This is a genomic window from Enterobacter cloacae complex sp. 2021EL-01169 (assembly GCF_020733125.1).
Lineage (GTDB): Bacteria > Pseudomonadota > Gammaproteobacteria > Enterobacterales > Enterobacteriaceae > Enterobacter > Enterobacter roggenkampii.
Map to the genome: position 1 here is coordinate 115,343 of NZ_JAJFTC010000005.1, position 57,179 is coordinate 172,521.

Here is a 57,179-nt window from a genome sequence, read left to right on the forward strand (position 1 = left end):
CAGCCACAGCTTCGCGGCATTGCTGTTTTGCGATTGCTGGCTGATGAACGACACGCGCGACAGCACCAGGGTGTAATCCTTCGGATAGGAGATGCCGAGTGACGGATCGTTCTTCGCACGCGCTTCCGCGTAGGAACCGAGGATGTTGAAGCCAATCAGGTTTTCACCGGAGGAGACGCGCTCCATCATGGTGCCGGTAGACGACTGCACCGACAGGCCCCCTTTGGCGACGTCGGCCAGGGTCTTAAAGTAGTTCGGATCGGCGTTGTGATCCTGCACCGAGAGCATAAAGCCCAGCCCCGATTTTTCGATGTCGTAGGTGGTGACTTTGTTCTTGAATTTGTCCGTCTGGCTGGCAATCAGCTTCGCCAGCGCGGCGTGAGAATCCGGCACGTCACCGGTCGGGATCAGGCGCTTGTTGTAGATAAAGACCACCGGCTCATAGGTGGTGCCGTAGGCCTTATCTTTCCAGACCGCCCATTTCGGCAGCTGGCTTTGCTCCGGAGATTTGTACTCCATGGCGTAGTCGGTGGCGAGCTTCAGGCCCGTGTCCATTGAGGAGCTCCAGACCACGTCGCCGCTCACGCCGCCGGAAGCCTGTTCGCTGATGAAACGGTTGTACAGCTCGGTGCTGTTCATGTCGTTGTATTCGACTTTAATGCCCGGGTAGGTTTTTTCGAAGCCCTGGATCAGCGGCCCGGCAGCTTTGATGTCGGTAGTGGAATAGATGACAACCTTGCCCTCTTTCGTGGCGGCATCAACCACTTTTTGATACTCAGCAGGATAACCCTGCGGCAGGGCAGACAGTGCAGAAGCAGAGAACAGTACGGTAGCGGTAAGCAGAGAAATTCGGAACGTGTTCGACATTATAGTTAACCTTTTAGTTACATTTGAGGAACTAATTGTCAACATAGCGTAAAGCGCGCCTCCGACAATAGGGAGGCGAGGGCAATGATTCCGAAGTGTGATTGTCGCCGTCGTTTCAGCAATTAACACCATAAAATCCGCGAACGTTAGCCAACGAACGGTTGCGGATTACGGCTTATCGGGGGCTTTGCGGTATAACCGGCGAGGATGACCAATATTGCCGTACAGCATTTCAACGCTGATTAACCCGCTCTCCACGCAGTATTCAAGATAGCGACGCCCCGTGGTTTTGCTGATCCCCACGTTTTCTACCACCTCTTCAACCGACATCGCGCTGTCGGGATGCTCGGCGAACAGGCGTTTTATCCGCTCCAGCGTCTGGGGTTCAATGCCCTTTGTGGATGGCGTTACGGAGGCTTCCGCGGCAGGCAGATGAAACAGGCGATCCAGCGCATGCTGGTCGACCACCTTCACCTGCTGTACGGTGTGGATGAAGCGCATAAAACGCTCCAGCGAGGCGTGCAGGCGCTGGAAAAAGACGGGCTTGATGAGGTAGTCAAACGCGCCACTGCGCATGGCGTGGCTGCAGGTCTGCATATCGCTGGCGGCGGTGATGAAGATCACCGAACACTCATAGCTTTTCAGCAGCGGGTTATCGATGAGCTCCACGCCTTTCCCGTCCGGGAGATAGTTGTCCAGCAGGATAAGACGCGGCTGATGCTGACGAATCAGGCTGCATGCCTGCTCAATCGACGCGGCGATGCCCACCACGCGCAAATGAAAATTCTGCTCGATATACTCGCGATGCAGCTCCGCCAGGTGCGGCTCATCTTCAACGATCACAACATCAAGTGCTCGGGTCATGCTTTAGCCCATTCGGAATAAACACAGAAAAAATAGTCCCCTGAGGCGTATTGTCGGCAATCTCAATGCTGCCGCCAGCCTTGTCGATATATCCTGCCACCAGATACAGGCCAATACCGTGCTCGGTGCCCACAATGTCGTTTTCACGTTCCGGCTTGCTGCTGAATCCCTGGCGGAAAATATGCGGCTTCATCGCATCCTCCACCCCGCAGCCCCGGTCGGCCACCTCGATCAGCAGCTCCTGGTTTCGGTCAGAAATGTAGAGTTCCACCGGCGCGGGGACCGGAGCCTTAAGGGTCGCGTCTACCGCGTTATCCAGCAGGTTACCAATAATGGACATCAGCTCCGTTTCGTTGAGCGTGGCGGGCATGCGGGTGAGCTGGCAGGCGGGATCAAACAGCAGTTCGATCCCTTTTTCGCGGGCGCTGACGTATTTTCCGAGCAGCAGCCCGCACAGCGCGGGAGAAGAAAAACGGGCGGAGACAAAGTCCAGCACGCGCTGCGCGCCTTCGGACTGCACCTGAATGTAGCGAATCGCCTCGTCATAGTGTTTCATCTGCAGCAAGCCCACCAGCGTGGCGGTCCAGTTCAGCTGCTCGTGGCGCATAATGCGCAGGTTATCCGCATAGCGCTTGATCTGACTGAGCTGGCTGCTGAGCGTGTTAATGTCATTTTTGTCGCGAAAGCTGTACACCCAGCCGCTTTCAACGCCCGGTTCGACCTCAATCGCGACGCGGTTGACGATTACCTCCCGCTGGTTCAGCACGGCAATCTGGTCGTGGCTGCCACTGCTCACCGAGGCGTAGCGCTGGGATAAAAAGCCCGGCGACGTCTGCAGAACGTCTTCCAGCGGTTTACCGATAAGTTCTTTCTCACTTTGCCGGATATCCAGCATTTCTCGTGCGGCGCGGTTAATTAAAATCAGCTGCTTCTCATCATTGACGGCAAATACCCCTTCATACATCGCTTCTAATAGCGCGCGCTGCTGCAAAACCAGCTGAGCGATATCTTTCGGCTCCAGTCGGAACATCTGTTTTTTGATATTGCGGGTAAACAGCCAGGAGAACATAAACAGCAGCAGCAGAAGCCCCGCGCCGTACAGCCCGGACTGCCAGAGAATGCGGGCGTTAATATTGGCAATATAGGAGGTTAGATAGCCGACCGAGACAATACCAATCACCTGGTGCTGCGCGTTAAAGATCGGCGCTTTGCTGCGCAGTGAAACCCCAATCCCGCCCTGACGCACGGAAATAATGGTTTTGCCCTGTAATACCTCCGCATTATCCCCGCCGATCATCGGTAAATTTATGCGTTCCGGGGATTCCGAATGATAGAGGTGCTGTTCCTCGGTATCGCCAATCACAATGTAGCTGGCATCGCTTTGGGCGCGCAGCGGCTGAATTAACCGGGCGATGCCGGGGATATCTCTGGCCGCGACCATGGCCGCCAAACCCGGCATCAGCGCGATCTGGCTGGCCTGAACCCGGGCGCGCTGGCCGAGATCGTGATGGAGCTGTCGGTCAATAAAATGAAACAGGATCGTTCCCAGCAGAACTAACAGCAGGCAGGAAAAGCACACCAGCGCTAAAAATAGCTTTACCTGAAAAGAGAGTCTGCGTTTCATTCAACCTGCGGATGTTATGTAAAAGTGACATTTGCCGAGCCTGACATGGGCAAATAGCGGACGCAATCTGGCAAGAAAAGAGTTGTGACCTGGCTTTTCGTTTTCGGCGTTATAGCCATCAGGATCCCGTAAGGCTATGCTTCATTCAGCACGATAATAATTACAGAGGCAATGTCATGGATAAAGAGCTACTGGATGCGGGTTACCGGGCCTATACCGGCGAGAAAATTGACGTCTACTTCAACACCGGGATCTGCAAACACTCCGGTAACTGCGTGCGTGGGAGCGCAAAGCTGTTTAATCTGAAACGTAAACCGTGGATTATTCCCGATGAAGTGGACGTTGAAACGGTTGTCCGCGTGATTGATACCTGCCCGAGCGGTGCGCTGAAGTATCGCCAAAAATAAGCGAGGAACCATGGATATTCTGGAAGGCCATAACAAGTTTTACGTGAATGATGCGAACGGCAACCAGGTGGCGGAGATTGTCTTCGTGCCAACCGGCGAGCACCTGAGCATTATCGAGCACACCGATGTGGATGAGAGCCTGAAAGGGCAGGGCGTCGGTAAACAGCTGGTGGCGAAAGTGGTGGAGAAGATGCGCGGTGAGAATCGCAAAATTATCCCGCTGTGCCCGTTCGCGAAACATGAATTTGATAAAACGCGGGAATATGACGATATTCGGGCGTAAATAACACCGGCGATGGCCGGTGTTTTTTCAGACTGCTGACAACGTGCGATTTGTGAGTTTCGCCCGGCGGCGCTACGCTTGCACGGGTCTACAATGAATTGTCAATTAATTGATATCTTTGTGAAATGTAGGCCGGGTAAGCGCAGCGCCACCCGGCAAAAAAGACAGTTATCTCACCTGCTCAAACAGCAGTACCATCGCGATCAGCACCATCAACCCTCCCGATGCCCTGCTCACCAGACGGGCCGCCTGTGGCCGGGTCGCCAGCACCGCTTTCGAACCATACCCCACCAGCAGATAGACCAGGGTACAGGTAATAAGGTGCATCATCCCAAGCGCGGACATCTGCATCGCTATCGACCAGCTTCCGGTTGGGTCTGTGAATTGCGGAAGCAGGGCCAGGAACAGCAAAAAAACCTTCGGGTTAAGGCCGCTAATGCAGAGTCCTTTCACCGCCCACTGCGTCCAGTGACCCGCATGCTGGGTGGCCTTCTCCGGTGCGGCCGGGTGACGCAATAACGTTATGCCAAGCCACAGGAGATACAGGGCTCCCGCCACGGTCAGCCCGGCTAACGCCAGCGGATGTTGAGCAATCAATACCCCCACGCCTGCCACCACAATCAATGTGGCTAGCAGATGCCCGGACATCAGCCCCATCACCGCCGGGACCACGCGGCGGCCGTTGATTCCGGCGCTAATAGCGTAGGCCCAGTCGGCCCCCGGGGTCATGATGAGCAGAAACGAAACCACCCAAAAGCCGGCCACAATACTCATTTCCATCGTCCTGAAATACTCCCGCAGTGCGTTATACGTTGCGAAAAAGAATATCGCTAACACTGCGAAATAGGCTTTCAATGTTATGCTCATAACACGGTGAAAATGAGAAAATCTTCCACATGGATAGCATCGATAGAAAAATTCTTGCTGAGCTGCAGTCTGACGGCCGCCTGTCGCTTACCGAGCTGGCTGAGCGGGTGAATCTGAGCCTTTCGCCGTGCCATCGTCGCGTGCGGGCGCTGGAGCAAAGCGGGGCCATAACGGGATACCGTGCCAGCCTCGACCCCGCCAAAATGGGGTTTAACTTCCTGGCAATCGTCTTTGCGACGCTGAAAGAGGGGGACCGCAAGGCGGTCAGCGCGTTTGAAGAGGCGGTGGAGGAGATCCCGCAGATCGTGCTGGCGCAGCGTCTGTTTGGCGATCCTGATTATCTGATGCACGTCGTGACCCGCGACCTTTCCGCTTTCCAGAAGCTCTACGACGAGAAGCTCTCCGCTATGCCCGGCGTGCAGCATCTTCGCTCAACGCTTGTCATGAAAACGGTGGTGCAGGACAGGCCTTTTCCGCTGTAAGCAGGAGGCCGGGAGTTAATGGCCTGCCCGGCAGCGCGCCGGGCAGGAAAGGGAATTAGCCGACAAACATCACCGACACGCACAGCACCCCGACGATCAGCGTCAGCAGGTTGCCAATGGAACGGTACGGTTTCAGGGAGGGGATCAGATACGTCGACAGCGTCGGCATGATAAACAGGATCATGGCGATAAGCGGGCCGCTGATGGCGTAAATCATCGAAATGGCGTTCGGGTTAATGCAGCAGACGGCAAAGGTGATTAACGACACCCCCATGATGGATATCGCGCGGTTAAAGGCGCGGCTCTTTTTCACGCCCACCTGGTTCAGCGACGACTTCACGATCTCCGCCGCCCCTTCAATCACCCCAAAATAGGTGCCGAGAAACGATTTCGACATCGCAATAATCGCCACGACAATCCCGGAAATCCCCAGCCACGCCGGTGAGGAGGGCATCATCGACAGCGCAGACAGGATTGTCACCCCTTCCTCTTTGGCGGCCACAATATACGACGGCGGAATAGAGAGCAGGCAGCTGAAGACAAAGAACAGCACGCTCAGGCAGATAATCAGGTATGCCACCTTCATGATTTTCTTGCATTTAGCCATGGCCTCGTCCCCGAACTTCTCGCGGCGGTCAACGGCAAACGTCGAGATAATCGGCGTGTGGCTGAACGCAAACACCATCACCGGAATCGAAATCCAGACCTGGTGCAGCGTATGGCGATCGACGGCCATCTGGCTGGTCAGCAGCGAGGGTTGCCAGCTGCCGATCAGGTAGAGCGAGACAAACAGGAAATAGGCGATCAGCGGAAACACCAGGAAGCCCATCACTTTTATCGTGATATGCCGTCCCATCAGGAAGATCAGATTCAGGACCAGCACCACGCCCAGGCTAACCAGCACGCGAACGGTGGTGTCTACCGTCAGGTGTTTTGCCAGCTGCTCGGTTAACGAGTTGGTGATGGCCACCGCATAAATCTGCACCACCACAAAGAAGGCGATGAAATAGAGCGTGGTGATCAGGTTGCCGATCTTCCTGCCGTAATAGTGCGAAACGGCGCCGGTGATCCCTTCGTTGCCTTTCGTTTTCGACGAAAGGATAAATTGCGCCAGCGCTTTGTGCGGCCAGTAGGTTAAGGGGTAGGCCACGAGGGCGGTAATAAACAGGACGATTGCGCCTGCGGAGCCCAGCTGAATGGGCAAGAACAGCGTTCCTGCGCCCACGGCCGTGCCGTAGAGAGCGAAACTCCAGAGAGTCTCATCTTTTGACCAAATTTTCGACATTAGAGCAACGTATCAACTATCAAACCATCAGAATGGCGTGCAATTTACCATAGTTATGCCCTAAGAGCGCAGTTGCTTCGAAGACGTCGGGCCGGAACGGGCGTCCGGCCAGAGGCGGTTCAGCCTGCCAGGGCGCGTCGTTGCTGGCGGCGCTTAAGAAATTTCTCACGCAGATTATCGTACGCCCAGTTATAGAACATGGTGTACGGCAGGAAGAACAGGAAGAAACCTATTTCAAGTGTGAATGCCTGCAGCAGGGTGACGCCCAGCACGGCGGCGACAATCGACACGCCAATCACAATAAAGCCGCATTCGAACCCCAGCGCATGCAGCGCACGCACTTTTGCCGTACGTTTGACGCGCTGAACAGGCCAGAAACGGTCGAAGCCGACGTTATAAATAATGTTCCACAGCATGGCGGTGGTGGCCAAAATAATGGTCAACCCACCCATTTCCACCACGGAACGCTGCATAAGCCACGCCGCGGTAGGGGCGAGGATCGCCGTCGCAATCCCTTCAAAACAGACAGCATGAAAGATCCGCTCCGGCAGTTTACGTTGGAGTGCATCCTGATGTTGCATAGCGATAGACCTCGTTAATTCGCCAGTATGGGCGTTGATGTGGCCTATTTTTATCGCTAAAGCTGATATATTAAAGATAGTATCCATCGTAAAAGTAGATAGGTTATGCGCTATTCACCCGAAGCCCTGACCGCGTTTGTCGAGACCGTTGCAGCAGGTTCTTTCTCTGCGGCCGCACGCCGGCTGCGTAAAAGCCAGTCGACGGTCAGCACGTCCATTGCCAACCTTGAAGCCGATCTGGGATTTGAGCTGTTTGACCGCTCGGCGCGCCAGCCGGTGCTAACGGCCCAGGGGGAACAGGTGCTGGGCTACGTGCAGGCTATTCTCGCCGCCAGCACGCGGCTGGATGAGCTGGCGGTGTCGCTCACGGCGCGAACCGAGGCGCGTCTGACGTTTGTCCTTTCCGATACCCTTAACCCGGACGTGCTGGAAGAGATGATGAAGCAGTTTGACGCGCGCTTTCCCCATACGGAATTTGAATGTCTGATTGGCGAGGAGGAGGACGTGATCGATCTGCTGCAAAAGGAGCGCGCGCAGATTGGCCTCACCGAAGCGCGAGACGGTTATCCTACGGATATCGGCGCCATCCGGCTGCCGATGCAGACCCGCATGGCGATCTATGTCGCGACCACGCATCCGCTGGCCGGGCAGGATGACGTTCAGCGTGACGAGCTGCACGGCTGGCGAGAGCTGCGGCTGAGCACCTATCTTGAGCGTGAGGCGGAGATCGCGCGCGGGCCCGTCTGGTCAGCCCCGAATTACCTGTTACTCTTGAGTATGGCGGTACAGGGATTTGGCTGGTGCGTCTTGCCGTGCGCGCTGGTGGAGGAATTTGCCGCCGCGAAATCCCTGGTACAGCTCAATGTTCCCGGCTGGCCGCGGGCGATCGGCATCGATCTGCTGTGGAATAAACGATCCCCTCCCGGCGTTGCCGGAAGCTGGCTGCGGCAGTATCTGCAGGATGCACGCTGATCCTTGTGATTAAACTCACTATTTTTAAACAATTAAGATAATTGCCAGTAACAATCCTCTACTATCGTCATGTCATTTAACACAGAGGTCGTGATGAAAGATGTCGTAATAGTGGGTGCGTTGCGTACAGCTATCGGCTGTTTTCAGGGAGCGCTCGCGCGTCACTCGGCGGTTGACCTGGGCAGCGTGGTGGTGAAAGCGCTGGTAGAACGTAGCGGGATCGCAGCACATGAAGTTGATGAGGTGATTCTGGGACAGGTCCTCACGGCCGGTGCCGGGCAAAACCCTGCGCGACAGGCGGCGCTGAAGGGCGGACTGCCCAATACCGTCTCCGCTATCACTATCAACGACGTATGTGGTTCAGGATTAAAAGCGCTGCATCTCGCGACGCAGGCCATTCAGTGTGGTGAGGCGGACGTGATCATTGCGGGCGGGCAGGAGAATATGAGCCGCGCGCCGCACGTCCTGACCGACAGCCGTACCGGCGCGCAGCTGGGTAACAGTCAGCTGCTCGACAGCCTGGTGCATGACGGGCTGTGGGATGCCTTCAACGATTATCATATGGGCGTAACGGCGGAAAACCTGGCGCGCGAGTACGGCATCAGCCGTGAGGTCCAGGATGCCTATGCGTTAAGCTCGCAGCAAAAAGCGCGTGCGGCAATTGATTCCGGCCGTTTTCGCGACGAAATTGTCCCGGTCAGCACGCAGCGTCAGGGGGGCGAGGTTATCGTTGTGGATACCGATGAGCAGCCGCGCACCGACGCCAGCGCTGAAGGGCTGGCGAGGCTGAATCCTGCGTTTGAAATGCAGGGCTCGGTCACGGCGGGAAATGCCTCTTCCATTAACGACGGCGCCGCGGCCGTGATGATGATGAGCGAAAGCAAAGCCCTCGAACTCGATCTTCCCGTGCTGGCCCGCATTAAGGCATTCGCCAGCGTGGGCGTGGATCCTGCGTTAATGGGGATCGCGCCGGTCTATGCGACCCGTCGCTGTCTGGAGCGTGCGGGGTGGCAGCTTTCTGATGTGGATCTGATCGAAGTGAACGAAGCCTATGCCGCGCAGGCGATCTCCGTCGGAAAAATGCTGGAGTGGGATCCGCTGCGGGTCAACGTAAACGGTGGGGCGATCGCGCTGGGGCACCCGATCGGGGCGTCCGGCTGCCGGATCCTGGTTTCGCTGGTCCACGAAATGAAAAAGCGCAATGCCCGCAAAGGAATTGCCACGCTCTGTATAGGCGGCGGGCAAGGGGTGGCGCTGGCCATTGAACGCTAATTTTTCCTCATTAAAAAAAGACCTCCTCCGGGAGGTTTTTTTTATCGTGATCTTTATCTCCCGACGGTTTTAGCGTGATCCGGGCATCAATTCCGCGATAAACAAAAATAAAAATGAAACGTTGTTTTAAATATAATTGAAAAGCCCTCTTTATGCCGATAGTATGTGCTCATCATGTAAAACGGAACGCTGTTTCGTTTTACTTCCCGCCTTCGGGCATGACCACATCTGGAGGTTACCGTGGACGTCAGAGAAAGCATCCACAGCGCGCACGCCAAAACGCTGGATACGCAGGGGCTGCGCAAGGCATTTTTAGTCGAGCAGATATTCGAGGCTGACAGGTACACCATGGTTTACAGCCATATCGACCGCATTGTTGTGGGCGGCATTATGCCCGTCACGAAAACCGTCTCCGTGGGCGGCGAGGTCGGTAAACAGCTGGGCGTAAATTATTTCCTCGAACGTCGCGAGCTGGGGGTGATTAACATCGGCGGGCCGGGCACCATCACCGTAGACGGACGGTGCTATGAGATTGGCCATCGCGAGGCGCTGTACGTGGGTAAAGGGGCGAAAGACGTGGTCTTTGCCAGCATCGACGCCAGCAGGCCTGCGAAATTCTACTATAACTGCGCGCCGGCCCACGCCACCTGTCCAACCAAAAAGGTGACCCCGGCAGACGTCGCACCCGTGACGCTGGGCGACAACCTCACCAGCAACCGCCGCACCATTAATAAATACTTCGTGCCGGACGTGCTGGAGACCTGCCAGCTCAGCATGGGGTTGACCGAACTTGCGCCGGGCAACCTGTGGAATACCATGCCGTGCCATACCCACGAGCGCCGCATGGAAGTCTACTTCTACTTCAACATGGATGAGGACGCCTGCGTGTTCCACATGATGGGACAGCCGCAGGAAACGCGCCATATCGTGATGCATAACGAGCAGGCGGTGATTTCGCCGAGCTGGTCTATTCACTCCGGCGTAGGGACAAAAGCCTACACCTTTATCTGGGGAATGGTGGGTGAAAACCAGGTCTTTGATGACATGGACCATGTTGCGGTTAGCGATCTGCGCTAGTCGCGGGCAGTGACGCATAAACCTGCCTGTGAGTGACAGGCTCTGAAAGAGTAAGGAATAAACATGATTCTGGATGCATTCTCTCTGCAGGGAAAAGTGGCGGTGGTTTCCGGGTGTGACACCGGGCTGGGTCAGGGGATGGCGTTAGGCCTGGCGGAAGCGGGCTGCGATATCGTCGGAATTAATATCGTTGAACCGACGGAAACCCTCGAGCGCGTGACGGCCCTGGGCCGCCGCTTCCTGAGCCTGACCGCCGACCTGCGTAAAATCGATGCCATTCCTGAACTGCTGGATCGCGCGGTGGCGGAATTCGGTCACATCGACATTCTGGTCAACAACGCCGGGCTGATTCGCCGTGAAGATGCGATCAATTTCAGCGAGCGCGACTGGGACGACGTGATGGATTTGAACATCAAGAGCGTATTTTTCATGTCCCAGGCGGCGGCAAAGCACTTTATTGCGCAGGGGAACGGCGGCAAGATCGTGAATATTGCCTCCATGCTCTCATTCCAGGGGGGTATCCGCGTGCCGTCTTACACCGCCTCCAAAAGCGCCGTGATGGGCGTGACCCGCCTGCTGGCAAACGAGTGGGCGAAACACAACATCAATGTGAATGCGATTGCGCCGGGTTACATGGCGACCAACAACACGCAGCAGCTGCGTGCGGACGAGCAGCGTAGCGCGGAAATCCTCGACCGCATTCCGGCGGGGCGCTGGGGGCTTCCGGGCGATCTGATGGGGCCGGTGGTCTTTCTGGCCTCGTCGGCATCGGACTATATCAACGGCTACACCGTGGCGGTCGATGGCGGCTGGCTGGCGCGATAGCCCGCATCGGGTCTGGACCTCTGCTTTTGGGCAGAGGTTTTTTTTGCTTAAAAATTGTCAAAATCCATATGGATAAACACGGAAAATCCATACTAAAAAGTCATGAACGACAGTCATCACACTTTTAATCTTTAAAAATTAGATGATTAGTAAAAGCATGTGATTATTCAGCGTTATTTGAAATTGTAATGTCCATCACAGAACGCTATGTCGCAGCGAAATAATCCATATCTTCACCTTTTCCCGCCTGACACTTTTTCTCGCTATCTCGTAATTTCACTTAACGAATTTCACTGTTCAGGCAGGAAAATATGACATCTATAAATGACTCTACCCTAATGCCCGCTGCGCTGCGTGATACTCGCCGCATGAACCAGTTTGTCTCAATTGCCGCCGCCGTGGCGGGCCTGTTATTTGGACTGGATATTGGCGTCATTGCCGGTGCATTGCCCTTTATTACCGATCACTTTACCCTGAGCAGCCGCCTGCAGGAGTGGGTGGTGAGCAGCATGATGCTCGGCGCGGCCATTGGCGCGCTGTTCAACGGCTGGCTCTCGTTTCGCCTGGGGCGCAAATACAGCCTGATGGCCGGGGCGATTCTTTTTGTCGCGGGCTCCATTGGCTCCGCCTTTGCCGCAAACGTTGAGGTTCTGCTGCTTTCCCGCGTGCTGCTGGGCGTGGCGGTGGGGATTGCTTCCTACACGGCACCGCTTTATCTCTCCGAAATGGCGAGCGAGAACGTGCGCGGGAAGATGATCAGCATGTATCAGCTGATGGTCACGCTCGGTATCGTGCTGGCGTTCCTGTCTGACACCTACTTCAGCTACAGCGGCAACTGGCGCGCAATGCTTGGCGTGCTGGCGCTGCCAGCGGTGGTGCTGATTGTTTTAGTGATTTTCCTGCCGAACAGCCCGCGCTGGCTGGCGCAAAAAGGGCGCCACGTTGAGGCGGAAGAGGTGCTGCGCATGCTGCGCGATACCTCCGAAAAAGCCCGCGAAGAGCTGAACGAGATCCGCGAAAGCCTGAAGCTCAAGCAGGGGGGCTGGGCGCTGTTTAAAATCAACCGCAACGTGCGCCGGGCGGTCTTCCTCGGCATGCTGCTGCAGGCGATGCAGCAGTTCACCGGCATGAATATCATCATGTACTACGCGCCGCGCATTTTCAAAATGGCCGGGTTCACCACCACCGAACAGCAGATGATCGCCACCCTGGTGGTCGGGCTGACCTTCATGTTTGCCACCTTTATTGCCGTATTCACCGTGGACAAGGCGGGCCGCAAACCGGCGCTGAAAATTGGCTTCAGCGTGATGGCGCTCGGCACGCTGATCCTCGGCTACTGCCTGATGCAGTTTGATAACGGCACGGCTTCCAGCGGACTCTCCTGGCTTTCTGTCGGGATGACCATGATGTGTATCGCAGGTTACGCGATGAGCGCCGCGCCGGTGGTGTGGATCCTGTGCTCCGAAATTCAGCCGCTCAAATGCCGCGACTTTGGCATCACCTGTTCCACGACCACCAACTGGGTATCGAACATGATCATCGGCGCGACCTTCCTGACGCTGCTGGACGCGATTGGCGCAGCGGGAACGTTCTGGCTCTATACGGTGCTGAACGTGGCATTTATTGGCGTCACGTTCTGGCTGATTCCAGAAACCAAAGGCGTGACGCTGGAACACATCGAGCGCAAGCTGATGGGCGGGGAGAAACTGCGGAATATTGGCGTGTGATCGGATTGCCTGTTTACATGTTTAACCTATGCCGGAGGTGGAAAGGGAGATTAATCACAATCATAACGTGATGAAACTCACTACTAACTCTGGCAGGGGTAGTCAGATAATGGTGTTTAGAATTAGGATTTTTCTTAATCTATTGTATTATTGAGCCACAGCGATCAATGAACAAAGATGCGTAGCATCAAGAGAAAGAAGAATTCCTATGTCAGAAATGGATTTCAAAAAAAGCACAGATATTGATTTCCCCCATTATTCCACCCGTAACGAACACGCTAAAGAAATAGATCTTTTAGGTTTATTAGCAGTTTTAGCGGCGGCTAAAAAGCGCATCGTTGCCGTTACCCTTGCTTTTGCTCTCGTGGGGCTGGCCATTTCATTTTTGCTGCCGCAAAAATGGACCAGTAAAGCGGTGATCACCCCGGCAGAACAGTCGCAGTGGAACCCGCTGCGCCAGATGATGGTGGCGTTACAGGTGCTGGATGTGGACGTGAAGATTACCCGTCCAGAAGTCTTTGATCTTTTTATTAAAAAGTTTCAGTCGCAGTCATTGCTTGAAGAGTATCTGAAATCCTCTTCTTACGTGATGTCGCAGCTTAAAGACGCTGAGGTGGATCCGCTTGAGCTGCATCGGGCGATAGTCAATATCTCAGACAGAATGAAAGCGGTGAATAACGATCAGGGAAAAGACGCGGATAAAACCCCCTATATCTCCTGGACATTAAACTTCACTGCGCCGACAGCAGGCGATGCGCAATCCGTTCTGGAGGGATACATCAATTATATCGCGGCTATTGTTGAGAAAGAGACAGTGCAGAATATCCGCAACCAGATCGCGCTGAAAACGAAAGTCGTTGAGCAGCAGCTAGAGCTGGATCGCGTCCGTTTGACCAATATTCACAATACCAACCTGCAGCGGCTGAATTATTCCCTGGAAGTCGCGAATGCCGCCGGCATCAAGAAGCCGGTCTACAGCAACGGGCAGGCGGTAAAAGATGATCCGGATTACTCTGTTGCGCTCGGTGCTGACGGTATCGCGCAAAAGCTGCAGATTGAAAAAAATCTCAAGGACGTGACCGAGCTGAATGCGGATTTCCAGAACCGGGAATATTATCTGGCGCAGTTGAAAAAGCTCTCCTTTGCGGATGTTAAACTTGAGCCATTCCGGTACCAGCTCTCTCCCTCCATGCCGGTGAAAAAGGATGGTCCGGGCAAGGCCCTGATTGTCGTTCTGGCGGCGCTCCTGGGGGCACTGTTTGCCTGCAGTAGCGTTTTACTGCGGGAGGCGATGCTCACCCGTAATCCACTCCCCGAGCCGGTGACGGAATAAACCCTGCAGATTAACAAGGCGCTCAAGAGAGCGCCTTTTTTTATTGGCACCGGTTGTGTTAAAAGAAGAAATCAACGAAAAGGAGGGATGATGAAAACGATCGGCCTGTTAGGTGGAATGAGCTGGGAATCGACAATCCCTTATTATCGCCTGATTAACGAAGGGGTAAAACAGCGTCTGGGGGGGCTGCACTCCGCAAGCCTGCTGCTGCACAGCGTTGATTTTCATGATATCGAAGCCTGCCAGTCGAGCGGCGAGTGGGATAAAGCCGGGGCGATCCTGGCCCAGGCGGCGCTGGGGCTGGAGCGGGCTGGCGCCGAGGGTATATTGCTTTGTACCAATACCATGCACAAGGTGGCATCGCATATTGAGAACCGCTGCTCGCTGCCGTTCCTGCATATCGCTGACGCGACCGGGCGTGCAATTGCGGCATCCGGGATGCGCCGCGTAGCGCTGCTGGGCACGCGCTACACCATGGAACAGGATTTCTATCGCGGTCGCTTGCGCAGCGCGTTTGGGATCGAAAGCCTGATCCCTGAAGAAGAAGACCGGGCGCGCATCAATCAAATTATCTTTGACGAGCTCTGTCTCGGCACCTTCAGCGAAACCTCCCGCGCCTTCTACGTCAGCGTCATCGAAAAACTCGCGCAGCAGGGGGCCGAAGGGGTGATCTTCGGCTGCACGGAGATCGGTTTGCTGGTACCCGTTGAGCGAAGCCCTCTTCCGGTATTTGATACCACCGCTATCCATGCTGCGGATGCCGTGGCGTTTATGCTGTCATAGTGGGTCCTGCAGGTCAGGTAAGCGAAGCGCCACCTGACGCGCGTGCTCCATGACGTGTTCGGTGAAAGCATCCACCAGCGCGGAAGCCGGACGGTGTAGCGGACGGATAAGGCTTACGGTGAACGGGACGGACACGCTAAAGCGGCGGATGACGATCCCGCTTCCCGCATAATCCAGCGCCGTGAGCGGATTCACCACCGCGACGCCGACGCCGGCACGCACCATCGCGCAAATCGAGGCCGCGCTGTGCGTTTCCACCGCCATTCGCCGTTTTACCTGATGCTCGGCAAACAGGGTATCCAGCAGCTGTCTGTAACTGTCGGTCTGCGACAGGCTGATGTAGTTTTCCCCGTGGAAATCCTCCGGCGTGAGCACCGCCTTACCGGCAAGCCGATGCCCGGCGGGCAGAACGCACACTTCATCTAACGAGAGCAGCTCCGTGCGTGCCGTGCCCGCTGGGGTGGTGAGGGTTTCGGTTAGCCCTAAATCATGGCGCTGTGCCGAAAGCCACTCTTCAAGCAGGGGAGATTCCTGCGGCACGATGGTGAGGCTGACCTCAGGATAGCGGGCCAGAAAGGGCTGGAGCAGCATCGGCAAAAAGGATTGCGAAAAGACGGGCAGGCAGACGATCGACAGCTCGCCCTGGCGAAACTCGCGCAGGCTTTCCGCGGCACTTACTATTCTGTCCAGCCCGTACCAGGAGCGCTGAACTTCCTCGAACAGGCGTAACCCCTGTACCGTTGGGTGAAGCCTGCCCCGGGTGCGTTCGAACAGCTTCAGCCCCAGCACTTTCTCGAAGCGCGCCAGCTCGCGGCTCACCGTCGGCTGCGAGGTGTGCAGCATCTGTGCGGCTTCGGTGAGATTGCCGGTGGTCATCACGGCGTGAAAAATCTCGATATGGCGTAAATTGACGGCGGGCATAGGGCACCTGAAAGCAGAGAAGTGGCCATATCATTTTTGCATAGACTCGCGATAAAACGATATTTTTTATTCTCCTTGCGCTGTGGCGTAATCATCAAAACGCATTTATCCGGAGAAGACCATGCCACGCCCGCTGAACCAGACTGATACCGATTTGAACGCCGACAACCTGCTGCGCCTGCCTGCCGAGTTTGGCTGTCCGGTGTGGGTCTACGACGCGCAGATCGTCCGCGAGAAGATCGCCGCCCTGCATCAGTTCGACGTGGTGCGTTTTGCCCAGAAGGCCTGCTCCAATATTCATATTCTGCGCCTGATGCGTGAGCAGGGCGTGAAGGTTGACTCCGTTTCACTCGGCGAAATCGAGCGCGCGCTGGTAGCCGGATACGATCCGAAAGCCGACAGCGACGCGATCGTCTTTACTGCCGATGTGATCGACGATGCGACGCTGGCGCGCGTTCACGAACTGCAGATCCCGGTAAATGCCGGTTCTGTGGATATGCTCGAGCAGCTCGGTCAGGTTTCTCCCGGCCACCGCGTCTGGCTGCGCGTGAACCCGGGCTTTGGTCATGGCCACAGCCAAAAAACCAATACCGGCGGCGAAAACAGCAAGCACGGGATCTGGTATGCCGACATGCCTGCCGCGCTGGAGGTGTTACAGCGCTACAACCTGAAGCTGGTGGGTATTCATATGCACATTGGCTCTGGGGTGGATTACGGCCACCTGGAACAGGTGTGCGGCGCGATGGTGCGTCAGGTTGTCGACTTCGGTCAGGATCTGGAGGCGATCTCTGCGGGCGGTGGTCTCTCCATTCCTTATCGCGAAGGGGAAGAGGCGATCGATACCGATCACTATTACGGTTTGTGGAGCGCCGCGCGCGATCAAATTGCCGCGCATCTGGGCCACGCGGTGAAGCTGGAAATTGAGCCGGGTCGTTTCCTGGTGGCGGAAGCCGGCGTGCTGGTTTCGCAGGTGCGCAGCGTGAAAGAGATGGGGTCTCGCCACTTCGTCTTGATTGATGCAGGCTTTAACGACCTGATGCGTCCGTCCATGTACGGTAGCTATCACTACATTACCGCCCTGGCTGCCGACGGCCGCGATTTAACGCAGGCGCCGCGCGTTGAGACGGTCGTTGCGGGGCCGCTGTGCGAATCGGGTGACGTGTTTACCCAGCAGGAGGGCGGCAAAGTGGAAACCCGCGCGCTGCCAGAGGTCAAACCGGGTGATTATCTTGTGCTGCACGACACCGGTGCCTACGGGGCGTCTATGTCCTCTAACTACAATAGTCGCCCGCTGCTGCCGGAAGTGCTGTTTGATAATGGCAAGGCGCGGCTGATACGCCGTCGCCAGACCATTCAGGAACTGCTGGCTTTAGAACTCATCTGATGAAAGTACGGCCCCGTTGTGACCGAATCGCGTAACACCAGCGTGCCGGTAAACGGCGGGATGGCATCGACCGGCTGGTTTCTTGCCAGCCGGATCGCCTGATCGATGGCGGTGACAATCATATTGTCGATGGGCAGATAAACCGACGAGAGCGCAGGCTCCAGCCATTTCGCGCTTGGGGCATCATCAAAGCCGAACAGGGAGATATCCTGCGGGATTTTCAGCCCCGCCTGGTGCAACGCTTTGGACGCCCCCAGCGCCATATCGTCGTTACAGGCAAACAGGGCGCTAAACGGTACTCCGTCGGCAATCAATTCCTTGCAAAGCTCGTATCCCCGCGTCATTCCTGCATCGCCGTACTTTATCCGACGCTCGTCCAGACGGATACCGTGCTTTTCCAGCGCCTTGCGATAGCCCATCAGCCGCGCTTTACCCGTGGGAGTGTGGATCGGGACGGTGATACAGGCGATCTCCCGATGGCCCTGGCCAATCAGGTAATCCACGGCCTTAAACGCGGCATCCTGCTGTTCGAAGAACACGCAGCGATCCGGCGCCTGGCTCACTTCACGGTTAATGACCACCAGCGGCGTTTTCACGGTGTTCATCAGTTTGACGATCGCTTTTTCGCTCATGTAGCGCGTGTAAAGCACGATGGCGTCGCACTGGCGATCGGCCAGCATCTGCACCGCCTGCTCTTCCTGTTCCGGCGCGTCGTGACCGTCGGTGACGATCAGCTGTTTCCCGTGAGTTTCGGTCTGCCGCGACGCCTGCTGGAGAAGGCGGCCAAAATAAAAGCCGTCAAAGGTCGAGACGACCAGACCAATGCTGTTGCTGGTCTGGTTAGCCAGCGAGCGCGCGAGAAAGTTCGGGCGATAGCCCAGCTCTTCCATCGCAGCAAACACCTGCTGACGCGTACTCTCTTTTACCTGACCTGTGCCGTTCAGCACGCGCGATACCGTGGCCTTCGACACGCCCGCGCGCAGTGATACATCCAGCATTGTTGCCATTCTATATTCCTGCTTCCACGTAACGATCTGCAGTTTACCACAGAGCTTATGCCGTATAAGCGATGCGGGAAGCGCAAAAACTCTGCCACGATCACGCTTTTTGGTAACGATTCGTCCGGCCAGCCTGAAGTCAAACTCAATAGCCTGACTCTGGTAAGATAATCACCGAACCGGGCTGGAGCATCAGGCCAGTAAATACATGAGAAAATGCAGGTGAAACATGAATAAGGCTGTCATCCTCCCGCTTTACAAGGCGCCACACTTCGCAGAGCAGGTTACCGACTGGATCTGGCAGGCCTTTGGCGAAGGGCTTCCTCGGGCATTTTTCCACAGCATTGTTGAGCACAGCCAGACGCCTGGGGCATTACCGTTGACGTTTATTGCCGTTGACGGCGAACAGCTTCTTGGCACGGTGGGACTCTGGCGCTGCGATTTGATCACCCGTCAGGATCTCTGTCCGTGGCTGGCGGCGCTCTACGTTGACGACGCGGCGCGAGGCAAAGGGCTGGCGGGGCAGCTTCAGCAGCATGTTATCGCTTACGCCGCGCAGTCCGGGTATGAGGAGCTCCATCTCTGGTCTGCCTGCCGCGACTTTTACGAACGTTACGGCTGGCAGTATATCGGTGATGGGCTGGAATACCCCAACACGCGGGTGCACCTCTACCGTTATTCGCTCTGCGCTTCTGCAGGCGACGCAACGGAGTGACGACGGACCAGCGTCGGGCTAAACAGATGGGTAATTTCCGGCGGCTGGCTCTGTTCAGCCAGCGCTAGCGCCAGCTCGGCGGCCTGCGTTGCCATGGTGATGATTGGGTAGCGCACGGTGGTCAGACGCGGGCGAACGTAGCGGGAGACCAGCACGTCGTCGAAGCCAATCAGCGAAATTTCTGCCGGTACCTCAATTCCGTTGTCATTCAACACCCCCATTGCCCCTGCGGCCATAGAGTCGTTATAGCTGGCAACCGCCGTGAAATTCCGTCCGCGGCCCAGCAGTTCGGTCATGGCCTGTTCACCGCCGCTCTCGTCCGGTTCACCGTAGGCCACCAGACGGTCATTACACGGCAGCCCGTTTTCACGCAGGGCATCGTAGTAGCCCTGCAGACGGTCTTCCGCATCAGAAATGGGGTGATTGGAACAGAGATAGCCAATCCGGGTATGGCCCTGCTGAATCAGGTGCCGCGTGGCAAGCCAGGCGCCGTAGCGGTCGTCGAGGGCCACACAGCGTTTCTCAAAGCCGGGAATGGTGCGGTTGATAATCACCATTCCGGGCATCTGCTTCATCAGGTGAATCAGTTCGGCATCCGGGATCATTTTAGCGTGAACCACCAGCGCCGCGCAGCGGTGGCGGATCAGCTGTTCAATGGCCTGGCGTTCCTTTTGTTCGTTATGATAGCCATTGCCGATCAGCAAAAAATTGCCTGTCTGATAGGAAACCTGTTCAACCGCTTTCACCATGGCGCCGAAAAAGGGATCAGAAACATCGCCCACCACCAGACCAATCGTTTCTGTGGACTGCTGGGCGAGCGCGCGAGCGTTGGCATTGGGATGATAATTCAGGGATTCCATGGCGCTTTGTACCGCCTGACGTGATGCGTCACTGGCCTTTGGTGAATCATTAATCACGCGCGAGACGGTGGCCACCGACACGCCAGCCAGACGGGCCACATCCTTTATTGTCGCCATTCATTACCTTCTTATTGGGGGTAAGCGTTTACACACCAAATAGTGTTGCGGAAAAGCGGCGTGCATACAAGGGGAGCGGATTTCCGCTCTCCACAAACGTGACGCAGCACACCCCTGGCGGTGTAATCGTTACACGCCCAGTCATGTCTGAAAAATGTGAATCTGAACCTTTAGTTACACTTTGCCTCAGGCTGTTGCGATTGTCCGATAGCAAGGGCGTTAAAGAGGTTGATACAGTTGAGATCCCAGAGGTATTGATTGGTGAGAATTCTTAGTACGGTTTCGTACTCATCTCTTGCACCAACCTGCGCGGATGCGCAGGTTTTTTTTCGCCTCCACTTTTGCTGTCGCTCCCTTATCACTTCTCGTGTAATCTGCCACCATTTACTAATAACCCTCCACACTGGCTGGCAAAGGGAGTTGAGATGCTATTTGGGTTCTTCCGTACGCTTTTCCGTATTCTTTTTCGCATCCGCATCACTGGCGACACCCGGGCGCTTAGCGGCGAACGCGTTTTGATCACACCAAACCATGTTTCCTTTATAGACGGCATCCTGCTGGCGCTGTTTTTGCCCGTGCGTCCGGTGTTTGCGGTGTATACCTCCATCAGCCAGCAGTGGTATATGCGCTGGCTCTCGCCGCTGATTGATTTTGTGCCGCTCGACCCGACAAAGCCGATGATGATTAAGCATCTGGTACGTCTGGTCGAGCAGGGGCGTCCGGTGGTCATTTTCCCTGAAGGACGGATCTCCGTGACCGGTTCGCTGATGAAAATCTACGACGGCGCGGGGTTTGTTGCGGCGAAGTCAAAAGCGACCGTGGTGCCGCTGCGTATTGAAGGCGCGGAGCTGACCCATTTCAGCCGTCTGAAGGGGCTGGTGAAGCAGCGTCTGTTCCCCAAAATCACGCTGCATATCCTGCCGCCAACGTCATTACCGATGCCCGACGCGCCGCGTGCCCGCGATCGCCGTAAAATCGCCGGGGAAATGCTGCATCAGATCATGATGGAAGCGCGTATGGCCGTGCGCCCGCGCGAAACGCTCTACGAATCCCTGCTTTCCGCGCAGTACCGCTATGGCGCGAAGAAAAACTGCATCGAAGACATTAACTTTACCCCGGATACCTATCGCAAGCTGCTGACCAAAACCCTGTTTGTGGGGCGTATTCTGGAGAAGTACAGCAAAAAGGGCGAAAAGATTGGCCTGATGCTGCCTAACGCGGGCATCAGCGCGGCAGTGATTTTCGGTGCGGTTTCCCGAGGCCGTATTCCGGCGATGATGAACTACACGGCGGGCGTGAAGGGGCTGACCAGCGCGATAACCGCTGCGCAAATCAATACCGTATTCACCTCCCGCCAGTTCCTGGACAAAGGCAAGCTCTGGCATCTTCCCGAGCAGCTCACTCAGGTGCGCTGGGTCTTCCTGGAGGATCTGAAAGCGGACGTGACCACCGGCGACAAGCTGTGGATTTTTGCGCATCTGCTGATGCCACGTCTGGCCCAGGTCAAACAGCAGCCGGAAGATGACGCGATTATCCTCTTCACGTCGGGATCGGAGGGCAACCCGAAAGGCGTCGTCCACAGCCACAAGAGCATTCTGGCAAACGTTGAGCAGATCAAAAGCATTGCCGACTTTACCGCGAACGACCGCTTTATGTCGGCGCTGCCGCTGTTCCACTCCTTTGGCCTGACGGTGGGGCTGTTCACGCCGCTCCTGACCGGTGCAGAAGTGTTCCTTTACCCAAGCCCGCTGCATTACCGCATCGTGCCGGAGCTGGTGTATGACCGTAACTGCACCGTGCTGTTCGGGACCTCTACCTTCCTGGGGAACTATGCGCGTTTCGCCAATCCGTATGACTTCTATCGCGTGCGGTACGTGGTGGCCGGTGCGGAAAAACTGCAGGAGAGCACGCGGCAGATCTGGCAGGACAAGTTTGGCCTGCGCATCCTCGAAGGCTATGGCGTGACCGAGTGTGCGCCCGTGGTCTCGATTAACGTGCCGATGGCGGCGAAACCAGGTACGGTTGGCCGCATTCTGCCGGGGATGGACGCGCGTCTGCTGGCGGTGCCGGGCATAGAGGACGGTGGCCGCCTGCAGCTGAAAGGGCCAAACGTGATGAACGGGTATCTGCGCGTGGAAAATCCGGGCGTGCTGGAAGCGCCGACGGCGGAGAACGTCAACGGCGAGGTTGAAACCGGCTGGTACGACACCGGCGATATCGTCCGCTTTGATGAACAAGGCTTTGTACAGATCCAGGGACGCGCAAAACGCTTCGCCAAAATTGCCGGTGAAATGGTCTCTCTGGAAATGGTTGAGCAACTGGCGACGGCCGTGTCTGCCGAGAAGATGCACGCTACCGTCGTGAAGAGCGATGCCAGCAAAGGTGAGGCGCTGGTACTGTTTACGACCGACAGTGAGCTTAAGCGCGACAGATTACTGAGCTATGCACGCGAACACGGTATTCCTGAACTGGCCGTGCCGCGCGATATTCGCTACCTGAAACAGCTCCCGGTGCTGGGCAGCGGGAAGCCCGATTTCGTGACCCTGAAAGGCATGGTTGAAGAGGCGGAACAGCAAAATGCGTGAGTCAGTACACACTAACACATCCCTCAGGTCGAAAGGCATGATGGCCGTCATCGCCGCGCAGTTTCTCTCTGCGTTCGGTGATAACGCGCTGCTGTTTGCCACGCTGGCGCTGCTGAAAGCCGAGTTTTACCCCGACTGGAGTCAGCCGATCCTGCAGATGGTGTTTGTGGGCGCTTACATTATTTTTGCTCCATTTGTGGGACAGGTGGCGGACAGCTTCCCGAAAGGCCGGGTAATGATGTTTGCCAACGGCCTCAAGCTGCTGGGGGCGGCCAGCATTTGCTTTGGCTTCAATCCGTTTATTGGCTATACGCTGGTGGGCATTGGGGCCGCCGCCTACTCGCCGGCGAAGTACGGCATCCTCGGAGAGCTGACCACGGGGGATAAGCTGGTGAAAGCCAACGGCCTGATGGAATCGTCAACCATTGCCGCTATTCTGCTCGGATCCGTCGCGGGCGGCGTGCTGGCCGACTGGCATGTGCTGGCGGCACTGGGCGCGTGTGCGGTGGTGTATGGCGGGGCGGTCGTGGCGAACCTGTTTATTCCGAAGCTGCCGGTGGCTCGCCCGGGCCAGTCCTGGCGCGTTAAACCAATGACCGGCAGCTTCTTTAATGCCTGCCGCGTGCTGTGGCGTAACGGTGAAACGCGTTTCTCCCTGATGGGGACCAGTATGTTCTGGGGCGCGGGCGTTACGCTGCGCTTCCTGCTGGTCCTGTGGGTGCCGGTGGCGCTGGGCATTACGGACAACGCGACGCCGACCTATCTTAATGCGATGGTGGCCATCGGCATTGTTGTGGGGGCAGGTGCGGCAGCGAAGCTGGTGACGCTTGAGACGGTTGCACGCTGCATGCCAGCAGGGATCCTGATTGGCGTGGTGGTGCTGATCTTCTCGCTGCAGCATGCGTTATTGCCTGCTTATGCCCTCCTGATCCTGATTGGTATTCTGGGGGGCTTCTTCGTGGTGCCGCTGAACGCGTTGCTGCAGGAACGGGGCAAGCAAACCGTCGGGGCGGGGAATGCCATCGCCGTACAAAACCTAGGTGAAAACCTGGCGATGCTGTTAATGCTGGGACTCTACTCGCTGGCGGTAAAAGTGGGTGTGCCGGTGGTGGGGATTGGCGTCGGGTTTGGCGGGCTGTTTGCGATTGCGATTGCAGGCTTGTGGATGTGGCAACGTCGCCGTTGATATATAGCCGGGTGGCGGCTTCGCCTTACCCGGCCTGGGTTTGAGCACCTGCAGGCCCGGTAAGCGTAGCGCCACCGGGCAAAAGTATCAGGCTACGGTGCAGGATAAGTATAAACCTGATGCACCGCTTCAATCTCCGCTAGCACCTCTTCACTCAGGTTCAGATGGAAACTCTCAATATTGGTTTTCAGCTGTTCCATCGTGGTTGCACCCAGCAGGGTACTGGCAACAAACGGCTGACGACGCACGAAGGCCAGCGCCATCTGCGCAGGGTCAAGACCGTGACGCTTCGCGATATCCACATAGGCGGCAACGGCTTTCTGCGTCTGCTCGCCGCTGTAGCGGGTAAAGCGGCTAAAGAGGGTATTACGCGCACCGGCCGGTTTCGCACCGTTCAGGTATTTCCCCGTCAGCGTGCCGAAGCCGAGACAGGAGTAGGCGAGCAGTTCCACCTCTTCATACTGCGTCACTTCGGCCAGACCCACTTCATAACTGCGGTTAAGCAGGCTGTAAGGGTTCTGGATAGTCACGATACGCGGCAGATCGTGCTTATCCGCCAGGTGCAGATAGCGCATGACCCCAAAGGCCGTTTCGTTAGAGACACCAATGTAGCGGATTTTTCCCGCACGCTGGCATTCGGTCAGCGCTTCCAGCGTTTCCAGTAGCGTCACGGTGGGGGCGCTCTCATTCCAGCTGTAGCCGAGCTTACCAAAGCAGTTGGTAGGCCGCTGCGGCCAGTGCACCTGGTAGAGGTCGAGATAGTCGGTTTGCAGGCGCTTGAGGCTGGCGTCCAGCGCGGCGCGGATATTTTTGCGATCGAGGATCTGGTTCGGGCGGATCCCGGTATCGTTGTTGCGCGCGGGGCCACTGACTTTGGAGGCAATTACCAGCTTTTCACGGTTGCCGCGTTTTGCCAGCCAGTTACCGACGTAGGTTTCGGTAAGTCCCTGCGTCTCAGGACGTGGCGGAACAGGGTACATCTCTGCGACATCAATCAGGTTAATGCCCTGGCTGACGGCGTAATCGAGTTGTGCATGGGCATCGGCTTCGCTGTTTTGTTCACCAAATGTCATCGTGCCCAACCCCAGTTGGCTAATTTCCAGAGCGCTGTGGGGGATACGGTGATAATGCATAGCCGGCTTCCTCAATAGACTTATAGACCGCGTCAGGCCGTGCCCGACAAAGGAATATAAACATGGCAGAGGGGAAGCAAAAGGGGAAGAAAAAAATCAAAAAGGCCAGCAAGCGACTGACCTCTCTCTGTTTATCGCTCGATAATTTGCGAGACTTCGTCGCGATTGATCTGCATTTTATTGCCTTCCTGGTCGCGGTAGCTGACCAGACCGGTATCATCGTCGACTTCGGGTTTGCCGTCGGTCAGGATCATTCGACCATCTTTTGTCGCCATGACGTAATCGCTGCTACAGCCCGATACAGCAAACGCTAAACCGACTGCTGACACTAACACTGCCCATTTTTTCATCGTTATCGTCCTCATCTGGCTTGTATCAAATCATAATCTAGTATTAACCCGATATGGCGACTTGAGGAAGCGGTAAAATCTTAAAAAGCAGTCGATTATGTTCGAGAGCTCTCAAAATAAGTAAAAAACTATGTTTTCAACAGGAAATGACGTGCGAGTAGTGCACCGGTGAAATTCTTTTTGAGATAAAAACCGCGCGGCAACGTCAGGATAGGCTCGCCCTGCGCGCCGATTGCCTCGGTAAGTGCTTTACTGTTGGCCGCTTTCGGACGCAGCTGTAATACTTCTCCGTGTCGGGCGGTGATACGCTCTACCTGCCCAAGCACAATCATGTCCATCAGTTCCTCCCAGTCCAGACGCAGCTGATGCTCCTCATCCTCGTCAGGGCTCCAGAGCAGCGGCGCGCCGACGCGACGGTCAGCCAGGGGGATCTGACGCTCACCCTCAACCGGTACCCACAATACGCGCTTCAGCTTGTGGCGAACGTGGCTGGTTTCCCAGGTTACACCGGTATTGCCGGTTAATGGCGCAACGCAGACGAAGGTGGTCTCAAGCGGCTTGCCCTGGCGGTCTACAGGAATGGTTTTTAGCTCCACGCCAAGCGCTGCAAAATCCTGCTCGGGTTTGCTCCCTGCGCTGGCACCCAGCCACAGCTCCAACAGCATACCGATCCAGCCTTTATCCCGCTTAAGATCCTTTGGGATCGGAAGCCCGGCCATTGCCGCCAGCTCGCCAAGCGAAAAGCCAGCCAGACGCTGTGCCTGCAGTAGCAACTGGCTCTCGCTGGACGGCGGTGAGAGCAAGGGTGTAAGCGGGTGCATGACGGTAACCTTTTGATTAAAAAATAAACGAAGAAATTGTCCCCTGTGGATAGAGTTTAACTATTTCTGTACCAATATTACATCTCTATGATTTATAGGGTTTTTTATTGGTCTGAAATCGTTCCGCCTGGGTGAGAAAACCGGTTGTTCAAATCTGGTCACTGACAATGAACAGGATCTTACACTATGTTATCCACAGAAAAATGGGATAACTGGGCATAACCCTGACTACTGTTTCCATTTACAGCCTTGACGTGCGATGAAAATCGAATTTTCAAACAAATTGTGACTAACTTATTGGCACAATCTGTGGATAAAACCGACGCTGTTCGATCTTTCATCAGTGCGACGATCCCTGATGTGACGATCGTCACGCTAATCAGTTTTTTGTTTATGTAAATACGCATAACTATATGAAAATAATCATGTTAATTCGATGGGGTATAAAAGGGTCTTTCGCGGCGCTTGAGGTTGTTCATCGGAAATCAGACACTTCTTCACAACTATATCCACAGAAAAGGTGAATAAAATTCCCTTTGCTGTCTCACATCTGTTTATAACTCCGCACATATTTGTGAGTTATTCAATTGTTATTAGGTTGCAGGCCTGTAAGAGAGTGGTTTACCGCCTCCCTGTAGTGTGAAACAATCATTCATATATAAGGTTTAGTTTGGGGTAGTCCGGTGATTGATGACGATGGCTACCGCCCAAACGTAGGAATAGTAATTTGTAATCGTCAGGGCCAGGTGATGTGGGCCCGTCGATATGGTCAGCACTCCTGGCAGTTCCCGCAAGGCGGGATCAATCCTGGAGAGTCCCCAGAACAAGCGATGTACCGGGAGCTTTTTGAAGAGGTCGGTTTGAACCGAAAAGATGTTCGCATCCTGGCTTCGACCCGCAACTGGTTGCGTTACAAGTTACCGAAACGTTTGGTGCGTTGGGACACAAAGCCGGTTTGTATCGGCCAGAAACAGAAGTGGTTTCTGTTGCAGTTGGTGGGCAACGATTCAGACATCAATATGCAAACCAGCAGTACGCCGGAGTTCGATGGCTGGCGCTGGGTGAGCTATTGGTATCCTGTTCGTCAGGTCGTGTCATTTAAGCGCGATGTTTACCGTAGGGTGATGAAAGAGTTTGCAAGTGTGGTGATGCAGCTTCAGGAGATCCCGCCTAAGCCGCAGAGCGCACCTGCCTGGCGACGTAAAAGAGGTTAAGCTACGCAAATCATGCTCACCCGCTTGCGAGAAATAGTCGAGAAGGTGGCCAGCGCGCCGCGTCTGAACGAGGCGCTGAATATTCTGGTCACCGACATCTGTCTTGCGATGGAGACCGAGGTCTGTTCGGTGTATCTGGCCGACCACGATCGGCGCTGCTATTACCTGATGGCGACCCGTGGTTTGAAAAAACCGCGTGGACGCACCGTAACGCTCGCATTTGATGAGGGTATCGTGGGTCTGGTTGGGCGACTGGCTGAACCCATTAACCTTGCTGACGCGCAAAAACACCCCAGCTTTAAATACATTCCTTCCGTAAAAGAAGAGCGCTTCCGCGCTTTCCTTGGCGTGCCGATTATCCAGCGTCGCCAGCTGCTCGGCGTGCTGGTTGTCCAGCAGCGTGAGCTACGTCAGTACGACGAAAGCGAGGAGTCATTCCTCGTCACGCTGGCCACGCAGATGGCGGCGATCCTCTCCCAGTCTCAGCTTGCCGCGCTCTTTGGCCAGTATCGCCATACGCGCATTCGTGCCCTTCCGGCCTCGCCAGGCGTGGCGATTGCTGAAGGCTGGATGGATGCCACGCTGCCGCTCATGGAGCAGGTTTACGAAGCCTCAACGCTTGATGAAGCGCTGGAGCGCGAGCGTCTTACCGCCGCGCTGGAAGAGGCCGCGAATGAATTTCGTCGCTACAGCAAGCGCTTTGCCGCAGGCGCGCAAAAAGAGACGGCGGCCATCTTTGACCTCTATTCGCACCTGCTTTCCGATGCGCGCCTGCGCCGTGAGCTTTTTGCGGAAGTGGATAAAGGCTCGGTCGCGGAGTGGGCGGTTAAGAAGGTCATCGAAAAATTTGCCGATCAATTTGCGGCACTGACCGACGGTTACCTGAAAGAGCGCGCAGGCGATCTGCGCGCCCTGGGGCAGCGCCTGCTGTTCCATCTTGATGACACCATTCAGGGGCCGAACGCCTGGCCAAAACGGTTTGTTCTGGTCGCCGATGAACTCTCAGCAACGACGCTGGCTGAACTGCCGCAGGACAGGCTGGCCGGTGTGGTGGTGCGCGATGGTGCCGCCAACTCGCACGCCGCCATTATGGTGCGCGCGCTGGGTATCCCTACCGTTATGGGGGCGGACATTCAGCCGTCGGTACTTCATCGCCGTACGCTGGTGGTCGACGGCTATCGCGGTGAGCTGCTGGTCGATCCTGAGCCGGTTCTGCTCCAGGAATACCAGCGTCTTATCAGCGAAGAGAATGAATTAAGCAAGCTGGCGGAAGATGACGTTAACCTGCCCGCCCAGCTTAAGAGCGGTGAGCGGATCAAAGTCATGCTCAACGCCGGTTTAAGCCCTGAACATGAAGAGAAGCTGGGCAGCCGCATCGACGGCATTGGCCTGTACCGCACTGAAATCCCTTTCATGCTGCAAAGCGGCTTTCCCTCTGAAGAGGAGCAGGTGGCGCAGTATCAGGGCATGCTGCAAATGTTTAACGACAAACCTGTCACCCTGCGAACCCTGGACGTCGGGGCGGATAAACAGCTGCCCTATATGCCGATCAGCGAAGAAAACCCGTGCCTGGGCTGGCGTGGGATCCGCATTACGCTCGATCAGCCGGAGATCTTCCTGATCCAGGTGCGTGCGATGCTGCGCGCCAACGCGGCGACGGGCAATCTCAGCATTTTACTGCCGATGGTCACCAGCATCGATGAGATCGACGAAGCGCGTCGGTTGATCGAACGTGCAGGCCGTGAAGTGGAAGAGATGATCGGTTATGCGATTCCGAAACCGCGGATCGGCGTCATGCTTGAAGTGCCGTCTATGGTCTTTATGCTGCCGCAGCTGGCGAACCGGGTTGATTTTATCTCTGTCGGCACGAACGACCTGACGCAATATATTCTGGCCGTCGACCGTAACAACACCCGCGTCGCCAGTATCTATGACAGCCTGCATCCGGCGATCATTCGCGCCTTAGCGATGATTGCCCGTGAAGCGGAGCAGTACGGCATTGATTTACGCCTGTGCGGTGAAATGGCCGGGGACTCCATGTGCGTTGCGATCCTGATTGGTCTGGGATATCGCCATCTGTCGATGAACGGTCGCGCTGTTGCCCGCGTGAAGTATCTGTTGCGGCATATTGACATCAATGATGCCCGCGAGCTGGCTGAACGTAGCCTTGAGGCGCAGCTGGCAGCAGAGGTCCGCCACCAGGTCGCGGCGTTTATGGAACGACGCGGTATGGGCGGTCTGATCCGCGGCGGCCGCTAAAGCCTTTCTCCCTCTCCCTGTGGGAGAGGGCACCAGCGCGCATAAAACCCTATACACATCTTTTACATCTCGGGCGCATCCTCCGCGCCCGCCTTGTGCTATGATTCGCAACTTTGGAGCCTCTGCTTACGGCAGAATCGCATTTCTACCGCTGTCCACTTTCAGCGGAATAACAACATCTTGTGGTGACAGATGAACAGTGGTTATCTGCATTTTCCGGAATTTGATCCGGTCATTTTCTCAGTAGGACCTGTTTCGCTTCACTGGTACGGTCTGATGTACCTGGTGGGCTTCATTTTTGCCATGTGGCTCGCGGGCCGTCGCGCCAGCCGTCCTGGCAGCGGCTGGACTAAAAACGAAGTTGAAAACCTGCTCTATGCGGGCTTCCTCGGCGTATTCCTCGGTGGCCGTATTGGGTATGTGCTGTTCTATAACTTCCCGGTATTCCTGAACGATCCCCTCTATCTGTTCCGCGTCTGGGACGGCGGCATGTCCTTCCACGGCGGCCTGATTGGGGTGATTCTGGTGATGGTGATTTTTGCCAAACGCACCAAACGCAACTTCTTCCAGGTGTCAGATTTCATCGCACCGCTGATCCCGTTTGGTCTCGGCGCTGGCCGTCTGGGCAACTTTATCAACGGTGAGCTGTGGGGGCGTGTCGACCCGAGCGTTTCCTTTACCATGCTGTTCCCGGGCTCGCGCGCGGAAGACTTGGCGCTGCTGCCGTCGCATCCTGAGTGGCAGTCCATTTTCGATACCTACGGCGTGCTGCCGCGCCATATGTCTCAGCTGTACGAGCTGGCGCTGGAAGGCGTGGTGCTGTTTATCATCCTCAACCTGTTTATCCGCAAGCCTCGTCCGATGGGGGCTGTTTCCGGGCTGTTCCTGATTGGCTATGGCGCGTTCCGCATCATCGTCGAATTCTTCCGCCAGCCTGACGCCCAGTTTACCGGCGAGTGGGTACAGTACATCAGCATGGGGCAGATCCTCTCCATTCCGATGATCGTCGCGGGTGCCATTATGATGATTTGGGCGTATCGTCGTCGTCCACAGCAACAACTTTCCTGAGGAACCATGAAACAGTATCTTGAATTGATGAAAAAAGTGCTCGATGAGGGCACGCCGAAAAACGACCGCACCGGCACCGGTACGCTCTCCATTTTTGGCCACCAGATGCGCTTCAACCTGCAAGAAGGCTTCCCGCTGGTGACGACAAAGCGCTGCCACCTGCGCTCGATCATTCATGAACTGCTCTGGTTCCTGCAAGGCGATACTAACGTTGCGTATCTGCACGAAAATAACGTCTCCATCTGGGACGAATGGGCAGACGAGAACGGCAACCTGGGCCCCGTTTACGGCAAGCAGTGGCGCGCATGGCCAACGCCTGATGGCCGCCATATTGACCAGATCACCACCGTGATGAACCAGCTGAAAAACGATCCGGACTCGCGCCGCATCATCGTTTCCGCCTGGAACGTTGGCGAACTGGATAAAATGGCGCTGGCGCCGTGCCACGCGTTCTTCCAGTTCTATGTCGCTGACGGCAAGCTCTCCTGCCAGCTCTACCAGCGCTCCTGTGACGTGTTCCTCGGCCTGCCGTTTAATATTGCCAGCTATGCGCTGTTAGTTCATATGATGGCGCAGCAGTGCGACCTGGAAGTGGGTGATTTCGTCTGGACCGGTGGGGATACCCATCTCTACAGCAACCATATGGAACAGACGCATCTCCAGCTAACCCGCGAACCGCGTGCGCTGCCGAAGCTGATCATCAAACGCAAACCGGCATCAATCTTCGACTACCGCTTTGAAGATTTCGAGATTGAGGGCTACGACCCGCACCCGGGCATCAAAGCGCCTGTCGCGATCTGATGCCGTAAAGCCTGACACAACCGGTGCTGTTTAGCGCCGGTTTTTTTTCGCCTTTCTCCCGTTTCCCGAAGCGCTATCCAGAAAGCGTGCAACGCGCTGCAACCCTCCCAATTCTGCGGATGACGCCTCGTAAAACGATAATCCGATGCTCGTCATGTTCACGGCGCTTCGCCACACTCCCGGTATGAAAAAAGAGAACGGTTTTACGCTTATCGAAACGCTGGTCGCTGTTTCGCTTGTCGTCATCCTCAGCGCTTCAGGTCTGTACGGCTGGGACAGCTGGCAACGGCATCAGCGGCTGTGGCAAACCGCCAGTCAGGTGCGAGATTACCTGCTGTTTCTGCGCAACCATGCCAACCGCCATAACCGCGACCATCAAATTACCCGTCAGCGGGTTGGCGACAGGGACTGTCTGGTGAGCTCTGCCGTGCAGGGCTGTGAGAAGGACAGCTCCTTTGTGCTGATTCCCCTCTGGCCTGAGGTCGCGATCGGCGAGGTCACGCCGTCGCTGGGGTTCTATGGATTACGGGATACGGCATGGGCAGGGCGGATACGCGTTCAAAGTCGTGCCGGAGACTGGCTGATTATCGTTTCAGACGGAGGGCGCATCAGGATGTGTAAGGTCTCCGAGGGAGGACAATGTCGATGAGACAGGGCGGCTTTTCGCTTACCGAAGTGCTGATTGCTACGGCCATCAGCAGCCTGTTATTGATAAGCGCATCGCGCTTTTTACCCGGATTACAGCGGGCGGTATTACTGCAATCTGCCCAGCGAGAGCTGGAAGAAGAGGTCTGGCAACGCCTGTTCGCCCTCGGCAAACAGCTTCAGCGTGCGGGGTACTGCGCGGGAAATTGCCAGGGACAGGCGCTGACGATCGGCAGGCAGGGGCGCTGCATCATTGCGCGGTGGGATGCCAACAGTAACGGCTACTGGGATAGCAGCGCGTCAGAAAATGACAGCACCGGTTTTCGTCTGGAATCGGGGGCGCTGGAAACCCTGCGTGGCGCGACGTCGTGTGAAGGAAAAGGGTGGGAAAAGCTCACGGACCCGGACAGGCTTGCGATAGCACACTTTGTGGTGAGGAGAGTCGAACATGCCGGTTTTGCGCCAGAGCTGAATATCGAACTGGCCGCGAGGCGTAAAGATGAAAAAGGGGAACCCTGGCAGGCGTTGTATACGGTCACGGGGTACAACCTGTGAATCGTCAACGCGGCATATCTTCGCTGGCGTTGGTTCTGCTTTTACTGGTGCTCGGTACTTTCATCCTGACGGGGCTCAATCAGCAGGTCACAACGTTCAGTGCGCTCGTCGGCGGTGAGAGCCGCTCGCTTCAGCAGCAGGCGACGGTGCAATCCGCGCTTGAGTGGGGGCGCGTTCAGCGCTGGGCGTCAGCGCCACCAGTCCAGTGCAAAACGACATCGGCATGGCGGGTGTGTTTGCGTCAACTGAGCGAGGCGCGGGTACTACTGATAGCCGGCGGCAACGACCTGCTGCTCTGGCGCAGGGGAGAGATCGTCGACGGGATAGTGCGCTTTTCGCCTCACGGCTGGAGCGATTTTTGCCCCCTTAAGGAGAGTGCGTTATGTCAGCTGCCGTGAGCAGAGAAAAAGGCTTTAGCATGGTTGAGGTCCTGCTGGCGATGATGCTGCTGGTGGTGGTCGTGACGGCACTGTCGGGGTATCACCGGGCGCTGGCGGCGCGGTTCACCGTGTTTAATCAGTATCGCCAGCTCTGGCACCATGCCTGGAACCAGTCTCAGCTCTCAACAAATGTTCTCCCGGCAGGCTGGCAGGCCAGTCGGGGGCAGACAACGCTCGCAGGATGTGTCAGCATCACGGTTACACTTATTTCTCCTCTGGGTCGGCGCGGTGAGTTAACGCGTCTGCATTGCCCGGTTAGCCAGTAGTCGGGAGCGTCTATGTTAAGGGTCTACCACTCAAATCGTCTGGATGTGCTGGAAGCACTGATGGAGTTTATCGTTGAGCGCGAGCGGCTTGACGATCCTTTTGAGCCTGAAATGGTGCTGGTGCAGAGCACCGGTATGGCGCAGTGGCTGCAAATGTCGCTTTCCCGCAAATTTGGTATTGCCGCGAATATTGATTTCCCGCTGCCTGCGAGCTTCATCTGGGAGATGTTTGTCCGCGTGTTGCCGGATATCCCGGAGCAGAGCGCCTTCAACAAGCAGGCCATGAGCTGGAAGCTGATGGCGCTGCTGCCGGAAATGCTGCAGCACGATGAATTTGCCATGCTGCGCCACTACCTCAATGACGATACCGACAAGCGCAAGCTGTTCCAGCTGGCGTCGCGCACTGCCGATCTCTACGACCAATACCTTGTTTACCGCTCCGACTGGTTAATTCGTTGGGAAGCGGGCGAGTTGGTTGAAGGCCTGCCGGAGGCGCAAATATGGCAGGCCCCGCTGTGGAAAGCGCTTGTGGAGCATACCGAGAGACTGGGGCAGCCTAAGTGGCACCGTGCCAATCTCTACGATCGGTTTATCTCGATACTTGAAAATGCGTCGGAACGCCCGGCCCGACTGCCGTCACGCGTTTTTATCTGCGGGATATCCGCATTACCCCCTGTCTATCTGAAGGCGCTGAATGCGCTGGGTAAACATATTGATATTCATATTTTGTTTACCAACCCTTGCCGACAGTATTGGGGGGATATTCTCGACGAACGCTGGCTTGCACGGCTGGTAACTCGCCAACGAAAACGCCTTTTTGAAGAACGATCCATCCCGCTGTTTAAAGACGGCTCGACGGCCGGGCAGCTTTTCGATGAAGATGGTATCCAGAACCTGCCCAATCCGCTGCTTGCCTCGTGGGGGAAGCTGGGGCGTGACTACATTCACATGCTTTCAGACATCACTTCCTCAGGTGAAGGTGATGTGGATGCCTTTGTTGAGATCGCCCCGGACTGCCTGCTGCATAATATTCAGTTAGATATTCTGGATCTGGAAAACCGCGCCGTCATGGGCGTGACGGCGAACGAGTTCGAACGCAGCGACAATAAGCGAAAACTGGATCCTGACGATCGCAGCGTCACGATCCACGTTTGCCACAGCCCGCAGCGTGAGGTCGAAGTGCTTCACGACCAGCTGCTGGCGATGCTGCAGGAGGATCCCGATCTGACGCCACGTGATATCGTGGTGATGGTGGCGGATATCGACACCTACAGTCCCTTTATTCAGGCCGTCTTTGGCAGCGCGACGGGGGAACGGTACCTGCCTTACGCGATTTCTGACCGTCGTGCCCGCCAGTCGCATCCGGTATTGCAGGCGTTTATCACTCTGCTGTCACTGCCGGATAGCCGGTTTATCTCCGAAGATGTCCTGGCGTTGCTGGATGTTCCCGTGCTGGCCGCACGCTTCAACATTAATGAAGAGGGTCTGCGCTACCTTCGTCAGTGGGTGAATGAGTCTGGCGTGCGCTGGGGGATCGATGACGATAACGTTCAGGAGTTCGAGCTTCCCGCAACCGGACAGCACACCTGGCGATTTGGCCTGACGCGTATGCTGTTGGGCTATGCCATGGAAAGCAGCCAGGGTGAGTGGAATGAGGTGCTGCCTTACGATGAGTCCAGCGGGTTAATTGCTGAACTGGTGGGGCATTTAGCATCGCTATTAATGCAGCTTAACCGCTGGCGATATGCGCTGTTGCAGCCGCGTCCACTTGAAGAATGGCTCCCGGTCTGCAGGGCGTTACTCAATGATTTCTTCCTGCCGGACAATGACACCGAAGCGGCGATGGCGCTCATTGAAACCCAGTGGCAGGCTATCATCGACGAAGGCGTGAATTCCCACTACCACGAGGCCATCCCGTTGTCGCTGTTGCGTGATGAGCTGACGCAGCGGCTTGACCAGGAGCGAATCAGCCAGCGTTTCCTGGCGGGGCCTGTCAATATCTGCACCCTGATGCCCATGCGTTCTATCCCGTTCAGGGTGGTCTGCCTGCTTGGCATGAACGACGGTGTGTATCCGCGCGCGCTGCCGCCGCTGGGGTTCGACTTAATGAGCGCAAACCCAAAACGGGGCGATCGTAGCCGCCGCGATGATGACCGCTACCTCTTCCTTGAAGCGCTCATTTCTGCTCAGAGCAAGCTCTATATCAGCTATATCGGCCGTTCTATTCAGGACAACAGCGAGCGTTTCCCCTCCGTACTGGTGCAGGAGCTGGTGGACTATATCGGCCAGAGCCACTACCTGCCGGGAGATGAAGAGCGCAACTGTGATGAAAGCGAGCAGAGGGTGAAAGCCCATATCACCTGTTTCCACAGCCGCATGCCGTTTGACCCGGTGAACTATATTGCCGGCGAGCGCCAGAGCTATGCCCATGAGTGGTTACCGGCGGCGAAAAAAGAGGGGAATGCGCATACTGATTTCATTCAGGAACTTGACCCGCGCCCCATCGACACCCTGACCTTCGAGCAGCTTCAGCGGTTTTGGGCACATCCGGTGCGCGCCTTCTTCCAGCAGCGACTGCAGGTCAACTTCCGCTCTGAAGAGAGTGAAATTCCTGATGCAGAACCGTTTACGCTGGAAGGTCTGGAGCGCTACCAGTTAAACCTGCAGCTGCTGAATGCGCTGGTTGAAGAGGAAGATGCGGACAAACTTTACCGTCGCTACCGTGCTGCGGGTCAGCTGCCCTACGGAGCGTTTGGGGAGATCGTCTGGGAGGCGCAGTGCCAGGAGATGACCGCTCTGGCAGAGCGCGTAAGAGCGTGCCGACAGCCGGGGAAAAGTATTGAAATTGATCTCAACTGCAACGGGGTACAGCTCACGGGCTGGTTAACCCAGGTACAGCCGGATGGGCTGCTGCGCTGGCGGCCCTCAATGCTAAGCGTTTCGCAAGGATTGCAACTCTGGCTGGAACATCTTGTCTACAGTGCGGGTGGGCAGAAAGGCGAAAGCCGCATTTTCGTGCGCAAAGAGGGCGAATGGCGCTTCCCGCCGATGGAAGCCGAGCAGGCGTTAGGGTATCTCTCTTTGTACATTGAAGGCTACCGTCAGGGAATGAACAAACCGCTCCTGTTACTACCGGAAAGTGGCGGCGCCTGGATAAAAGCCTGTTATGACGCGCAGAATGATGCGATGTTAACGGATGAGGCTTCGCTCCAGAAAGCGCGCAGTAAGTTTATGCAGGCCTATGAAGGAAACATGATGGTGCGGGGTGAAGGTGAGGATGTCTGGTATCAGCGTTTGTGGCGAGCGCTCGAGCCAGAGTACTTTGAGGCGATCACGGAAGAGGCGCAGCGCTACCTGTTGCCGTTGTTTAGATTTAATCAGTCCTGAGTGCTGTATAAAAATTGCGCAGATAAAGGTGTTCATTTATGATGCACTTCTTATCACGGACTGATGTACCCAAAGAAAGAGATGTTGGCGTGTCCAGCACGCAGTTTGTTAATGATGTAGCCGTGATAAAGAGGTCGTAATGCCAGGCAGCACCTTGTTTAAAGCGTTTGTTTTGTTTATTGCCCTTTGGGCGCCCGTCACTCACGCAGACTCCGGTTGGCAACCCGTTCAGGAAACTATCCGTAAGAGCGAAAAAGATACCCGTCAATATCAGGCTATTCGCCTTGATAACGGGATGACCGTGCTGCTGGTTTCCGACCCGCAGGCGGTGAAATCCCTGTCGGCATTAGTGGTGCCGGTTGGGTCGCTGGAAGATCCTGACGCTCATCCTGGGCTTGCACACTATCTGGAACATATGACGCTGATGGGGTCAAAAAAATACCCGCAGCCAGATAGCCTGTCCGAATTTTTGAAGATGCATGGCGGCAGCCACAATGCCAGTACGGCACCGTACCGCACGGCCTTTTATCTCGAAGTCGAAAATGATGCGCTGGAAGGGGCGGTCGATCGCCTTGCCGATTCCATCGCCGCGCCGTTGCTGGATAAAAAATACGCCGATCGTGAACGTAATGCGGTGAATGCCGAGCTGACCATGGCCCGCACGCGAGACGGTATGCGCATGGCGCAGGTCAGCGCCGAAACCATCAACCCCGCGCACCCGGGTTCGCGCTTCTCAGGTGGTAACGTGGAAACCTTGAGCGACAAACCGAACAGCCCGGTGCTGGATGCCCTGCACGCGTTTCGCGATAAATACTACTCCGCCAACCTGATGAAAGCGGTCATCTACAGCAATAAACCGTTGCCGGAGCTGGCAGCCATGGCGGCCAAAACCTTTGGCCGGGTGCCGAATAAAAATATCGACCTGCCGCAAATCACCGTTCCGGTGGTCACTGACGCGCAAAAAGGCATCGTGATCCACTACGTTCCTGCCATGCCGCGCAAAGTGCTGCGCGTGGAATTCCGCATTGATAACAACACGGCACAGTTCCGCAGTAAAACCGATGAGCTGGTCACCTATCTGATTGGTAACCGTAGCCCGGGTACGCTGTCTGACTGGCTGCAAAAGCAGGGGCTGGCGGAAGGCATTCGCGCCGACTCCGATCCGGTTGTGAACGGCAATAGCGGCGTGCTGGCGATCTCAGCGACCCTGACTGACAAAGGACAGGCCAACCGTGATGAAGTCGTAGCGGCTATCTTTAGCTACCTCTCCTTACTGCGTGAGAAAGGCGTCGATAAGCGCTATTTTGATGAACTCGCGCACGTGCTGGATCTCGATTTCCGCTACCCGTCCATCACCCGCGACATGGATTATGTGGAGTGGCTGGCGGACACCATGATCCGCGTGCCGGTGGAACATACCCTCGACGCGGTGAATATTGCCGACCGGTATGATGCCGGGGCGTTAAAAGACCGCCTGGCGATGATGACGCCGGAGAATGCCCGCATCTGGTACATCAGCCCGAACGAACCGCATAACAAGACGGCGTACTTTGTCGATGCCCCTTATCAGGTGGATAAAATCAGCGCCCAGACCTTCGCCGACTGGCAGAAGAAGGCCGGTGAGATTGCGTTGAAGCTGCCGGAGCTGAACCCCTATATTCCGGATGACTTCTCGCTGATCAAAACGACGAAAGATTACCCGCATCCGGAACTCATCATTGATGAGCCAACGCTGCGCGTCGTGTACACCCCAAGCCGGTATTTTGCCAGCGAGCCAAAGGCCGATGTTAGCGTGGTGCTGCGTAACCCGAAAGCCATGAACAGCGCCAAAAATCAGGTGATGTTCGCGCTCAATGACTATCTCGCCGGTATCGCGCTCGATCAGCTCAGCAACCAGGCCGCCGTGGGCGGGATCAGCTTCTCCACCAACGCCAATAACGGTTTGATGCTTAATGCAAACGGCTATACCCAGCGCTTGCCTCAGCTGTTCCAGGCCCTGCTGGAGGGCTACTTCAGCTACACGCCGACGGAAGAGCAGCTTGAGCAGGCTAAATCCTGGTATGCCCAGATGATGGATTCTGCCGAGAAGGGCAAGGCTTACGATCTGGCGCTTATGCCGGCGCAAATGCTGTCGCAGGTTCCTTATTTCCAGCGTGAGGATCGCCGCGCGCTGCTGCCTTCCATCTCCTTAAAAGACGTGCTGGCGTACCGCGATGCGCTGAAAACCAACACGCGTCCGGAGTTCCTGATCGTTGGCAACATGAGTGAGGATCAGGCCAAAACCCTGGCGCAGAATGTTCGCACTCAGCTCGGCTCTAAAGGCGACGAGTGGTGCCGCAACCAGGACGTGCTGGTTGAGAAAAAGCAGAATGTGATCTTTGAAAAAGCGGGTAACAGCACGGATTCCGCGCTGGCCGCGGTCTTTGTGCCAACGGGCTACGATGAATTTGCCAGTTCAGCGCAGAGCGCCGTGCTGGGACAGATTATTCAGCCGTGGTTCTATAACCAGTTACGCACAGAGGAGCAGCTTGGCTACGCGGTGTTTGCCTTCTCCATGAACGTCGGTCGTCAGTGGGGGCTGGGCTTCCTGCTGCAAAGCAGCGATAAACAACCGGCGTATCTCTGGCAGCGTTACCAGGCCTTCTTCCCGCAGGTGGAAGCAAAACTGCGTGCCATGAAGCCGGAAGAGTTTGCCCAGATCCAGCAGGCCGTCATCGCGCAGGTGATGCAGCCGCCGCAGACGCTGGGTGAAGAAGCCTCGCAGCTGAGCAAAGATTTCGATCGCGGTAATCTGAAATTTGATTCGCGTGATAAAGTAGTGGCCGAGATAAAACAGCTGACGCCGCAGAAGGTTGCCGACTTCTTCCATCAGGCGGTCATTAAGCCGCAGGGAATCACCATCCTGTCCCAGGTTTCCGGTAGCCAGAACGGGAAAACGGAATACGTGAACCCGAAAGGCTGGAAAGTCTGGAAGAGCGTCAGCGCGCTGCAGCAATCTATGCCCTGGAGTAAGAAAGTATGACCGATACCGCTGAGTCCCTTGATCCCTTACGTTTACCTCTGCAGGGTGAACGATTGATTGAAGCCTCAGCGGGAACGGGAAAAACCTTCACCATTGCCGCCCTCTATCTGCGCCTGCTGTTAGGGCTTGGCGGCAACGCCGCTTTTCCGCGCCCTTTGAGCGTGGAAGAGCTGCTGGTGGTCACCTTCACCGAGGCCGCTACGGCGGAGCTGCGGGGCCGTATTCGTACCAATATCCACGAGCTGCGCATTGCCTGTCTGCGTCAGAGCACGGATAACCCCCTCTACGCGAGCCTTCTGGAAGAGATTGCCGATAAGCAGCAGGCAGCCCAGTGGCTGCTGCTCGCTGAACGGCAGATGGACGAAGCGTCCGTCTTTACCATTCACGGTTTTTGCCAGCGCATGCTGAGCCTGAATGCCTTCGAGTCCGGTATGCTGTTCGAACAGCAGCTCATTGAAGATGAGTCCGTGCTTCGCTATCAGGCCTGCGCGGATTTCTGGCGTCGCCACTGCTACCCCTTACAGCGCGATATTGCCGAAGCGGTACACGCGCTCTGGAAAGGCCCGGAAGCGCTGCTGCGCGCGATCGATCGTTATCTGCAGGGGGAAGCGCCGGTCATCAAATCCCCGCCACAGGCAGATGAAACCCTGGCCACGCGGCATGAAAAAATCATCGCGAAAATTGCAGACATCAAGCAAAAGTGGATGGAGTCAGTCGGCGAGATTGACGCCATTATCGAAAATTCCGGCATCGATCGTCGCAAGTTCAACCGTGGCAATCAGGGAAAATGGATCGACAAGGTCAGCGCCTGGGCGCAGGAAGAGACGCGGGGCTACCAGCTCCCGGACGCGCTGGAGAAATTCTCCCAACGTTTCCTGGCTGAGCGGACCAAAGCCGACGGCATTGTGCCTGAGCATCCCCTGTTTGTGGCGATTGAAACCCTGCTGGCGGAGCCCCTTACGCTCAACGATCTGATGATCGCTCGCGCCATGACCGAAATTCGTGAGGCCGTGGCACGCGAAAAGCGCCGCCGTGGCGAGCTGGGGTTCGACGATATGCTGAGCCGCCTGGATGCGGCGCTGTGCAGTGAAAATGGCGAAGCGCTTGCCGCCGCGATTCGCACCCGCTTCCCGGTGGCGATGATAGACGAATTCCAGGACACCGACCCTCAGCAGTACCGCATTTTCCGCCGTATCTGGCGCCAGCAGCCCGACACCGCGCTGCTGTTAATCGGCGATCCGAAACAGGCCATCTACGCCTTCCGCGGTGCGGATATTTTCACCTATATGAAAGCCCGCAGCGAGGTTGATGCGCACTACACGCTCGATACCAACTGGCGCTCCTCTCCCGGCATGGTGGAAAGCGTCAACGCGCTGTTTAGCCGCATGGAAACGGCGTTTATGTTCCGGGAGATCCCGTTTCAGCCGGTAAAATTTGCCCCGAAAAACGCCTCGTTGCGCTTCGAGTTTAACGGCGTGACGCAGCCTGCCATGAACTTCTGGCTGCTGGATGGGGAAGGCTGCGGCGTTGCCGACTATCAAAATGCCATGGCCCAGCACTGTGCTGCGCAAATCCGTGACTGGCTCAGTGCGGGAGCGCGAGGCGAGGCGCTGCTGTGGAAGGGGGATAACCCCACCCCGGTAAAGGCATCGGATATTACGGTGCTGGTGCGCAGCCGTCAGGAGGCCGCATTAATCCGCGACGCCCTGACGTTACTGAATATCCCCTCCGTCTACCTCTCGAACCGCGACAGCGTCTTTGAAACGCTGGAGGCGCAGGAGATGTTATGGCTGCTGCAGGCCGTGCTGGCCCCGGAGCGGGAAAGTACATTGCGCAGCGCATTAGCCAGCGCGATGCTCGGACTGAACGCGCGCGATATTGATGCGCTCAACAATGACGAAGCCGCGTGGGATGCGGTGGTGGAAGAGTTTGTCCACTACCGGGAAAGATGGCAGAAGCGCGGGGTGATGGCGATGGTGCGCGAGCTCATGGCTCAGCGCCACATTGCCGAGAATATGCTGGCTACCGCAGGCGGCGAGCGGCGTTTGACCGATATTTTACACATCAGCGAACTCTTGCAGGAAGCGGGTACGCAGCTGGAGAGCGAGCATGCCCTGGTGCGCTGGCTGGCGCAGCAGATTGCCGATCCGAACAGCAATTCCTCGAGCCAGCAGATGCGCCTCGAGAGTGATAAACATCTGGTGCAGATCGTCACCATCCACAAGTCGAAAGGCCTGGAATATCCGCTGGTCTGGCTGCCGTTTATCGCCAATTACCGCGTGCAGGATCAGGCTTTTTACCACGATCGCGAGTCTTTTGAGGCGGTGCTCGATCTCAGCAACGCGGAGTCCAGCGTTGAGCTGGCAGAGGCCGAACGTCTGGCGGAAGATTTGCGCCTGCTCTACGTGGCGCTGACGCGCTCGGTATGGCACTGCAGCCTGGGCGTTGCGCCTCTGTTCCGTCGCCGTGGCGAAAAGAGCGGAGAGAGCGATTTTCATCTGAGCGCGCTGGGGCGGCTTATTCAGCAGGGTGAACCCAAAGACGCGGCGGGCCTGCGCCAGTGCATCGAATCGCTTTGTACTGAGCATGTTGCCCTGCATATTCCATCGCTGCCCGACAACAGCCGCTGGCACATGCCGGAGCCGCACGAGTCAGATCTCCATGCCCGTCAGGTGGTACGTACGATTGCCGACGACTGGCGCGTTACCAGCTACTCTGGCTTACAGCAGCACGGGCAGAGTATTGCGCAGGATCTGATGCCAAAACTGGACGTGGATGCCGCAGGCGCCGGTAGCGTACCCGCTGAGCCGGTGCTGACGCCGCACCAGTTCCCGCGCGGCGCCTCGCCGGGCACGTTTTTACACAGCCTGTTTGAAGAGCTGGATTTTACCCAGCCGGTTTCCGAAGAGTGGGTGCTGAAGATGCTACAGAGCGGTGGTTACGACGCGCAATGGCAGCCGGTTCTTACTGAATGGATCCGCGCGGTTCTGCACGCCCCGCTCACGGCCCAGGGGATCTCGCTTAGCCAGTTGACCGCCAAAGATAAGCAGGTGGAGATGGAGTTTTATCTTCCCATCGCCAGCCCGCTCAGGGCCGAGGTGCTTGATGCGTTGATCCGCGAGTACGATCCGCTGTCCGCCGGGTGCCCGCCGCTGAACTTCCGCCAGGTGCAGGGGATGCTAAAAGGCTTTATCGACCTTGTTTTCCGCCACGACGGGCGCTACTACCTGCTGGATTACAAATCGAACTGGCTGGGCGAAGACAGCACAGCCTATACCCAACAGGCGATGGCGTCGGCTATGCAACTGCATCGCTACGATCTGCAGTACCAGCTTTATACCCTGGCGCTGCACCGTTACCTGCGCCATCGTATTGCCGATTACCGTTACGAGGCGCATTTTGGCGGCGTGATTTACCTGTTCCTGCGCGGCGTGGATGCCAACGACCCGCGTTCCGGCGTCTTTAGCACGCGTCCGGCTGTGGAACTGATTGAAAAAATGGATAACCTGTTTGCCGCAGGCACGGAGGAGATGGCATGACGATGCAGGCGCTACTGCTGGACGCGGTTGAACAACGATTACTGCGCCACCTGGACGTGCAGTTTGCCATGATGGTGGCAGGCGAGGAGCCAGCCGTCATGCTTGCCGCCGCGATTCTGAGCAAAGACGCGGGGGAAGGGCACGTATGTCTGCCGCTGTCGCGTCTGGCGGTGGATGAGAAAATGCCTCCGGCTTTACAGGCGTGTTTCGCGCTGCTGGGTGACGCACTGGACTGGCAGGCGATACTACGCGGTTCGCCTGCCGTGAGCGGAGCCGATACCGGGACGCCAATGATTCTGGTCGGCGAGCGTTTGTATCTTAACCGGCTGTGGCGTAACGAACTGACGGTGGCGCGCTTCTTCAGCGAGACCAACGCCCCGCTTCCCTGCGATGAAACGCAGCTTCGGCAAACGCTGGATGCGCTGTTTTCCTCTGACGAGGCGACAGACTGGCAGAAAGTGGCGGCAGCCGTGGCCTTAACGCGTCGGATCTCGGTGATTTCAGGCGGACCGGGCACCGGGAAAACGACCACCGTGGCAAAACTGCTTGCCGCGCTGATTCAGCTCTCGGGTGAGCAAAAGTGCCGTATTCGCCTGGCGGCCCCCACCGGTAAAGCGGCGGCGCGTCTGACGGAATCGTTAGGCGGCGCGCTGCAAAAGCTGCCGCTTACCGGGGAGCAGCTTGCGCTTTTCCCCAACGAAGCCAGCACGCTGCACCGTTTGCTTGGCGCTCAGCCAGGTCGCCAGCGTCTGCGCTACCATGCCGGTAATCCGCTGCATCTTGACGTGCTGGTGGTGGATGAAGCGTCGATGATTGACCTGACGATGATGTCGCGGTTGATTGATGCGCTACCGCCGCACGCGCGCGTCATTTTTCTCGGCGATCGTGACCAGCTTGCCTCCGTGGAGGCGGGGGCCGTACTGGGCGATATTTGCACCTATGCCAGCCTGGGGTATACCGCTGAACGCGCCCAGGAGCTCGCCCGTCTTACCGGATGTACGCTCACCTCTGAAAGCCACTCGCTTGCGGGCGCGCTGCGCGACAGCCTGTGTCTGCTGCAGAAAAGCTACCGTTTCGGCAGCGATTCCGGCATCGGCCAGCTTGCGGCGGCCGTAAACCGGGGAGACAGGCACGCCACCTCCGCGGTGTTTGCCGGAACCTTTACGGATATTGAGAAAAAATCGCTGGAAAGCGGGGAGGCGTATCAGGCGATGCTGGATGATGCCCTGCAGGGGTATCAGCACTTTCTGACGGACGTACAACAGCAGCGTTCACCGGAGCAGGTCATTGCTGCATTTGGTGAATATCAGCTGCTCTGTGCGCTGAGGGAAGGTCCCTTTGGTGTCCGGGGCCTGAACGACAGGCTGGAACAGCTGCTGGTGCAAAAGCGTAAAATAAACCGCACCCCACACTCGCGCTGGTATGAAGGGCGACCGGTGATGATTTCCCGCAACGACAGCGCGCTGGGGTTGTTTAACGGGGATATCGGGATTGCGCTCGACTGCGGCCAGGGGCTGCGCGTCTGGTTCCAGATGCCGGACGGGAGCGTGAAGTCTTTCCAGCCCAGCCGTTTGCCCGAGCATGAAACCGCCTGGGCGATGACGGTGCATAAATCCCAGGGCTCTGAGTTTAACCACGCGGCGCTGGTCCTGCCTACGCAGCTTTCCCCCGTCATTACCCGCGAGCTGATCTATACCGCCATTACGCGCGCGCGTCAGCGCCTGTCGCTGTATACCGATGAACGCGTGCTGGTGCAGGCGATTGCCACCCGCACGGAACGCCGAAGCGGGCTGGGCGCGATATTTGAGTCCCTCTGAACGAACGCCCTCGCCGCACGGTGAGGGCGTCGTATCATCCCAGGTCCGCCATCAGCACTTTTGAACGGCGCTGATAGTTGTACATCTCTTTCTTCGTTTCCGGCAGAGAATCGATATCCACCGGCGTGAACCCGCGCTCCTGGAACCAGTGAATGCTGCGCGTCGTCAGGACGAACAGCTTGCTCAGCCCCATCTGGCGCGCCTGTGCCGCCACGCGCTCAAGCAGCATTTCACCGCGTGAAGAGCTGCGGTAATCAGGATGCACCGCCACGCAGGCCATTTCACCGATCTTCTCTTCCGGGAACGGATAAAGCGCGGCGCAGGCAATCGTCAGGTTATCGCGCTGAATAATGGTGAATTTGTCTATCTCCATTTCCAGCTGCTCGCGTGAACGACGCACCAGAATACCCTGCTGTTCCAGCGGGCGGATCAGCTCCAGAATACCGCCGATGTCGTTAATGGTGGCGCGGCGGATCTGCTCCGCGCTCTCCATGACAATCTGCGTACCAATACCGTCGCGGGAGAACAGCTCCTGCAGCAGGGCACCGTCTTCCTGATAGCTGATCAGGTGGCTACGACGCACGCCGCTGCGGCAGGCCTTCACGGCGCCACGCAGGAAGCGGACGGTGCCGGAGTGGTAATCGCCTTCGGCTTCCAGCGCCTCCACGCGGGCCTGGGCTTCATTCGGAAAGAGTTCCGGCACGATCGTTCCTTCATCATTCACGACGCCCTGCGAGGAGCAGAACCCAATCATTTTTTTCGCCTTCAGCTTGATCGCCAGCTGCGTGGCGATCTCTTCTGAAGTGAGGTTGAAGCTTTCGCCGGTCACCGAAACGGCGACCGGGCCCATCAGCACGATGGCACCGCTGTCCAGCTGGCGGTGAATGGCTTCTTCATCAATACGACGAATGCGGCCGCTGTGGCAGTAATCCACGCCATCGTCCACGCCGAGCGGCTGGGCAATGATGAAGTTGCCGCTCACGACGTTGATATGCGCGCCCTGCAGCGGCGTGTTGTTCAGGCTCATGGACAGGCGAGCGGTGATATCCAGCTGCAGCAGACCTGCCGCCTGCTTCACCAGCTCAAGGGTTTTGGCATCCGTGACGCGGGTATGCTTGTGGTAAATCGGCTCGTGGTGGTGAGCGGCCAGGTTAGCGTCGATCTGCGGGCGCGCGCCATAGACCACCACCAGGCGGATCCCCAGGCTGTGCAGCAGGCCAATGTCATTGACGATGCTGGAAAAATTTTCATGCTCAATGGCTTCGCCGCCAAGCATGATGACAAACGTTTTTCCCCGATGGGCGTTGATATAGGGAACAGAATGGCGGAATCCCTGGACCAGTTCGGTTCTACGTTCCTTCACCATGGCACAACCCTTAATGAATGTTTATTCGTAATTTCTGTATTTTTATTCGATTGTGGCCGCGTGTGCAAGCGCAAATTTTCCGCGACCTACAGAAAATGATAAGTAATCCGTGCGTTAGCGTATGATTGTTTACCCTTTTATAGATGACAGTTTATGCGTCATTCGTTAAAGTTTTCGGTCAATCTGGACATTTTGTATATCAGTCAGTGTTCTTGCTCGGGAGAAGCATGTCGGGATCCAATTCAGCAATAAGCCGCCGCCGTTTGTTAAAAGGGGCCGGGGCAATGTGGTTGCTTAGCGTCAGTCAGGTCGGTCTTGCCGCCACCAGTCAGGTCGTGGCGGTGCGCGTCTGGCCATCGTCGACCTATACGCGCGTGACGGTCGAATCCAATCGCGTGCTGAAATATAAGCAATTTGCCCTCAGCAACCCGGAACGTGTGGTGGTGGATCTCGAAGGCGTTAACCTCAACTCCGTGCTGAAAGGGATGGCGGCGCAGATCCGCAGCGACGATCCGTTTATTAAATCGGCGCGCGTCGGGCAGTTCGATCCGCAAACCGTGCGCATGGTGTTTGAACTGAAGCAGAACGTGAAGCCGCAGCTGTTTGCCCTGGCGCCTGTCGCGACGTTCAAAGAGCGCCTGGTGATGGATCTCTATCCGGCCAATGCGACGGATATTCAGGATCCGCTTCTTGCCCTGCTGGAAGATTACAACAAAGGCGATCTGCAGCGTCAGGTTCCGCCGGCGCAAAGCGGTCCGCAGCCGGGGAAAGCAGGGCGCGATCGTCCGATTGTGATCATGCTCGATCCAGGCCACGGCGGCGAAGACTCCGGTGCGGTGGGGAAATACCGCACGCGTGAAAAAGACGTGGTTCTGCAAATTGCCCGTCGTCTGAAGGCGCTGATTGATAAAGAAGGCAACATGCGCGCCTATATGACGCGTAATGAAGACGTCTTTATTCCGCTGAAGGTCAGGGTGGCGAAAGCACAGAAGCAGCGCGCAGATTTGTTCGTCTCGATCCATGCGGATGCGTTTACCAGCCGTCAGCCAAGCGGCTCGTCGGTGTTTGCGCTCTCAACCAAAGGCGCGACCAGTACCGCAGCAAGATACCTGGCGGATACCCAGAACGCCTCGGACCTGATCGGTGGCGTGAGCAAAAGCGGCGACCGCTACGTCGACCACACCATGTTCGATATGGTGCAGTCGCTGACCATTAACGACAGCCTGAAGTTTGGTAAAGCGGTGCTGGGCAAGCTGGGCAACATCAATAAGCTGCACAAGAACAGCGTTGAACAGGCCGGATTTGCGGTACTCAAGGCGCCGGATATCCCGTCCATCCTGGTTGAAACCGCGTTTATCAGTAACGTGGAAGAGGAGCGTAAGCTCAAGACGGCAAAATTCCAGCAGGAAGTGGCGGAGTCGATTCTGGCAGGGATTCGTGCGTATTTCTCTGACGGGGCGACGCTGGCGCGGCGCGGGTAGATCTTTTGGCCGGGTAAACGCCCGGCAAATTCACAAACGACAGATACAAAAAAACACCCTTAAGGGTGTTTATTGTTTTAGAAGTGTTGGTTGCGGGGGCCGGATTTGAACCGACGACCTTCGGGTTATGAGCCCGACGAGCTACCAGGCTGCTCCACCCCGCGTCCGTCTTTCTACTCTCGCAGAAACTTACTTCTTCAAATTTGATTGGTTGCGGGGGCCGGATTTGAACCGACGACCTTCGGGTTATGAGCCCGACGAGCTACCAGGCTGCTCCACCCCGCGTCCGTCTTTCTACAGTCGTAGAAGATACTTCATCAAATTTTAATTGGTTGCGGGGGCCGGATTTGAACCGACGACCTTCGGGTTATGAGCCCGACGAGCTACCAGGCTGCTCCACCCCGCGTCCGTGGATGCGCACTATACTCGGATAGACTTGTGATGCAACCCCTTTTTCACATTTATCATGATTTTGTATGCAAATTGAACGACATGGCGCTGTTTGGACTATTTTTTGCGCAAAATTTGCCAAAGGGCATGCGATCGCATTTCATTAGCCCTGGCGGTTTGTTATCTTCATCACGCGGAAATGGGCAACTTAAAGACGAGACAGAATGAAAGGACGTTGGGCGAAGTATCTGATGGCGGGCGCAATGGTAGCGATTCTTGCGGCCTGTTCTTCCAAACCGACCGATCGCGGTCAACAGTATAAAGACGGGAAGTTATCCCAGCCTTTCTCTTTAGTTAATCAGCCTGATGCGGTCGGCGCACCGATCAATGCCGGAGATTTCTCCGAGCAGGTCTACCAGATCCGCAACGCATCACCGCGTCTGTACAGCGCACAGAACAACGTTTATAGCGCGGTGCAGGACTGGCTGCGCGCGGGCGGCGATACGCGCAACATGCGCCAGTTTGGTATCGACGCCTGGCAGATGGAAGGGGCCGATAACTACGGCAACGTCCAGTTCACCGGCTATTACACCCCGGTTATTCAGGCGCGACACACGCGTCAGGGCGAGTTCCAGTACCCTATCTACCGTATGCCGCCAAAACGCGGCCGTCTGCCGTCGCGCGCTGAGATCTACGCCGGGGCGCTGAGTGAAAATTACGTTCTGGCCTACAGCAACTCCCTGATGGACAACTTCATCATGGACGTTCAGGGCAGCGGCTATATTGATTTTGGCGACGGCTCGCCGCTTAACTTCTTCAGCTATTCCGGTAAAAACGGCCACGCCTATCGCAGTATTGGCAAGGTGCTGATCGACCGCGGCGAAGTGAAGAAAGAAGACATGTCGATGCAGGCGATCCGCGAGTGGGGCGAAAAGCACAGCGAAGCCGAGGTGCGTGAGCTGCTGGAGCAGAACCCGTCGTTCGTCTTCTTTAAACCGCAAAACTTCGCGCCGGTGAAAGGGGCGAGCGCGGTACCGCTGATTGGCCGCGCGTCGGTGGCATCGGATCGTTCGATTATTCCTGCGGGCACCACGCTGCTGGCAGAGGTCCCGCTGCTGGACAACAACGGCAAATTCAACGGCCAGTATGAGCTGCGTCTGATGGTGGCGCTGGACGTTGGCGGCGCGATCAAAGGGCAGCACTTCGATATCTATCAGGGCATTGGCCCGGATGCAGGCCACCGCGCAGGCTGGTATAACCACTACGGACGCGTGTGGGTGCTTAAGGCGGCACCGGGTGCCGGAAACGTATTCAGCGGCTGATTGTGGTATTCTGAACGCAATACGGATTACTGTTCAGGGTGAGGAGAACCTCACCCTTTTTACATCTGAGGTGTTATGTCTGTGGTAATCAGCGATGCCTGGCGCCAGCGTTTTGGCGGCACGGCACGTCTCTATGGTGAAAAAGCCCTGCAGCTGTTTGCGGATGCGCACGTCTGCGTCGTGGGCATTGGTGGTGTGGGGTCGTGGGCCGCAGAAGCGCTGGCGAGAACCGGTATTGGCGCAATCACGCTGATTGATATGGATGACGTGTGCGTCACCAACACCAACCGTCAAATCCACGCCCTGCGTGATAGCGTCGGCCTGGCAAAATCTGAGGTCATGGCGGAACGTATCCGCCTGATTAACCCGGAATGTCGGGTCACGGTGATTGATGATTTTGTGACGGCAGATAACGTCGCTGAATACATGAGCAAAGGCTACAGCTATGTGATTGACGCCATCGACAGCGTGCGTCCAAAAGCGGCGCTGATCGCCTACTGTCGTCGTTACAAGGTTCCCCTGGTGACGACCGGCGGCGCGGGCGGGCAAATCGACCCTACGCAGATCCAGGTGGCCGATCTGGCGAAAACCATTCAGGATCCTCTTGCCGCCAAGCTGCGTGAACGCCTGAAAAGCGACTTTAACGTCGTGAAGAACAGCAAGGGCAAGCTGGGCGTAGACTGCGTGTTCTCGACCGAAGCGCTGGTCTACCCGCAGGCGGATGGCTCCGTGTGTTCGATGAAAAGCACGGCGGAAGGGCCAAAGAGAATGGATTGCGCCTCAGGTTTTGGCGCGGCCACCATGGTGACCGCTTCCTTCGGCTTTGTGGCGGTGTCTCACGCCCTGAAGAAGATGATGGCGAAGGCGGAACGTCAGGCCTGAGCCTGACGTGCGGCGTCCAGTACCGCGTCGTTGAGCGCGATCAACCCCTGACCGCGCGAGGCGCTGAGCTGCGCGCGCAGCCCCAGCTCATCAAATAACGCCAGCGGCGAATGCGCCAGCAGTTCCGCCGCGCTTTTCCCTTCCACTGCCGTCAACAATACGGCCAACAGGCCCCGGACGATGCGGCCTTCGCTGTCGCCGAAGAAGTGCAGCTTCTCGCCGGAAACGCTCACGCCCAGCCAGACGCGATTTTCACAGCCTGCAATCTCTTTCGCCTGCGCCTTGAGATCGTCAGAGAGGGTCGGTAACTGCTTACCGAGAAGAATCAGCTGGCGATATTTATCTTCCCACTGTGAAAGCGGGGCAAAGGTCTGTTTTAACGTCTCTTCAGTGATGACGGTGCCAAACGGATGTCCGGCTAAAGCAGCGTGAGTCATTAATCCACCAGTATTTCAAGCGCGCGGTCGACGGCGGCAACCAGCGCGTCAACATCGCTTTGTGTGTTATAGGGCGCGAACGAGGCGCGCAGCGTGCCGCTCACGCCGAGCGCCGCCAGCAGCGGCTGCGCGCAGTGCTGCCCGGCGCGCAGGGCGATGCCATACCCCGCCAGCAGCGTCACCATGTCGCTGTGATGCACGCCCGTAAAATCAAAGGCGAGCAGGCTTGAGTCCTGAACGCGGAACGAGCGGAAACCCGGGCGCTTTTTCAGTTCTTCCTCTGCCAGCGTCGCCAGTCCCCGGCTCCAGCTTTCAGCCTGCACAACGTCTGTTTCTGCCAGCCACTCCAGCGCCGCGCTTAGGCCAATCACACCCGCCACGTTCGGCGTACCGGCCTCCAGGCGATAGGGAACATCCTGCGTTTTGAAGCCATCGAACGACACTTCGGTGATCATTTTGCCGCCACCCAGCCACGGCGTCATTTTTGACAGCAGTTCTGGCTTGCCGTACAACACCCCAATACCGGTTGGCCCGTAGAGCTTATGTCCTGAGAAGGCATAGAAGTCGATATCCAGCGCCTGCACGTCGGCGGGGAAATGCACCACGCCCTGGGCGCCGTCAACCATCACCACCATCCCGTTGGCATGCGCGATGCGAATCGCCTGAGCCAGGTCCGGGCAACCACCGGTGACGTTAGACATCTGTCCGAGCGCCAGAATGCGGCTGCGAGGGGTAATCAACTCGGGGAGACGGGCCACATCGGGCAGAAGGTCTGCGCCCAGCGGAAGCTTCACCACGCGTGCACCCGTTTGTTCGGCCACCATCAGCCACGGCACCAGGTTGGCGTGATGTTCCGCCTCGCTGACGACGATCTCATCGCCCGGCTGAAGCAGCGGGCGCGCGTAGCACTGGGCCACCATATTGATGGCCTCGGTGGTGCCGCGCGTCCAGACGATATTTTTCCCGCTTTCGGCATTGATCAGGTGCGCCACGCGATCGCGTGCGGCTTCGTAGCGCGCGGTTAATCGCTGCGCCTCGGCAAACTGGCTGCGATGCACGTTCCCGGCGCTCAGGCTGTAAAACTGCTGCGTGGCGTCAATGACCGCCTGTGGCTTAAGGGCGGTGGCGGCACTGTCCAGATAAATACCGGCATCGGCCAGCGCCGGAAACTGTGCGCGGAACTGCGCAGGACTGAAAGCGTTCATGGGATTCCTCATTTCAATATCTCGATCGTCGCGCAATTTCCGCGGCAGGGCAAGGAGGTTGATATCTATCAGAATTGTCTGCTTATCCTCATGACCCCAAAAAAGCAGGTTATGCTAAATAGTGTTAGGCGGATGTTTTAGCCTGTTATAAATCGAGGTTTGAATAGCATTAATTGCTAAAGGAGAATAATCATGAATAAGACAGCTGCAATCATCTCTGCCTGTGCGTTTACTTTTGCCCTGAGCGCCTGTTCCGGTAACAACTACGTGATGCACACCAACGATGGTCGTTCCATCGTTTCGGAAGGGAAACCGACAACCGATAACGATACCGGGATGATTTCGTACAAAGATGCTAACGGGAACAAGCAGCAGATCAACCGCACGGACGTGAAAGAGATGAAAGAGATCGAGCATTAACCGATCGCAGGCGAAAAAAAAGCACCGCAAGTTGGCGGTGCTACATTAATCACTATGGACAGACAGGGTAAATGTACAGGAAGTGAAAAATTGGTAGCGTTGCTACCGTGGTCTGAATCGCAGACCAATTGCAAACACAACAACACAACATCACAACCGTAAGCCAAAAGCCCTTCAGAACACGCATTCCGAAAAAAGCTCTTCGTTCCGGCTCAGGAAGTGCCGCCACTATAGGTATTTGCTGGTAGTTCCTCAACGGACAAATTATAATGGCTCAGATAAAAAAAACTAATAGGTTAAACGTTGTTTCCTATTTGTTAAATTCCTTTAACATCTAAGCCATATAACCATGTCAAAGCGATTGCCCCCCCTCAACGCATTACGTGTTTTTGATGCAGCAGCACGTCACCTGAGCTTCACCCGCGCAGCCGATGAGCTTTTTGTGACACAGGCCGCAGTAAGTCACCAAATCAAGTCTCTGGAGGATTTTCTGGGCCTTAAGCTGTTTCGTCGACGCAACCGCTCGTTGCTGTTGACCGAAGAGGGGCAGAGCTATTTTCAGGATATTAAAGAGATTTTTTCGCAGCTTACTGAAGCCACGCGTAAGCTACAGGCCCGCAGTGCAAAAGGTGCTCTGACTGTTAGTTTATTGCCCAGTTTTGCCATTCAGTGGCTGGTGCCAAGACTCTCAAGCTTTAACTCAGCTTATCCGGGGATAGACGTTCGAATCCAGGCCGTGGATCGTCAGGAAGACAAGCTGGCCGATGACGTGGACGTCGCGATTTTTTATGGGCGCGGTAACTGGCCGGGCTTGCGTGTTGAGAAATTATACGCAGAATATCTCCTGCCGGTCTGTTCCCCTCTGCTGTTAACGGGCGACAAAGCGCTGAAGTCTCCCGCTGACCTGGCGCAGCATACGCTTTTGCATGATGCCTCTCGACGCGACTGGCAAACTTATACCCGTCAATTAGGTCTTACACATATAAACGTGCAGCAGGGACCCATCTTTAGCCACAGTGCGATGGTGTTACAGGCTGCCATTCACGGGCAGGGCGTGGCGTTGGCGAACAACGTCATGGCGCAGTCCGAAATAGAGGCAGGTCGCCTGGTCTGCCCTTTTAATGATGTACTGGTCAGCAAGAATGCGTTTTATCTGGTTTGTCATGACAGTCAGGCAGAACTGGGTAAAATAGCCGCCTTCCGGCAGTGGATACTGGCGAAAGCGGCAAGCGAGCAAGAAAAATTCCGCTTCAGGTATGAACAATAACGTTTGTGTGCCGGGCACGCATCAATTCAGGACTTAAACATGACCAGCCGATTCATGCTGATTTTTGCCGCGGTGAGTGGCTTTATTTTTGTTGCACTGGGCGCCTTTGGCGCACATGTCTTAAGCAAGTCGTTGGGCGCTGTAGAGATGGGCTGGATCCAGACCGGCCTTGAATATCAGGCGTTCCATACGCTGGCAATCTTTGGGCTGGCGGTGGCGATGCAGCGCCGTATCAGCATCTGGTTTTACTGGAGCAGCGTCTTTCTGGCGCTGGGTACGGTGCTTTTCAGCGGCAGCCTTTACTGTCTGGCACTTTCGCATTTACGCCTGTGGGCGTTTGTTACACCTGTCGGTGGCGTCAGCTTCCTGACGGGTTGGGTATTAATGTTTATCGGAGCTATCCGTCTGAAACGCAAGGGCGTTGTTCATGAATAAGGTTGTTTTATATTGTCGCCCGGGGTTTGAGAAAGAGTGCGCCGCGGAAATTACCGATAAAGCGGCGAAGCGCGAAATCTTCGGCTTTGCCCGCGTAAAAGAAAACGCGGGCTATGTGGTATTCGAATGCTATCAGCCTGAAGATGCGGATAAGCTGGCGCGCGAGCTGCCGTTCAGCTCGCTGATTTTTGCGCGCCAGATGTTTGTCGCGGGTGAGCTGCTCAAAGACCTTCCCCCGGAAGACCGCATCACCCCCATTGTCGGCATGCTGCAGGGCGTGGTGGAGAAGGGCGGCGATCTGCGCGTTGAAGTGGCGGATACCAACGAAAGTAAAGAGCTGATGAAGTTCTGCCGTAAGTTCACCGTTCCGCTGCGCGCGGCGCTGCGTGATGCGGGCGTGCTGACGAACTACGAAACGCCGAAGCGTCCGGTGGTGCATATCTTCTTTATTGCACCGGGCTGCTGCTATACGGGCTACTCGTACACTACCAACAACTCTCCTTTCTTTATGGGCATCCCGCGTTTGCGCTTCCCGGCCGATGCGCCAAGCCGTTCTACGCTGAAGCTGGAAGAGGCGTTCCACGTCTTTATCCCGGCGGATGAGTGGGATGAGCGTCTGGCAAACGGCATGTACGCTGTCGATCTCGGCGCGTGCCCGGGCGGCTGGACCTATCAGCTGGTGAAACGCAACATGTGGGTATCGTCCGTTGATAACGGCCCAATGGCGCAAAGCCTGATGGACACCGGACAGGTCACCTGGCTGCGTGAAGACGGTTTCCGCTATCGCCCGAACCGCAACAACATCTCATGGATGGTGTGCGACATGGTTGAGAAACCGGCGAAAGTGGCCGCGCTGATGGCCTCCTGGCTGGTGAACGGCTGGTGTCGCGAGACCATTTTCAACCTCAAGCTGCCGATGAAAAAGCGCTATGAGGAGGTGTCGCAGAACCTGGCCTACATTCAGGAGCAACTGGACGAGCACGGGATTAACGTGGAGATCCAGGCGCGTCAGCTGTATCACGACCGCGAAGAGGTGACGGTGCATATTCGTCGCTGGTGGGCGGCCGTAGGCGGGCGTCGCGACGAGCGATAGTACGTGCTTTGTTTTGCCCGGTGGCGCTGCGCTTACCGGGCCTACAAAACCCTGTAGTCGTTTTATCGTTCTAAGCGCAACTGCTGTAAATTCCCGTCCAGCTGTAAATCCGTCTGTAGCGTTGCGATTTCCCGGCAGATAAACGCCATCTCTTTATGCGCCTCCAGCTTCTTGCGCCATTTTTCGGGCACCTCGTCCAGACGGGCGTAAATGCCCTCCAGACTCTGAAAATCGGTTAGCAACTGCGCGGCGCTCTTCGGCCCAATACCGGCCACGCCCGGAACTTTAGAGCTGCTGATGCCTGCCAGACCCCAGTAATCCGGCAATTGCTCAGGCGATACGCCAAACTCGCTGGCGATGAACGGCGCGTCCAGCCAGCGTTTTTGAAAATAGTCGCGAATGCGAATAGTCGGTGAGAGCAGCTGGCAGTAGCCTTTATCCGTTGAAACGATCGTGGCCTGATGCCCGGCACTCGCCACCTTTACGGCCAGGGTGGCCGCGAGATCGTCGGCTTCATTTCCCTGTGCGCCCCAGCAGGGGACGCCCCGCTGTTCAAATGCGGCGCGCAGCATGGGTAATTCGGCGTGAAGATCGTCCGGCATCGGTGCGCGTCCGGCTTTGTAGTCGGGCAGACGCTGGTGCCGCCAGCCCGTGTTGCGGGCTTCGTCATCAAAAACCGCGACCGCATGGGTGGGTTCACTGTGGCGGATAAGCTGTTCCAGCGCGTGCAGGCAGGTGTCTTTACAAGGCGTCCCCTGTACCGCATGGATACGGCGAATCAGGTTAAGTGCATCGACGATAAGTAAATGAACGGCCACAGATAATCTCCCTTCTATCTAATGCGTGAAGGGTAACACTGTCAGCAGCGTGAAACTATGAATGGTGGGGAAAACAGGAAGAAGCCTCGCAAAACGAGGCTTCCTGAGAGGCTTAATCGCAGGTTACGATCTTCATCGCCAGGCCACCGCGAGAGGTTTCGCGGTATTTGGCGTTCATATCTTTACCGGTTTCGTACATGGTCTCGATAACCTTATCGAGACAGACGCGCGGTTCGCTGGTGCGGCGCAGCGCCATACGCGCCGCGTTCACCGCCTTCACGGAGGCAATCGCGTTACGCTCGATGCACGGAACCTGTACCTGTCCGGCAACCGGATCGCAGGTCAGCCCCAGGTTGTGTTCCATGCCGATTTCCGCAGCGATGCACACCTGCGCCGGGCTTGCGCCCAACAGCTCCGCCAGACCTGCCGCCGCCATGGAGCACGCCACGCCGACTTCACCCTGACAGCCCACTTCCGCACCGGAAATGGAGGCGTTCATCTTATACAGCGAACCAATCGCACTGGCCACCAGCAGGTAGCGTGCCAGCGAGTTCGCGTTCACTTCACGGATAAACTTGTCGTAGTACGCCAGTACGGCCGGAACGATGCCGCAGGCACCGTTGGTTGGCGCGGTGACCACACGGCCCCCTGCGGCGTTTTCTTCGTTTACCGCCAGGGCGAACATGTTGATCCAGTCCACCACGGCCATTGGGTCCGTAGTCGTTTTGTCA

At 56.6% G+C, this 57,179-nt stretch carries 50 protein-coding genes and 3 tRNA genes (2 of these 53 running past the window's edge); 33 read left to right on the plus strand and 20 right to left on the minus strand.

Annotated features, from left to right (window positions below; translation table 11 throughout):
• The 3 genes from LLF79_RS14910 to LLF79_RS14920 form a co-directional block, all read right to left on the minus strand.
• A protein-coding gene (locus LLF79_RS14910; RefSeq protein ID WP_045335252.1) for an ABC transporter substrate-binding protein crosses the window boundary here: on the minus strand, nt 1-867 show its 5' portion. The gene continues 222 nt to the left of window position 1, outside the view; only the first 867 of its 1,089 coding nucleotides appear in the window; the start codon lies at nt 865-867; its stop codon lies off the left edge, out of view.
• Between the two features lie 168 nt (nt 868-1,035).
• Complete coding sequence (locus LLF79_RS14915) at nt 1,036-1,731, minus strand: response regulator (RefSeq protein WP_023326016.1); 696 nt, start codon at nt 1,729-1,731, stop codon at nt 1,036-1,038.
• Nucleotides 1,715-3,355 carry a sensor histidine kinase gene (locus LLF79_RS14920; RefSeq protein WP_227879768.1) on the minus strand — a complete coding sequence of 547 codons (1,641 nt, stop codon included), beginning with the start codon at nt 3,353-3,355 and terminating at the stop codon, nt 1,715-1,717. Before LLF79_RS14920 ends, LLF79_RS14915 begins: the two co-directional genes overlap by 17 nt.
• 176 nt (nt 3,356-3,531) lie before the next feature.
• Here LLF79_RS14920 and yjdI point away from each other — a divergent pair, with 176 nt between their 5' ends.
• Both yjdI and LLF79_RS14930 read left to right on the plus strand, forming a co-directional pair.
• Nucleotides 3,532-3,762, plus strand: a complete 231-nt coding sequence (gene yjdI / locus LLF79_RS14925) for a 4Fe-4S mono-cluster protein YjdI (RefSeq protein WP_008499689.1) — start codon at nt 3,532-3,534, stop codon at nt 3,760-3,762.
• Between the two features lie 10 nt (nt 3,763-3,772).
• Complete coding sequence (locus tag LLF79_RS14930) at nt 3,773-4,045, plus strand: GNAT family N-acetyltransferase (protein WP_008499687.1); 273 nt, start codon at nt 3,773-3,775, stop codon at nt 4,043-4,045.
• Between the two features lie 168 nt (nt 4,046-4,213).
• On the opposite strand, the gene LLF79_RS14935 is transcribed toward LLF79_RS14930, so the two are convergent.
• Nucleotides 4,214-4,825: a LysE family translocator gene (locus tag LLF79_RS14935; RefSeq protein WP_227879770.1), complete on the minus strand. Its 612-nt coding sequence runs from the start codon at nt 4,823-4,825 to the stop codon at nt 4,214-4,216.
• A 116-nt stretch (nt 4,826-4,941) separates the two neighbouring features.
• On the opposite strand from LLF79_RS14935, the gene LLF79_RS14940 reads away from it, so the two are divergent.
• Entirely contained in the window at nt 4,942-5,394 is a 453-nt protein-coding gene (locus LLF79_RS14940) for an Lrp/AsnC family transcriptional regulator (protein WP_021242030.1), read from the plus strand.
• Nucleotides 5,395-5,449: 55 nt separating this feature from the next.
• Here LLF79_RS14940 and LLF79_RS14945 read toward each other — a convergent pair whose 3' ends face one another.
• Nucleotides 5,450-6,679, minus strand: a complete 1,230-nt coding sequence (locus LLF79_RS14945; RefSeq protein ID WP_227879772.1) for an amino acid permease — start codon at nt 6,677-6,679, stop codon at nt 5,450-5,452.
• Between the two features lie 119 nt (nt 6,680-6,798).
• Nucleotides 6,799-7,260, minus strand: coding sequence for a multidrug/biocide efflux PACE transporter (locus tag LLF79_RS14950; RefSeq protein ID WP_008499683.1), 462 nt, complete (start codon nt 7,258-7,260; stop codon nt 6,799-6,801).
• Between the two features lie 105 nt (nt 7,261-7,365).
• Between LLF79_RS14950 and LLF79_RS14955 the strand changes: the two genes are divergently transcribed.
• From LLF79_RS14955 to LLF79_RS14985, 7 genes are all read left to right on the plus strand, one after another.
• On the plus strand, nt 7,366-8,232 hold the full coding sequence (locus LLF79_RS14955; RefSeq protein WP_039024112.1) for a LysR family transcriptional regulator: 867 nt from the start codon (nt 7,366-7,368) through the stop codon (nt 8,230-8,232).
• A gap of 93 nt (nt 8,233-8,325) precedes the next feature.
• Nucleotides 8,326-9,504, plus strand: coding sequence for an acetyl-CoA C-acetyltransferase (locus LLF79_RS14960; RefSeq protein WP_008499681.1), 1,179 nt, complete (start codon nt 8,326-8,328; stop codon nt 9,502-9,504).
• A 240-nt stretch (nt 9,505-9,744) separates the two neighbouring features.
• Nucleotides 9,745-10,581, plus strand: coding sequence for a 5-dehydro-4-deoxy-D-glucuronate isomerase (kduI, locus tag LLF79_RS14965; protein WP_045415625.1), 837 nt, complete (start codon nt 9,745-9,747; stop codon nt 10,579-10,581).
• Between the two features lie 63 nt (nt 10,582-10,644).
• A complete protein-coding gene (gene kduD / locus LLF79_RS14970; RefSeq protein WP_008499679.1) occupies nt 10,645-11,406 on the plus strand; it encodes a 2-dehydro-3-deoxy-D-gluconate 5-dehydrogenase KduD in 762 nt (253 codons plus the stop codon).
• Nucleotides 11,407-11,699: 293 nt separating this feature from the next.
• Nucleotides 11,700-13,133: a sugar porter family MFS transporter gene (locus LLF79_RS14975; RefSeq protein ID WP_227879843.1), complete on the plus strand. Its 1,434-nt coding sequence runs from the start codon at nt 11,700-11,702 to the stop codon at nt 13,131-13,133.
• Between the two features lie 208 nt (nt 13,134-13,341).
• Complete coding sequence (gene wzz(fepE), locus LLF79_RS14980) at nt 13,342-14,466, plus strand: LPS O-antigen length regulator Wzz(fepE) (protein ID WP_025912419.1); 1,125 nt, start codon at nt 13,342-13,344, stop codon at nt 14,464-14,466.
• Between the two features lie 90 nt (nt 14,467-14,556).
• Complete coding sequence (locus tag LLF79_RS14985; RefSeq protein WP_227879844.1) at nt 14,557-15,249, plus strand: aspartate/glutamate racemase; 693 nt, start codon at nt 14,557-14,559, stop codon at nt 15,247-15,249.
• Here LLF79_RS14985 and LLF79_RS14990 read toward each other — a convergent pair.
• Nucleotides 15,244-16,170 (minus strand): LysR family transcriptional regulator, encoded by a 927-nt coding sequence (locus LLF79_RS14990; protein WP_008499676.1) that lies wholly within the window; start codon nt 16,168-16,170, stop codon nt 15,244-15,246. The genes LLF79_RS14985 and LLF79_RS14990 overlap by 6 nt on opposite strands.
• Nucleotides 16,171-16,291: 121 nt before the next feature.
• On the opposite strand from LLF79_RS14990, the gene lysA reads away from it, so the two are divergent.
• A complete protein-coding gene (gene lysA, locus LLF79_RS14995; protein ID WP_227879775.1) occupies nt 16,292-17,554 on the plus strand; it encodes a diaminopimelate decarboxylase in 1,263 nt (420 codons plus the stop codon).
• On the opposite strand, the gene LLF79_RS15000 is transcribed toward lysA, so the two are convergent.
• On the minus strand, nt 17,524-18,561 hold the full coding sequence (locus LLF79_RS15000) for a LacI family DNA-binding transcriptional regulator (RefSeq protein WP_008499674.1): 1,038 nt from the start codon (nt 18,559-18,561) through the stop codon (nt 17,524-17,526). The two genes, lysA and LLF79_RS15000, sit on opposite strands and share 31 nt — an antisense overlap.
• Before the next feature lie 220 nt (nt 18,562-18,781).
• On the opposite strand from LLF79_RS15000, the gene LLF79_RS15005 reads away from it, so the two are divergent.
• Nucleotides 18,782-19,267: a GNAT family N-acetyltransferase gene (locus LLF79_RS15005; RefSeq protein ID WP_023294480.1), complete on the plus strand. Its 486-nt coding sequence runs from the start codon at nt 18,782-18,784 to the stop codon at nt 19,265-19,267.
• Here the strand turns inward: LLF79_RS15005 and galR are convergent.
• Entirely contained in the window at nt 19,228-20,244 is a 1,017-nt protein-coding gene (gene galR, locus LLF79_RS15010; RefSeq protein ID WP_227879778.1) for an HTH-type transcriptional regulator GalR, read from the minus strand. The genes LLF79_RS15005 and galR overlap by 40 nt on opposite strands.
• 425 nt (nt 20,245-20,669) lie before the next feature.
• On the opposite strand from galR, the gene aas reads away from it, so the two are divergent.
• Entirely contained in the window at nt 20,670-22,829 is a 2,160-nt protein-coding gene (gene aas / locus LLF79_RS15015) for a bifunctional acyl-ACP--phospholipid O-acyltransferase/long-chain-fatty-acid--ACP ligase (protein ID WP_008499671.1), read from the plus strand.
• Entirely contained in the window at nt 22,822-24,015 is a 1,194-nt protein-coding gene (gene lplT / locus LLF79_RS15020; protein WP_227879780.1) for a lysophospholipid transporter LplT, read from the plus strand. The genes aas and lplT overlap by 8 nt, the downstream gene beginning before the upstream one ends.
• 92 nt (nt 24,016-24,107) lie before the next feature.
• Here the strand turns inward: lplT and LLF79_RS15025 are convergent, their stop codons facing one another.
• The 3 genes from LLF79_RS15025 to mutH all read right to left on the minus strand — a co-directional run bounded on the left by LLF79_RS15025 (nt 24,108) and on the right by mutH (nt 26,319).
• Entirely contained in the window at nt 24,108-25,148 is a 1,041-nt protein-coding gene (locus LLF79_RS15025) for an NADP(H)-dependent aldo-keto reductase (RefSeq protein ID WP_021242016.1), read from the minus strand.
• A 131-nt stretch (nt 25,149-25,279) separates the two neighbouring features.
• Nucleotides 25,280-25,498 (minus strand): YgdI/YgdR family lipoprotein, encoded by a 219-nt coding sequence (locus LLF79_RS15030; RefSeq protein WP_008499668.1) that lies wholly within the window; start codon nt 25,496-25,498, stop codon nt 25,280-25,282.
• A gap of 128 nt (nt 25,499-25,626) precedes the next feature.
• Entirely contained in the window at nt 25,627-26,319 is a 693-nt protein-coding gene (mutH, locus tag LLF79_RS15035; RefSeq protein WP_021242015.1) for a DNA mismatch repair endonuclease MutH, read from the minus strand.
• Nucleotides 26,320-27,002: 683 nt separating this feature from the next.
• On the opposite strand from mutH, the gene rppH reads away from it, so the two are divergent.
• The 12 genes from rppH to recD all read left to right on the plus strand — a co-directional run bounded on the left by rppH (nt 27,003) and on the right by recD (nt 45,332).
• Complete coding sequence (rppH, locus tag LLF79_RS15040; RefSeq protein WP_227879781.1) at nt 27,003-27,533, plus strand: RNA pyrophosphohydrolase; 531 nt, start codon at nt 27,003-27,005, stop codon at nt 27,531-27,533.
• Between the two features lie 12 nt (nt 27,534-27,545).
• Nucleotides 27,546-29,792 carry a phosphoenolpyruvate--protein phosphotransferase gene (ptsP, locus tag LLF79_RS15045; protein WP_008499665.1) on the plus strand — a complete coding sequence of 749 codons (2,247 nt, stop codon included), beginning with the start codon at nt 27,546-27,548 and terminating at the stop codon, nt 29,790-29,792.
• Nucleotides 29,793-29,984: 192 nt separating this feature from the next.
• On the plus strand, nt 29,985-30,860 hold the full coding sequence (gene lgt / locus LLF79_RS15050) for a prolipoprotein diacylglyceryl transferase (protein ID WP_227879782.1): 876 nt from the start codon (nt 29,985-29,987) through the stop codon (nt 30,858-30,860).
• A gap of 6 nt (nt 30,861-30,866) precedes the next feature.
• Nucleotides 30,867-31,661 (plus strand): thymidylate synthase, encoded by a 795-nt coding sequence (gene thyA, locus LLF79_RS15055; RefSeq protein WP_008499663.1) that lies wholly within the window; start codon nt 30,867-30,869, stop codon nt 31,659-31,661.
• A 184-nt stretch (nt 31,662-31,845) separates the two neighbouring features.
• Nucleotides 31,846-32,310, plus strand: a complete 465-nt coding sequence (locus tag LLF79_RS15060; RefSeq protein ID WP_227879846.1) for a prepilin peptidase-dependent protein — start codon at nt 31,846-31,848, stop codon at nt 32,308-32,310.
• Nucleotides 32,301-32,861: a prepilin peptidase-dependent protein gene (locus LLF79_RS15065; RefSeq protein WP_021242012.1), complete on the plus strand. Its 561-nt coding sequence runs from the start codon at nt 32,301-32,303 to the stop codon at nt 32,859-32,861. Before LLF79_RS15060 ends, LLF79_RS15065 begins: the two co-directional genes overlap by 10 nt.
• The gene (locus LLF79_RS15070) at nt 32,858-33,259 is read left to right on the plus strand and encodes a DUF2509 family protein (protein WP_227879783.1); all 402 of its coding nucleotides are present in this window, start codon (nt 32,858-32,860) and stop codon (nt 33,257-33,259) included. Before LLF79_RS15065 ends, LLF79_RS15070 begins: the two co-directional genes overlap by 4 nt.
• Nucleotides 33,244-33,567, plus strand: coding sequence for a prepilin-type N-terminal cleavage/methylation domain-containing protein (locus tag LLF79_RS15075; RefSeq protein ID WP_008499660.1), 324 nt, complete (start codon nt 33,244-33,246; stop codon nt 33,565-33,567). The genes LLF79_RS15070 and LLF79_RS15075 overlap by 16 nt, the downstream gene beginning before the upstream one ends.
• 12 nt (nt 33,568-33,579) lie before the next feature.
• A complete protein-coding gene (gene recC / locus LLF79_RS15080; RefSeq protein ID WP_227879785.1) occupies nt 33,580-36,954 on the plus strand; it encodes an exodeoxyribonuclease V subunit gamma in 3,375 nt (1,124 codons plus the stop codon).
• Between the two features lie 139 nt (nt 36,955-37,093).
• Nucleotides 37,094-39,976, plus strand: a complete 2,883-nt coding sequence (gene ptrA / locus LLF79_RS15085) for a pitrilysin (protein WP_227879787.1) — start codon at nt 37,094-37,096, stop codon at nt 39,974-39,976.
• Nucleotides 39,973-43,515, plus strand: coding sequence for an exodeoxyribonuclease V subunit beta (gene recB, locus LLF79_RS15090; RefSeq protein WP_063452707.1), 3,543 nt, complete (start codon nt 39,973-39,975; stop codon nt 43,513-43,515). Before ptrA ends, recB begins: the two co-directional genes overlap by 4 nt.
• Nucleotides 43,512-45,332, plus strand: coding sequence for an exodeoxyribonuclease V subunit alpha (gene recD / locus LLF79_RS15095; protein WP_227879789.1), 1,821 nt, complete (start codon nt 43,512-43,514; stop codon nt 45,330-45,332). The genes recB and recD overlap by 4 nt, the downstream gene beginning before the upstream one ends.
• Before the next feature lie 34 nt (nt 45,333-45,366).
• On the opposite strand, the gene argA is transcribed toward recD, so the two are convergent.
• A complete protein-coding gene (argA, locus tag LLF79_RS15100) occupies nt 45,367-46,698 on the minus strand; it encodes an amino-acid N-acetyltransferase (RefSeq protein ID WP_227879791.1) in 1,332 nt (443 codons plus the stop codon).
• Between the two features lie 227 nt (nt 46,699-46,925).
• Between argA and amiC the strand changes: the two genes are divergently transcribed.
• Entirely contained in the window at nt 46,926-48,179 is a 1,254-nt protein-coding gene (amiC, locus tag LLF79_RS15105) for an N-acetylmuramoyl-L-alanine amidase AmiC (protein ID WP_227879794.1), read from the plus strand.
• An 87-nt stretch (nt 48,180-48,266) separates the two neighbouring features.
• On the opposite strand, the gene LLF79_RS15110 is transcribed toward amiC, so the two are convergent.
• The 3 genes from LLF79_RS15110 to LLF79_RS15120 form a co-directional block, all read right to left on the minus strand.
• Nucleotides 48,267-48,343, minus strand: a tRNA-Met gene (locus tag LLF79_RS15110).
• A gap of 44 nt (nt 48,344-48,387) precedes the next feature.
• A tRNA-Met gene (locus tag LLF79_RS15115) sits at nt 48,388-48,464 on the minus strand.
• 44 nt (nt 48,465-48,508) lie between these two features.
• Nucleotides 48,509-48,585 (minus strand) — tRNA-Met (locus LLF79_RS15120).
• Between the two features lie 208 nt (nt 48,586-48,793).
• On the opposite strand from LLF79_RS15120, the gene mltA reads away from it, so the two are divergent.
• Nucleotides 48,794-49,891 (plus strand): murein transglycosylase A, encoded by a 1,098-nt coding sequence (mltA, locus tag LLF79_RS15125; protein ID WP_021241890.1) that lies wholly within the window; start codon nt 48,794-48,796, stop codon nt 49,889-49,891.
• Between the two features lie 75 nt (nt 49,892-49,966).
• Nucleotides 49,967-50,773: a tRNA cyclic N6-threonylcarbamoyladenosine(37) synthase TcdA gene (gene tcdA, locus LLF79_RS15130; RefSeq protein WP_063452710.1), complete on the plus strand. Its 807-nt coding sequence runs from the start codon at nt 49,967-49,969 to the stop codon at nt 50,771-50,773.
• Here the strand turns inward: tcdA and csdE are convergent.
• Nucleotides 50,764-51,210 (minus strand): cysteine desulfurase sulfur acceptor subunit CsdE, encoded by a 447-nt coding sequence (gene csdE / locus LLF79_RS15135; protein ID WP_023344826.1) that lies wholly within the window; start codon nt 51,208-51,210, stop codon nt 50,764-50,766. The two genes, tcdA and csdE, sit on opposite strands and share 10 nt — an antisense overlap.
• Complete coding sequence (gene csdA, locus LLF79_RS15140) at nt 51,210-52,415, minus strand: cysteine desulfurase CsdA (RefSeq protein ID WP_227879795.1); 1,206 nt, start codon at nt 52,413-52,415, stop codon at nt 51,210-51,212. Before csdA ends, csdE begins: the two co-directional genes overlap by 1 nt.
• A 192-nt stretch (nt 52,416-52,607) precedes the next feature.
• Between csdA and LLF79_RS15145 the strand changes: the two genes are divergently transcribed.
• From LLF79_RS15145 to rlmM, 4 genes are all read left to right on the plus strand, one after another.
• Nucleotides 52,608-52,835 carry a YgdI/YgdR family lipoprotein gene (locus tag LLF79_RS15145; protein ID WP_008499648.1) on the plus strand — a complete coding sequence of 76 codons (228 nt, stop codon included), beginning with the start codon at nt 52,608-52,610 and terminating at the stop codon, nt 52,833-52,835.
• Between the two features lie 349 nt (nt 52,836-53,184).
• A complete protein-coding gene (gene gcvA, locus LLF79_RS15150) occupies nt 53,185-54,102 on the plus strand; it encodes a glycine cleavage system transcriptional regulator GcvA (protein ID WP_008499647.1) in 918 nt (305 codons plus the stop codon).
• Between the two features lie 39 nt (nt 54,103-54,141).
• On the plus strand, nt 54,142-54,537 hold the full coding sequence (locus LLF79_RS15155) for a DUF423 domain-containing protein (protein WP_227879796.1): 396 nt from the start codon (nt 54,142-54,144) through the stop codon (nt 54,535-54,537).
• Complete coding sequence (gene rlmM, locus LLF79_RS15160; protein WP_021241891.1) at nt 54,530-55,630, plus strand: 23S rRNA (cytidine(2498)-2'-O)-methyltransferase RlmM; 1,101 nt, start codon at nt 54,530-54,532, stop codon at nt 55,628-55,630. The genes LLF79_RS15155 and rlmM overlap by 8 nt, the downstream gene beginning before the upstream one ends.
• Nucleotides 55,631-55,692: 62 nt before the next feature.
• On the opposite strand, the gene xni is transcribed toward rlmM, so the two are convergent.
• Together xni and sdaB are read right to left on the minus strand one after the other, a co-directional pair.
• Nucleotides 55,693-56,448, minus strand: a complete 756-nt coding sequence (xni, locus tag LLF79_RS15165; protein ID WP_021241892.1) for a flap endonuclease Xni — start codon at nt 56,446-56,448, stop codon at nt 55,693-55,695.
• Between the two features lie 112 nt (nt 56,449-56,560).
• Nucleotides 56,561-57,179, minus strand: the final stretch of a protein-coding gene (sdaB, locus tag LLF79_RS15170) for an L-serine ammonia-lyase II (protein ID WP_023294463.1). Its footprint extends 749 nt past the window's final position; 619 of the gene's 1,368 nt are visible here — the last part of the coding sequence; its start codon lies off the right edge, out of view; the stop codon is at nt 56,561-56,563.

What these genes read in the sequence shown, in the direction of transcription:
- LLF79_RS14915 (WP_023326016.1), bottom strand. Translation starts at nt 1,731, where the DNA reads ATGACCCGAGCACTTGATGTTGTGATCGTTGAAGATGAGCCGCACCTG.
- LLF79_RS14920 (WP_227879768.1), bottom strand. Translation starts at nt 3,355, where the DNA reads ATGAAACGCAGACTCTCTTTTCAGGTAAAGCTATTTTTAGCGCTGGTG.
- yjdI (WP_008499689.1), top strand. Translation starts at nt 3,532, where the DNA reads ATGGATAAAGAGCTACTGGATGCGGGTTACCGGGCCTATACCGGCGAG.
- LLF79_RS14930 (WP_008499687.1), top strand. Translation starts at nt 3,773, where the DNA reads ATGGATATTCTGGAAGGCCATAACAAGTTTTACGTGAATGATGCGAAC.
- LLF79_RS14935 (WP_227879770.1), bottom strand. Translation starts at nt 4,825, where the DNA reads ATGGAAATGAGTATTGTGGCCGGCTTTTGGGTGGTTTCGTTTCTGCTC.
- LLF79_RS14940 (WP_021242030.1), top strand. Translation starts at nt 4,942, where the DNA reads ATGGATAGCATCGATAGAAAAATTCTTGCTGAGCTGCAGTCTGACGGC.
- LLF79_RS14945 (WP_227879772.1), bottom strand. Translation starts at nt 6,679, where the DNA reads ATGTCGAAAATTTGGTCAAAAGATGAGACTCTCTGGAGTTTCGCTCTC.
- LLF79_RS14950 (WP_008499683.1), bottom strand. Translation starts at nt 7,260, where the DNA reads ATGCAACATCAGGATGCACTCCAACGTAAACTGCCGGAGCGGATCTTT.
- LLF79_RS14955 (WP_039024112.1), top strand. Translation starts at nt 7,366, where the DNA reads ATGCGCTATTCACCCGAAGCCCTGACCGCGTTTGTCGAGACCGTTGCA.
- LLF79_RS14960 (WP_008499681.1), top strand. Translation starts at nt 8,326, where the DNA reads ATGAAAGATGTCGTAATAGTGGGTGCGTTGCGTACAGCTATCGGCTGT.
- kduD (WP_008499679.1), top strand. Translation starts at nt 10,645, where the DNA reads ATGATTCTGGATGCATTCTCTCTGCAGGGAAAAGTGGCGGTGGTTTCC.
- LLF79_RS14985 (WP_227879844.1), top strand. Translation starts at nt 14,557, where the DNA reads ATGAAAACGATCGGCCTGTTAGGTGGAATGAGCTGGGAATCGACAATC.
- LLF79_RS14990 (WP_008499676.1), bottom strand. Translation starts at nt 16,170, where the DNA reads ATGCCCGCCGTCAATTTACGCCATATCGAGATTTTTCACGCCGTGATG.
- lysA (WP_227879775.1), top strand. Translation starts at nt 16,292, where the DNA reads ATGCCACGCCCGCTGAACCAGACTGATACCGATTTGAACGCCGACAAC.
- LLF79_RS15000 (WP_008499674.1), bottom strand. Translation starts at nt 18,561, where the DNA reads ATGGCAACAATGCTGGATGTATCACTGCGCGCGGGCGTGTCGAAGGCC.
- LLF79_RS15005 (WP_023294480.1), top strand. Translation starts at nt 18,782, where the DNA reads ATGAATAAGGCTGTCATCCTCCCGCTTTACAAGGCGCCACACTTCGCA.
- galR (WP_227879778.1), bottom strand. Translation starts at nt 20,244, where the DNA reads ATGGCGACAATAAAGGATGTGGCCCGTCTGGCTGGCGTGTCGGTGGCC.
- aas (WP_008499671.1), top strand. Translation starts at nt 20,670, where the DNA reads ATGCTATTTGGGTTCTTCCGTACGCTTTTCCGTATTCTTTTTCGCATC.
- lplT (WP_227879780.1), top strand. Translation starts at nt 22,822, where the DNA reads ATGCGTGAGTCAGTACACACTAACACATCCCTCAGGTCGAAAGGCATG.
- LLF79_RS15025 (WP_021242016.1), bottom strand. Translation starts at nt 25,148, where the DNA reads ATGCATTATCACCGTATCCCCCACAGCGCTCTGGAAATTAGCCAACTG.
- LLF79_RS15030 (WP_008499668.1), bottom strand. Translation starts at nt 25,498, where the DNA reads ATGAAAAAATGGGCAGTGTTAGTGTCAGCAGTCGGTTTAGCGTTTGCT.
- mutH (WP_021242015.1), bottom strand. Translation starts at nt 26,319, where the DNA reads ATGCACCCGCTTACACCCTTGCTCTCACCGCCGTCCAGCGAGAGCCAG.
- ptsP (WP_008499665.1), top strand. Translation starts at nt 27,546, where the DNA reads ATGCTCACCCGCTTGCGAGAAATAGTCGAGAAGGTGGCCAGCGCGCCG.
- lgt (WP_227879782.1), top strand. Translation starts at nt 29,985, where the DNA reads ATGAACAGTGGTTATCTGCATTTTCCGGAATTTGATCCGGTCATTTTC.
- thyA (WP_008499663.1), top strand. Translation starts at nt 30,867, where the DNA reads ATGAAACAGTATCTTGAATTGATGAAAAAAGTGCTCGATGAGGGCACG.
- LLF79_RS15060 (WP_227879846.1), top strand. Translation starts at nt 31,846, where the DNA reads ATGAAAAAAGAGAACGGTTTTACGCTTATCGAAACGCTGGTCGCTGTT.
- LLF79_RS15065 (WP_021242012.1), top strand. Translation starts at nt 32,301, where the DNA reads ATGTCGATGAGACAGGGCGGCTTTTCGCTTACCGAAGTGCTGATTGCT.
- LLF79_RS15075 (WP_008499660.1), top strand. Translation starts at nt 33,244, where the DNA reads ATGTCAGCTGCCGTGAGCAGAGAAAAAGGCTTTAGCATGGTTGAGGTC.
- recC (WP_227879785.1), top strand. Translation starts at nt 33,580, where the DNA reads ATGTTAAGGGTCTACCACTCAAATCGTCTGGATGTGCTGGAAGCACTG.
- ptrA (WP_227879787.1), top strand. Translation starts at nt 37,094, where the DNA reads ATGCCAGGCAGCACCTTGTTTAAAGCGTTTGTTTTGTTTATTGCCCTT.
- recB (WP_063452707.1), top strand. Translation starts at nt 39,973, where the DNA reads ATGACCGATACCGCTGAGTCCCTTGATCCCTTACGTTTACCTCTGCAG.
- recD (WP_227879789.1), top strand. Translation starts at nt 43,512, where the DNA reads ATGACGATGCAGGCGCTACTGCTGGACGCGGTTGAACAACGATTACTG.
- argA (WP_227879791.1), bottom strand. Translation starts at nt 46,698, where the DNA reads ATGGTGAAGGAACGTAGAACCGAACTGGTCCAGGGATTCCGCCATTCT.
- amiC (WP_227879794.1), top strand. Translation starts at nt 46,926, where the DNA reads ATGTCGGGATCCAATTCAGCAATAAGCCGCCGCCGTTTGTTAAAAGGG.
- mltA (WP_021241890.1), top strand. Translation starts at nt 48,794, where the DNA reads ATGAAAGGACGTTGGGCGAAGTATCTGATGGCGGGCGCAATGGTAGCG.
- tcdA (WP_063452710.1), top strand. Translation starts at nt 49,967, where the DNA reads ATGTCTGTGGTAATCAGCGATGCCTGGCGCCAGCGTTTTGGCGGCACG.
- csdE (WP_023344826.1), bottom strand. Translation starts at nt 51,210, where the DNA reads ATGACTCACGCTGCTTTAGCCGGACATCCGTTTGGCACCGTCATCACT.
- csdA (WP_227879795.1), bottom strand. Translation starts at nt 52,415, where the DNA reads ATGAACGCTTTCAGTCCTGCGCAGTTCCGCGCACAGTTTCCGGCGCTG.
- LLF79_RS15145 (WP_008499648.1), top strand. Translation starts at nt 52,608, where the DNA reads ATGAATAAGACAGCTGCAATCATCTCTGCCTGTGCGTTTACTTTTGCC.
- gcvA (WP_008499647.1), top strand. Translation starts at nt 53,185, where the DNA reads ATGTCAAAGCGATTGCCCCCCCTCAACGCATTACGTGTTTTTGATGCA.
- LLF79_RS15155 (WP_227879796.1), top strand. Translation starts at nt 54,142, where the DNA reads ATGACCAGCCGATTCATGCTGATTTTTGCCGCGGTGAGTGGCTTTATT.
- rlmM (WP_021241891.1), top strand. Translation starts at nt 54,530, where the DNA reads ATGAATAAGGTTGTTTTATATTGTCGCCCGGGGTTTGAGAAAGAGTGC.